We start from the raw sequence: 57,671 nt of genomic DNA on the forward strand, positions 1-57,671 counted from the left end.
TCTGGCCGTCGAGGGCCGAGAGGAAGATGCCGAGCATCAGCCCGAGCACGCCGAGCAGCGGCGGCTTGGGGCGGTCGTCGATCGGCTCCGTGGTCATGGCCGTTCCCCCTTTCCCGGGCTCAGGCGGCGAACGGGCGGGTCTGCCGGGCGTCCCGCAACGCGTGGGCCCACCAGGACAGTTGGTCGAGCATGGTCTTGGCGGCGGCGTCGGCGGCCGGGTCGCGCGGCTTGCCGTCGGCGTCGAAGGCCTGCGCGGCGCCGTGGAAGCTGACCGTGTTGCGGATCGTCACGCTGTTCAACTCGGCCATCACCACGCGCAGTTGCTCGACCGCCCGGAGGCCGCCGGAGAGTCCGCCGTAGGAGACGAAGCCGACCGGCTTGCCGTGCCACTGCTGGTTGTGCCAGTCGATGGCGTTCTTCAGCGGGGCCGGGAAGCTGTGGTTGTACTCGGGCGTGACGAAGACGAAGGCGTCGGCGGCCGCCAGCCGGGGCGATACGGCGGCGAGCAACTCGCTTTCTTCTGGTGGCAGTTCACCGCCGAAGGACGGGAAGACGGTGGGCAGCGGGGTGGCGGCCAGGTCGACCAGGTCGGCGGTCATGTCGCCGCGGGCGTCGAGGTGGTCGAGCAGCCAGTCGGCGACGACCGGACCGAAGCGGCCGGTGCGGGTGCTGCCGAGGACGACCGCGACCTGCAGATTCTGCTCCGTGGACATGGATGTTCCCCCTCCGGGACGATGTGTACGCCGTATCGGCTGGATACAACGTACACACGACTGTGTACGGCGTCCACTTCCGAGATACGCCGTACACACGAGTGGTACGGTGGAGATCCGCAGCCGGAAGGAGCCCGCCCCCATGCCCGCCCAGCAGGCCCCCACCGGGGACAACAACACCGGGGACAACGTCGGGGACAACAACGCCGGAGCCGACGACCGCGACAAGCCGCAGCCCTCACTCTGGGAGCGGCTCGACCGCCCGTCCCCCGCGCCGCGCACCACCCTGACCCCGCACCGGATCGCCGAGGCCGCGGTCGCCCTCGCCGACGCCGAGGGCCTGGACGCCGTCACCATGCGCCGCCTCGCCACCGCCCTCGGCGTGGCCCCGATGGCCGCCTACCGGTACGTCTCCGGCAAGGACGAACTCATCGACCTGATGGTCGACTTCGTGTACGGGCAGCTCCCCCTGGACACCCCCGCCGCCGGCTGGCGCGAGGCCATGCACTCACTCGCCGTCCATCTGCGCGCGATGAGCCTGGCCCACCCCTGGATCACCCGGGCGGCCACCCCGTTCTCCCTCGGCCCCAACCAACTCGCCGTCCCCGAGCGGGCGTTCGCCGCCCTCGCCGAACGCGGCCTGGACGCCGACACCACCATGGCGATCTTCCGCACCGTCGCCATCTACGTCCACGGCTCGTCCGCCACCGAGGTCGCCCTCCAGGACCTGCGCCGCGCCCGTGGCTGGTCCGACGGCGACGAGACCCGCGCCGGCCTGGCCCCCCGGATGACCTACCTGATGGGCACCGGCCGCTACCCCGCCTACCAGCGGTACATGGAGCAGGCCACCCGCAAGGACGACCCCGACTGGCACTTCACGACCGGGCTCGACTGCGTCCTCGACGGCATCGCCGTCCACTTCGGCATCTGAGCGGCCCCTATGCCTCCAGACGGGCGGCAACGGCGGCCAGCCGGCCCATCGCCCGGGCCACCCCGAGGCCGTCCATGTAGTCGCGGACATGCGCCAGTTGCCCGGCGCGGGCCCGCAGCACCAGCAGGCCAGGGAGAGTGAACTCCTTGCCCGTGGAGGCGACCGTGCCGATCACCAGCTGTTCGACCGTGAGCACCTCGGGATCAGCCCCCGGGTGGACCGCGACCTCCCGGATCTCCTGCGGCCGGGCCTCACTCGCCCCCCAGGCGGCCCGGTAACCGGCCCGGACCTCCTCCCGCCCCCGGTAGCGCTCGGGCATCCCCGGAAACAGGAACGGGAACTCGTGCACTCCGTCCTCGGCGTACAGGTCTGCCAGCGCATCGGCATCCAGGTCGAGCATTGCCCGCCGGTAACGGGCGAGCAGCTCCAGCGGGGTGGGAGTGGCGGAATCGGGCATGGCTTCACGGCTCCTTCGTCGACGGACGGGAACGCCAGGGCCCCTGCGCGGCAATCCACTTGGCCCCCGCGGATCACTCGATCAACCGCACCTTACCCACTGAGCGGCGAGTCTCCTACGGAGAGACAGCCGCCCCGGCGCCGCCGCCCCTCCAGCAGTCGCACCGCCGTCGCAGGGGCCGTGTCCTCCGGTGCCCCGACCGCCACCAGCGCGGCCACGACCCGCTCCACCGACCAGAACCCGGCGCCCTCCAACAGGCGACACCTGCGAGATCTCCGGTTCGTCCACGGCACCCCAGTCAACCAGCCGCCGCTGCGCAGGAAGTCGGCCGGTCCGACTTCCTGCGCGAACCCACGGCGGTGAATGGAGTGTCCCGTTTCACCGGAGTTTGACGGGTCTCACCGAAGTTTGACCGGCCAGTCCTGATCACACAGGGGCCGTCGAACGGTCGGCCCATCAGCGGCGACCGCTAGCGTGCGGCGCAGCCAGGAAACGGGTGACCACGGAGGGCTTCTACTCGCTGATCGACGCCTACGCCGTCGACGACGTCGACGACGACGTCGCCATGATGCGCCCACTGACCGGGAGCGAAGTCCGAAGCTGGGCGCCCAACGGCCGGCCCACGCGCGAACAGTGGGAGGCCGCGCTACCGCAACTCCTGAACCCTGTCGGCCGAGGAATCGGCAGGTGCACGGTGCTGTACCAAGACGGCGAACCAGCAGAGATCGCCTACTGGGGCTGTACCGCGGACTAGATTCAGCACCGGTCAAACTTCGGTGAGATTCGTCAAGCTCCGCTGAGACGGGTCATGGAGCTTCGAGCACCCCGCGGGGCGTGCTGTCGGGGGCCTCTCATAGGCTCTCGACGGCCCGATCGCAGGGCTGAACAGCGGGACGAGGGACGGGGAGCGAGCATGCCGGACGTGACGGACCTGCCGGAGGCGCTGACGCACGGGCCCAGCCGGGAGCACCTGTTGACGGTGGGCCTGCCCGAGAGCGGCGCGTTCCTGGAGTTCGGCGCTCCCGTCTCCTCGCCGACCGGCGGCGGGCGGTGGCTCGTCCTCGGCGAGGCGGCGTACGGCGATTCGGTCGTCCTCGATGGTGCGACCGGCGAGCTGTGGCTCGGTGAGGGGGCCGACCCGGAGGCCGGGGGCGACCTGCTCGCCAGCTCGCTGCCCGCGCTCGTCGCCCTGATCCGCGAGGTCGAGGCGGTCGCGACCGGCGCCGCGGACCCGGATGCCCACGGGGGCCGCCGGGGCGCGGTGGTGGCGGACGCCGTCGTGGCGGCCGCCGAGCAGCGGATGCGGGCGGTCGACGGGCCGCTGTTCGCCCGTACCGCCCGGCCCGCGCACTGGTGCACCGCCCTGCTGGTCGCGTCCCTGGCCTGGGGTGCCCGCCCCGGCGAACCGGGCGGCCCCGCCTACGTCTTCGAACCGGACCTCGTCGCCGACCTCGCCCGGCTGGTCGGCGACGACGGGGGCGTCGTCCGCCGCTACCGAGCCGAGGACCTGCCCGCCGAGCTCACCCACGAGCCGACCCGCCGGCTCCTCGTCGAGGCGGGCCTGCCCCTCGACAGCGAGATGCTCGGCGTCGACCCCGACGAACCGCTCACCACCATGGCCCGGCCCCACTCCGACCGCCTCGCCCTCGCCTACTGGCCGCACGACCTGGTGATCGGGCTCGACGGCGCGACCGGCCGCCTGGAGCTCCCCGACCTGTACGACGCCGGCGACCCGGCGCTCTACCTGCACCGGGACCTCTCCGCCCTGCTCTACGCCCTGTGGACGTACGAGCGGCTGCGCGCCGACTGGGAGCGCTGGGAGTACGGGGACGACGAGGGCGAGGGCGAGGACTGGCAGGTGTTCGACCCGCAGGCACTCCTGCGCGCCGTGGTCGACGAGCTGGTCGAGAGGGTGGACCCGGAAGCATGGGCGACCCCTCGCCACTCCTGGCGCCTCCTCGCCGAAGACCCGTACACCGGTGGCCTCCTGGCCTGAGCAGGCCGCCCCGCCGCACAGGAAGTCGGCCGGTCCGACTTCCTGAGCGGCAGCGGCAACCCGCAACCGCCTAACGCCGGCCCGGGAGCGTCAGCACCGCCAGCCCGCCCGCGAGCACCGCGAGCCCGCACCAGGACACTGCCGGCAGGCGCTCGCCCAGGGCCGCGACGCCGAGCACCGCCGCGACGGCGGGTTCGGCGAGGGTCAGGGTGGTGGCGGTCTGCGCCGTGGTGTGCCGCAGGCCGTAGCCGAAGAGCCGGTACGCGAGGAAGGTGGTGATCACGCCGAGGTGCAGCACGACGCCCGCGCCGCGCACCGAGAGCAGCCAGCCCACCGGGCCCAGCGCCAGCACCGGCAGCACCAGCACCGCCGCCCCGCCGAACATCGCGCCCATCACCCCGCCGGACTGGTGCCCGGCCGCGATCAGACGCCCGGCGATCAGCGAGTACACCGCGTACGAGAGCCCGGAGAGCGCCGCCAGCAGCACCCCGAGCAGGTCCACCACCGAGCGCCCGCCGACGAGTTCGGGCCCGAGCGCCAGCACCCCGCAGCCGCAGACGGCCAGCGCCGTGGCCCCGGCCCACCGCCCACTCGGCCGCCCCTGCCGGGCGAGCCACCCCAACACGCCGGTGAACACCGGCGCACTGCCCAGCGCGATCACCGTGGCCACCGCGACCCCGGTGCGGGTCACCGCCGGGTAGAAGGTGACCGGGTACCCCACCACGGCCACGGCCCCGACCACCAGCAGCCACCGCTCACCTACCCCGCACGTCCGGGGCAACGACCACGCGGCGCGGTCGGTGAGGAACAGCAGCGCCCCGCCGAGCACCAGCGCGGCGGCCCCGATCCCCGCTGCCGGAGCGCCCCCGGGCGCCAGCGAACTGGCCGTCCCGGTGGTGCCCCACAGCAGTGCGGAGGCCAGGATCGGCACCGGCCCGTCGATCGGGCGGGTACGGCCAGGGGCAGGGGTCAAACGAGCGCGCGCAGGCGCGGACAAACGATTCGGCACAGTCGTGAACTTCCGTCGTCGAAGACCATCAGAGGAACTGGTTTCGAAACGGGCGCACGCCACAGAACCCCTTGAGCGGGGACGACGGGATCAAGCCACCGACTGCGTGCGCCCGATCAGGCGCTGAGCGGTGGCAGCACGACGTGCCAGTACGAGTTCACGAGCCCGATGGTACTCGGCCTGCGCAGGAAGTCGACGGGTCCGACTTCCTGCGCAGCGACTGGACGCTTTCAGGCGGCCGGCCACCCGGTCGGCCGATCGTCGAGCAGGGTGCGAGCCGAGGCCACATCTTCCGCGAAGGCTTCATCCGGTGCGGGCGGGCGGGCAGGCCGGCGAGGGGAGGTCGAGGGTGAACCAGACGGTTTTGCCGATGTAGCCCTCGCCGCGCGGGTGGGCGCCCCAGGAGGTGGCGAGGGCGGCGACGAGTTCGAGGCCCCGGCCGGACTCGTCCTCCGGGGCGGCGTGGCTGGGGACGGGGAGATCGGGGCTGGCGTCGGAGACCTCGACGCGGAGAACAGATCGGGTGGGGAGGAGGAGGCGGACGCCGATCCGGCGGTCGCGCGGGCCCCGGGCGTGGTGGCAGGCGTTGGTGACGAGCTCGCTGAGGAGAAGCAGGGCGATCTCGGTGGACTCGTCGGGCACCTGCCACTCGAAGGCCTGCCGGAGGAGGCGGGCGCGGGCACGGCCCGGGGTACGGGGGTGGCGGGGGAGCATCCACTCGACAACGTCGACGGGCTGAGTGAGCATCAGAGTCCTTGAGGGGGAGGCAAGGAAGGCTTCACTCACAAGGGCTGAGTTCGGCCATTTCACCCTTCAAGGGTCGGCAGGCGGGCATAGCCTCGGGAGTTACACCGGTGGTACGCGAGAGCTTGAACCGCCCTTTGACCAGGGCAGGGAGGGGCACGGGGCCGTGAGCACGCCGAAGCAGAACCCGATGTCGTGGAAGTACTGCGGCGATCAGCTCAAGCGGTGGCGTGAAAAGGCGGGCGTGACCCGGGAGCAGCTGAGCCAGGCGGCCAACTACGACATCGAGAGCGTGCGATCGATGGAGGCGGGGAGGCGGAAGCCGTCGCTCAAGTTGCTTCAGGTCGCGGATGAGCTCTGCGACGCAAAAGGAATGATCGTGGGGGCCGCCGACTACCTGGCGCCCGAGAAGTTTTCGTCGTACTCGCAGGGATACACCGAGGCTGAGCGCGAGGCGATCGCGTTCCATGCGTACTCGGCCCTATTGATCCCGGGCCTACTGCAGACCGAGGAATACGCCCAGGAGCTGATCAGCAGGACGTACCCACCGTTGGGCGACGAGGCGGTCGCAACCCGCGTCTCCGGTCGCATGCAACGGCAGGAGCGGCTGACGGGCTCTCCGACCGTAATGTTCGGCTTCGTGATCAATGAAGCGGCGTTTCGTGCAGTCGTCGGCACCAAGAGCGTCATGAAGCGCCAAATCGATCACCTGCTGGAAGTCGGCGAGTTGCGCAACATCTCGATCCAGGTGCTCCCACTCGACCGTGCGGCCTACGCAGCTCTCGATGGTCCGTTGATCCTCCTGGAGACTCCGGAACACGAGCAACTCGCCTATGTTGAGGGGCAGAAGACCGGGATCCTCTACTCCGATCCAGCTCAAGTGAACACGCTCTCTCAGCGCCATGGCATGATCCGCATGCAGGCACTCAGCGTCGAAGAGTCGAGAGCATTCATCAGGAAGTTGGCGGAGGAGCTATGAAGTGGTTCAAGTCCAGCTACAGCACCAGTGACGGCGGAGAGTGCGTCGAGGTCGCCTCCTGCCCTGCCGCCATCCACGTCCGGGACTCCAAGGACAAGGTCGGCCCGACCCTCACCTTCTCCCCCGAAGCCTGGTCCGCCTTCGTCTCCTTCGCGTCCGAAGCTCAAGCAGCGCGAGTCGAGTGACCCCTTAGTCGAACGGGTGGGTAAACCACCTTCCAACCACCCCTGCACGCAGCAGATATGACTTATCGTCACGACTTCGCCACAGTCGGTTCCGCCGTGTAGCGTGCGCAGCAACGAAACAACCCCCGCCGGTGCGCCAACACCGAACGGGGGTCTGACCGGCACGATCGAACTGGACTCGACCCTGTGGCTATCCACGACTCTACCGCCATGGCCGCGCCCGGATACGGCAAGCAGTCCGCCCCGGAGCAACTCCCCCGCTCCGCCGCCGACTTCTCCCACCTCCCGGCGCGCGAGGCCTACATCGCCTCGCTCATCGACCACCTCCCCGACGGCGCCGCCATGGACGTCAAAACCCTCGCCATCCTTCAGCCCCACTACGGGCAGATGGCCTGCCGCACGGTGCTCAACAACCTCTCCACCGCTGGTCACCTGCGTCGCGTCCGCGAGCGCATCAGTTCCAAGGACTGCCGCTGGGTGTTCCGCACCTACTTCTCCCGCACGCCCCGCTCCAACGCCTGGTGGACGCGATTCATCACCACGGGCGAGGCGTCAACGCCCGGAGCGCCCGATCCCCCCAAGGAGCGAACGCTCAACCGCACTTCCCCCACCTCGGCCGCCTACGCGGCCCTCGCCGGCCTCGGGCTCGCCGACGCCCGGCTCGCCCTCTCCGCCGCCGACTGCGCGGCCCTCGAACCGCTCGCCGCCGAGTGGCTGGCCCGGGGCACCACCCCGGCCCTCTTCACCGCCGCCCTCACCGCAGGTCTCCCCCCGGACGGCGTCCACAGCCCGGTGGCCTTCACCCGCCGCCGCCTGCTCGACAAGATGCCCCCGGAACGGCCCCACCCGGAGCCTCCCACCACCCGCATCATCGAGTGCACCGACTGCCGCACCCCCTGCCGCCCGCCCGCCCTCCTCGGCGGCCTCTGCGGCACCTGCCGTGGCACCTGGAAGGCCCCGCCACCCCACCGGCACCTCTCCCCGGCCACCGTCCGCGCACACGCCGCCCGCATCCGCGAGACGATGCCCAGCTACAAGGGGTGCCGGTAGGAATCCGGTGCGGCCACTGAGCACGGCTTCGCCGAGCTGAAGAACGGCCGGCCCGCCGTCGACGGGCCGGCCGGGAGGCGTCAGCGCCGGATCGGCGTCAGCCTCACTGGTGCATGTTGTTCTCGGCGTCCTCGCAGGCCTGGGCCTGCGCGTCGAGGGCGTTCGCCTGGTCGTATTCGCCCTCACTGCGCAGCTGGTAGGCCTGTTCCTGCAGCGAGGCGACATCGCAGGTGATGGCCTCGGCGGACGCGCTCTGCGCGGGGGCGATGGCGAGCAGTGCGCCGCTGGCGATGGTGGCGGCCAGGGCTGCGACCGAAAGGCGTCGAAGCATGATTCTCCTTCGAAGAGGGACGGTACGGGCTCAGCCGAGGTTGGCCACCCGCCAGTAACCCTAGCCCAAATGATCTTGGCTCGACGGCGGGACGGGCTACCGCCGCGGGCTTGCCGAGAGGGGCACTATGCGGCCCCTTCACTTCGGGTGATCATGAATATTCACAGGCTGAAGCGTTAACTTATGCAAAATCCAAAGGTGAAGTAGGTTACAAACCTTTCAATCCAAGACGCCCGGTTTGCCCACATGCTGAGATCCGTGCGATAGTCGAGACATCGAACTTCGGCGGGCCCGACCTGGCACTGCCGACGCCCATCGCGCGGCACGCACCCCCTTGGCCGGCGCGATGACTTGCAGGGGCCCCCAACCGCCGACCACGGCGATCCCGGGGGCCCTGCGCGTATCCGGACGGAAACGATCCGCTCAGTGCCGCTCGCGGATCCTCAGCTCGAACCAGACGCCCTTGCCGCGCGGCAGCAGGTCGGCGCCCCAGCGGTCGGCGAGGTCGTCGACGATCTTCAGCCCGCGGCCGCGCTCGTTCACCGGGCATGGCCCGGCGAGGATCATGCAGGGCAGGGCGCGGGAGGAGTCGCGGACCTCGACCCGCAGCCAGCCGGGCTTGCGGCTGACGTGGAGGCCGATGGTGCGCCCGGCGGCGTGCCGCACCGCGTTGGACACCAGCTCGCTGGTGAGCAACTCCCCGGCCTCCAGGAGCTGGTGGAGGTCCCAGGACTCCAGGACGTTCAACACCAGCCGGCGGGCCACCGGGCCCGACTCCGGACGGGACGGCAGCCGCGCCTCGTTCGGCGCGGACTGGTCGCACAGTCTGCCGGAGTACATGTCCTGAAGCTCCTCGGAGCTGAGCCGCTCCAGCGCCGAGAGCGCACCCTGGACGTCGATCCACGACGCCTCCGCGACCACGCCGGCCGCGGGAACCGATGACTGATCTGTTTCGCCCCAACCCGCCATGCGGTCCATCATTGCGGAACGCAAGCAGCCGCGTACGGACAATGAGCAAACGATCTCCCCCGAGTCGGCATATGCCCGGAGCAAGCCTGGGGGCGGAAAAGCGTCGACCCGGGCCGACCGAAGTCAAGCCCGGGTTGACGTCGAACCGCGTCTACCTGGCGATTACCACTTGCTCCACGGCAGGTTCCAGCCACTCAGCCCGTTCGCCGGGTCGAGCGTCTCCTTCTTGGTGGAGTTCTTCACGATGACCACGTCCCCGACCAGCGAGTCCGCGTAGAACTTGCCCATCGAGGTGGAGTCCCCGCCGCCCTTGACGTCGCGCAGGCCCACGCAGCCGTGGCTGACGTTGTCCTCGCCGAAGGCGGAGCCGCTCCAGTAATTGCCGTGCACGTACGTGCCGCTGGTGGTCAGCCGCATCGAGTGCGGGACCTGCAGGTCGTACGGCGAACCGGTCATGCCGGGCAGCGTGCTGGACTGCATCCGCACCGTGCCCTCTTTGGACATGACCACCATCGTGCCGTTCCAGGTGGGGTGTGCGTCCGAGCCGGAGGTGATGTCGATGTCGCTCGACGCCCCGGCCTGGGCCACCGTCATCTTGTGCGCGGCGGCGTCAACCGTCGAAACCTTGGATCGCCCGATCGTGAAGGGCTCGTCCCGGTCGGTGCCGTACACCCCGGGGGCGATCTCCACGCTCTTGAGGCGGTAGTGCACCGTCACCTTGGTGCCCGGCTTCCAGTACTCCTCCGGGCGGAAGTCCAGCCGCCGGTCGTCGAACCAGTGGCCCTTGACCGCGGTGCCGTTGTCGGTCTCGAAGGTGATGCCCTTCGCGACCGCGTCCTTGTTGGCGACGTCCTTGCTGAACTCCACCGAGACGATCATGCCGACGCCGTACGTGGCGTTGTCGTCCACGTTGTCGGAGGCCTTGGCCAGCGCCGCCGGGGTCAGCGTGGTGAAGCTGCTGTCCGCCGTGGCGACCGCGCCGTTGGCGTCCGCGGCCATCGCGCTGACCTGGTAGGCGGTGCCCACCGCGAGCCCGGCGGACGGGGTCCAGCTGGAGCCGTCCGCGGCGATGCTGCCGGGGACCTCCTTGCCGGTCTTGTCACTCACCTTGACGGTGGTGAGCTTGCCTCCCGTCGCCCCGATCTTGAGCGCGCCCGGCGCCACGTCCACCGAGCCGTTCTTCGGCTCGATGCTCACCGCGGCCGTCGACACCTTCGGCGCCGAACTCGCTGGCGCCGCGGACGCGGAGGCGCCCGCACCGGCCCCCAGATCGGCCTTGGCGGCACCGCTCCCGCTGCCACCGCCGCTGCCACCGCCACAAGCGGCCGTCAGCGCCATCGCCCCGCCGACCAGACCGACGGCCACCACCCTGCGTATCGACCTCACGTCGATCCCTCCCTTGCTCCCCGCGGCCACGACGGGCCCGACCCCATAGATGTGCCGGACCACCGGAAAGGTTGCGCCATTAGAGGGGCTTTCCGCCCCGAAAACCGGGCGGCCCGACCCCAAAGGGTGAGGTCCGGGCCGCCCGGCGACGAACTGCCGGGCCTACCAGTTGGCCCAGGACACGTTCCAGCCGCCCAGCCCGTTGGAGGGCGAGACGGTCTTCTCCTTGGTGTTCACGACCTTCACGACGTCGCCGACCATCGAGTCGTTGTAGAACTTGCCCGCGACCGAGGAGTCGCTGCCGCCCTGCGCGTCCGACATCGAGATGCAGCCGTGACTGCCGTTGAGATTCCCGAACGGGTTGTTCTTGGCCCAGTAGTTGCCGTGCACGAAGGTGCCGGAGGTGGTCAGCCGCATCGCGTGCGGCACGTCCTGGATGTCGTACTCGCCGCCGAGACCGACGGTCTGCGAGTTCATCCGGGTGACCTTCTCCTTTTCCATGATCACCATGGTCCCGCCCCAGGACGGCGTCGCGTCCGCGCCCAGGGTGACCGGCAGGGTGGTGCTCTTGCCGTCCCGCTCGACCGTCATCTTGTGCGTCTTGGCGTCCGCGGTGGAGATCATCGACCGGCCGATGGTGAACGGCTCGTCCTTGTCCACGTCGCCGTAGAGACCCGGCGCGACCTCGACGCTCTTCAGCCGGTACTTGATGGTCACCTTGGTGTCCGGCTTCCAGTACTCCTCCGGCCGGAAGTCCACCCGGCGGCTGTCGAACCAGTGGCCCTTGACCGTGGTGCCGTTGTTGGTCTCGAAGGTGATGCCCTTGAGGACGGCGTCCTTGTTCTTGACGTCCTTGCTGAAGGTCACCGAGACGATCATGCCGACGCCGTACGTGGAGCCGTCGGCGATGTTGTCGTTGGTGGAGACCTTCTTCTCCGGCGTCAGCGTGGTGAACGAGGTCGTCGACGCGGCCACCTGGCCGGCGTCGTCCTTGGCCTGCGCGTTCACCTTGTACGCCATGCCGACGGCGAGCGCCGCCGCGGGCTTCCAGCCGCTGCCGTCCGCGGTGATCGCGCCCTCGACCGGCTTGCCGTTCTTGTCGGTCACCTCGACCGTGGTCAGCTTGCCCTTGGAGACGGACACTTGAAGGGCGTTCGGCGCGACGTCCTGGGCACCGTCCTTCGGCTCGACCGCGAGCACGGCCGCCGAGGCCTTCTGCGCCGCCTGACCGCCCCCCGTGGCCGTCCCGTTCGCGTCCGCGGACGCCGTCGCGGCGGCGTCACCCGACGTCCCGCCCTTGTCGTCGTTGCACGCCGCGGTGAGCAGCAGCACCCCACCCATGACCAGCGCCATCGCACCCCTGCGCCGGTAACGGCTGGTGGTCCGTATCGCTGCGCCGACCGTCTTCCCCGTCTTCACGGAATCTCCCCTCCCGGTATTCACTCACTTGACGCGTTGAGCGCCCCCATGAGTTGCACGGGGTGCCGAACTTTCACGCCGGACCCAGACGCGCCGGAGCAGGATAACTGGGCCGTTCGGGTGAACCCCCGGGGGAGGGCCGGTGAAGAGGGCTCGGCTCCGACGTCAGGAGCGTTCGACGCCGGAACGACGAGAACGAACCGGGCAGGGACACGCCGAACACCAACCCGCCATCCGCTGGTAAGCCCCCATTCAGCCGCTTCCTCCCCCCACAATCCGGGAAAGAGAAGGTGAACGGGGTCCGGGACACCCCGTTCAGGGAGGGTACGACCATGGCGTCAGGGCAGGAGCCGGAAGCCGGGGTACGGCCAGGCAGCTGGCAGCCGCTCGGCGCCCGCTTCCGGACCGACCAACTCGGCGGCCCGGGCACCAACTTCGCCCTCTGGGCGGCCGGCGCCGAGGCCGTCGACCTCTGCCTGTTCGACGAGGACGGCCGGGAGAGCCGCCACCGCCTCACCGAGCAGGACTTCCAGATCTGGCACGGCTTCCTACCCGGAGTACGCCCCGGCACCCGCTACGGCTTCCGGGTGCACGGCCGCTGGGACCCGTGGACGGGCGCCCGCTGGAACCCGGCGAAGCTGCTGCTCGACCCGTACGCCCGCGCCGTCGACGGCTGTTACACCTCCCACGACGCGGCCTGCTCGGCCGTCCGCAACTGGCCGGAGGCCGATGTCGCCGACACCGTCCGGGACAACCGCGACTCCGCCCCCTACGTCCCCAGATCGGTGGTCGTCCACGATGACGACGACTGGTACGACGACCACCGCCCGAAGACCCCCTGGGCCGAGACGGTGCTCTACGAGCTCCACGTGCGCGGCTTCACCATGCGCCACCCCGACGTCCCGCCCCACCTGCGCGGGACCTACGCCGGCCTGGCCCACCCCGCCGCGATCGCCCACCTCACCCGCCTCGGCGTGACCGCCGTCGAGCTGCTGCCGGTGCACCAGTACGCCAGCGAGGACCACCTGCAGGCCCGCGGCCTGGTCAACTACTGGGGCTACAACACGGTCGGCTACTTCGCCCCGCACGCCGGCTACTCCGCCTCGGGCTCCCGCGGCGGCCAGGTCGGCGAGTTCAAGCGGATGGTCCGCGCCCTGCACGCCGCCGGGATCGAGGTGATCCTCGACGTGGTGTTCAACCACACCGCCGAGGGCGCCGAGCTCGGCCCGGCACTGTCACTGCGCGGCATCGACAACGCCGCCTACTACCGCCTGGCCCCGCACCGCCCCCGCGGCTACGCCGACTACACCGGCTGCGGCAACACCCTGGACACCCGCCGCCCGCAGGTGGTCCGGCTGATCACCGACTCGCTGCGCTACTGGGTGACCGAGATGGGCGTGGACGGCTTCCGCTTCGACCTGGCGGCCGCGCTGGCCCGCGGCGGTTTCGACGGCACGGACGGCGTCGACATGGACCACCCCTTCCTCGCCGCCGTCTCCCAGGACCCGCTGCTCAGCCGGGTGAAGCTGATCGCCGAGCCGTGGGACGTGGGCCCGGGCGGCTACCAGGTCGGCGGCTTCCCCCCGCTGTGGGCCGAGTGGAACGACAAGTACCGCGACACCGTACGGGACTTCTGGCGCGGCGCCCGCCCGGACGTGCGCGAGCTGGGCTACCGGCTCTCCGGCTCCTCCGACCTCTACCAGCGCGGCGGCCGCCGCCCGTACGCCTCCGTCAACTACGTGACCGCGCACGACGGTTTCACCCTGCGCGACCTGGTCTCCTACGACCGCAAGCACAACGAGGCCAACGGCGAGGCCAACCGGGACGGCACCGACGACAACCGCTCGTGGAACCACGGCGTCGAGGGCGAGACCACCGACGCGGCGGTCAACGCCCTGCGGCTGCGCCAACTGCGCAACCTGATGGCCACCCTGCTGCTCTCCGCGGGCGTCCCGATGATCACCGCCGGGGACGAGCTGGGCCGCACCCAGGGCGGCAACAACAACGCCTACTGCCAGGACGGCGAACTCAGCTGGCTGGACTGGTCGCTGCTGGAGCACCCCGGCTGGCGGGACCTCTGCGAGCTGACCGCCCGGCTGGTGCGGCTGCGCCGGGCCCACCCGGTGCTGCGCCGGCGGGCGTTCTTCTCCGGCCGGGCCGCCGTCCCCGGCGGCCAGCCGGACCTCGCCTGGTTCACCCCGCTCGGCAAGGAGATGACCGAGGCGGACTGGTTCGGCCCCACGGCCTGCCTGGGCATGCTGCTGTCCGGCACCGCGATGTCCGAACGGGACGACGCGGGGCGGCCGTTGGACGACGACAGCTTCCTGCTGCTGCTCAACGCGGGCCACGAGCCGACGGTGTTCACCCTGCCCGGCGAGCCCTGGGCGGAGCCGGAGGCCGCGTACGAGACGGTGCTGGACACGGCGGCCGCGGGCACGGGCGAGCCGTACCCGCGGGGCGCGGTGGTCCTGGGCGGGCGCTCGCTGCAACTGCTGCGCGCGCCCGCCCAGTCGGCCTGATCAGCCTCGGGCGAGCCCGGTCTCGACGTTCTCCAGGACGCCGATCGCGTCCGGCACCAGCACCGCCGCCGAGTAGTAGGCGCTGACCAGGTAGGAGGCGATCGCCTTCTCGTCGATGCCCATGAAGCGGACGTTCAGCCCCGGCTCGATCTCGTCCGGGATGCCGACCTGGGTGAGGCCGACCACGCCCTGGTTGTCCTCGCCGACGCGCATCGCGATGAAGGAGGTGGTCTGGTCGTCCGCCACCGGGATCTTGTTGCAGGAGAAGATCGGCACCCCGCGCCAGACCGGCCGCTGCTTGCCGAGGACGTCGACCGTCCCCGGGTAGACGCCGCGCTTGTTGCACTCCCGCTCGAAGGCCGCGATGGCCCGCGGGTGGGCGAACAGGTAGTCGGTGTCACGGCGCATGGCGAGCAGCTCGTCCAGGTCGTCCGGGGTGGGCGGGCCGGAGTGGGTCTGGATCCGCTGGTCGAAGTCGGCGTTGCCGAGCAGACCGAACTCGGGGTTGTTGATGAGCTCGTGCTCCTGCCGCTCCCGCAGCGCCTCGATGGTCAGCCGCAGCTGCTCCTCGGTCTGGTTCATCGGCTTGTTGTAGAGGTCGGCGACCCGGGTGTGCACCTTCAGGACGGTCTGCGCGACGCTCAGCTCGTACTCGCGCGGCTCCGGCTCGTAGTCCACGAAGGCGCGGGGCAGCTCGTACTCGCCCTCGTGGCCGGCCGAGAGGTCGATCTCCGCCTCGCCGTGGTCGTTCTGCGCCTGGGCGGCGTCGGTGGCGAAGCCCAGCAGCTGCTCGCGCAGCGCCGCGGAGCCGTCGACCAGTTCCTGGAGCCGCGACTTGTCCAGCGACATCGCAACGCCCGCGGTGGCCGCCTTCACGGTGTACGGCCAGGTGCCGCCGGGATCGGTGATCACCTCGTCGCCGACGTGGTCGCCGTCCGCGAGGGTGCCCAGCACGGCCTCCTCGCCGTACTTGCCGGTGCCGATCCGGTCGACCTTGCCGTGCGCGATCAGGAACACCTCCTCGATCGGCGACCCCTCCTGCACCAGGACGTCACCCGGACCGAAGTCCCGCTGCACGAACCGGCGGGCCAGCTCGGCCAGCACCTCCTGGTCCTCGAAACCGCGCAGCGCCGGCACCTCGGCCAGCGAGGGGCCGATCACCGTCACCGTGGAGCCGGTCTTCGAGAAGCTCACCCGGCCGCGCCCGGGGGCGTAGCTCAGCCGGCGGTTGACCCGGTACGTACCGGCGCTGACCTGCACCCAGGGCAGCATCTTGAGCAGCCAGCGGGAGGTGATCTCCTGCATCTGCGGCTTCGACTTGGTGGTCGTCGCGAGGTTGCGCGCGGCGGTGGTGCTGAGGCTGAGCTGGGCCCGTACCTGCACGGTTGCGGAGCCGGGGCCCGGGGTGGGCTCCGTGTCGACCGTCATGTCCACACTCCTGTCACTCGCGTATCAATGAGCATCCGTCAGAAGATGTAATCGGCCGTTCGGCAGGCGCTCGCAAGAGGCGCACGACGCACTCGTCCCTGCACGAACGGCAGCGCGCGCCCCGGATTCCAGGCCTGGCCCGCCCGTGCGAGTGGCCGGTTCTCGCCGGGTGCCACCGACAGGGGCGAAAAACCGGATGAGAAGTGACGGGCTCTCTGCCTACCCTCACCGCGATGGCCGAGAACCGACAAGTCACTGACCAACCCGCCGGGCGCCGCCGCTCCACGGTCCGCTCGCTGCTGCGCCTGTGGCCCTACGCCCGGGCGGTACGCGGCCGGCTGGCCGTCTCGGTGACGGCCGCCACGCTCGGCATGCTGAGCACCCTCGCCGTCCCGGTGGTCCTCGGCCGGATCGTCGACGGTCCGCTCGCCCGGCACGACCTCGCCGCCCTCTGGCCGCCGGTCGGCCTGCTGCTGCTCCTCGGGCTGGTCGAGGCCGCCCTGTTCTACACCCGCCGGGTGGTCCTCTCCCGCCCGCTGGGCCGGCTGGAGGCGGCCATGCGCGCCGACCTCTACGCCAAGCTCCAGCGGCTGCCGGTCTCCTTCCACGACCGCTGGGGCTCCGGCCAGATGCTCTCCCGGGCCACCACCGACATGAACGCCATGCGGCTCTTCCTGGCCTTCCCGCTGGTGTTCCTGATCGTCAACTCGGTGACGTTCCTGGCCGGCATCGCGCTGATGTTCACCCAGGAGTGGCGGCTCGCCCTGATCGTCCTGCTGCCCTGCGCACCGCTGCTGGTGCTCACCCGGCGCTTCGAGACCGACTACTCGGTCACCGCCCGGCTCGCCCAGGACCAGAACGGCGACCTCGCCACCGTGGTCGAGGAGTCCGTCCTCGGCATCCGCATCCTCAAGGCCTTCGGCCGGCACCGCACCATGGCCGAGCACTTCCGCGAACAGTCCCACCGGCTGCGCCGCACCGAACTGCGCAAGGCCCACCAGCTCGCCAACCTGTGGGCGGTCATCGTCGGCCTGCCGGAGATCGCCCTCGGCTGCGCCCTGGCCGCCGGCGCCTACCTGGTCGCCCACGACGAGCTGAGCGCCGGCACCCTGGTCGCCTTCCTCTCCACCGCGCTCGCCCTGCGCTGGCCGGTCGAGGCGCTCGGCTGGCTGCTCGCCTACGCCAACGAGGCCGCCACCGCCACCGACCGCTTCTTCGAGGTCATGGACGAGCCCGAGCCCGAGGACCCGGGCACCGCCGACGCGCTCGGCGCCCCGGACGGCATCCGCTTCAGCGGCGTCCGCTTCCGCTACCCCGACGCCCCCGACGGCACCCCCGACGTGCTGGCCGGCATCGACCTGCACGTGCGCAGCGGCGAGACGATGGCCCTGGTCGGCGCCACCGGCAGCGGCAAGACCACGCTCACCGCGCTGCTCCCCCGGCTGTACGAGGCCACCGGCGGCCGGATCACCCTGGACGGCCGGGACATCGCCGAGCTGCCCCGGGAGAGGCTGCGCGAGCTCGTCGCGGTCGCCTTCGAGGAGCCCACCCTGTTCTCCGCCACCGTCCGGGAGAACGTCCTGATGGGCGCCCCCGGCGCGGACGACCGGCAGCTGGCCGCCGCCCTCGCCACCGCCCAGGCCGGTTTCGTCGAGAAGCTCCCGGCCGGGGTGGAGACCGAGGTCGGCGAGCAGGGCCTGAGCCTGTCCGGCGGCCAGCGCCAGCGCCTCGCCCTGGCCCGGGCCGTGATCGGCGACCCGCCCTTCCTGGTGCTGGACGACCCGCTCTCCGCCCTCGACGTGCACACCGAGGCGCTGGTCGAGCGGGCCCTGCGCCAGGTGCTCGGCTCCACCACCGCCCTGGTGGTCGCCCACCGCCCCAGCACCGTGCTGCTCGCCGACCGGGTCGCAGTGCTCGCGGACGGCCGGATCGAGGCCGTCGGCACCCACCAGGAGCTGCTGCGGGACTGCCCGCACTACCGCGAACTGATGTCGGGCGAGGCCGCCCTCGTACCCGAGGGCGTCTTCGTCTCCGAGGAGGGGCCCGTCCGATGACCACCACCGTCGAGCCCGCCGAGGCCGATTCCGTCGAGGAGGAGCTGCCCCCGCCGCCCGCCGACGAGGAGGACATCCCCGTCCCGCCCGGCGCACCCCGGGCGCTGCTGCGCTCGCTGCTCGGCCCGCACCGGGCCCGGATCGCCGTCGCGATGGTGGTGATCCTGGTCCAGCAGGCCGCCCTGCAGTCCGGCCCGCTGCTGGTCGCGGTGGCGATGGACCGCGGCATCCCGGCGCTGCGCGCGCACGACTCCGGCCCGCTGATCGCGGTGGTCGCCGGGTACCTGTTCTGCGCGCTGCTCAGCCCGGTGCTGCAGTGGGCGTTCATCAAGATCAGCGCCCGGGTGAACCAGGACGCCCTGCTGGAGCTGCGCGGCCGGATCTTCCGGCACGCCCAGCGGCTCAGCCTGGACTTCCACGAGCGCTACACCTCGGGCCGGATCATCTCCCGGGCCACCAGCGACATCGACGCGCTGCGCGAGCTGCTCTCCGAGGGCCTGCAGGAGCTGCTGACCGTCTTCCTGTCGGTCTGCTACATCTCGGTGCTGCTGGTGGTGCTGGACTGGCGGCTGGGCCTGGCCTCGCTGGTGTGCTTCCTGCCGCTGGCGCTGATCGCCCACTCCTTCCGCACCCGCTCCCGCCGGGTCTACCGCCGCTCGCGGACGGCCGCCGCCTCGATGATCGTGCGCTTCACCGAGACCATGAACGGCATCCGCCCGGTGCAGGCCTTCCGCCGCGAGAAGGCCAACGACGCCGCCTTCGCCGTGGTCAACCGGCAGTCCTCCACGGCCAACGCGGAGGGCTTCCTGGAACTCGCCCGGTACGTCGGCCTCTCCCGCGCCACCGCCAACGTCTGGACCACCGGCATCGTGCTGCTGGGCGCCTACCTGGTCACCGACGACTCCCTGGAGCTGGGCGTCCTGACCGCCTTCGTGCTCTACCTGCGCCGGCTGTTCGACCCGCTCGACCAGCTGGCGATGTTCCTGAACAGCTACCAGGCCGCCGCCGCGGCGCTGGAGAAGATCGCCGGCCTGCTCGCCCACGAGCCGACCGTCGCCGAGCCGGCCGAGCCGGCCGAACTGCCCGAGGCCGTCCACAAGGGCCGCGAGGTGTCCTTCGAACGCACCCGCTTCGCCTACCGCACCGGCAAGGAGGTGCTGCCGCCCTTCGACCTGCTGATCCCGGCCGGTCAGACGGTCGCGGTGGTCGGGGCGACGGGCGCGGGCAAGTCGACGCTCGCCAAGCTGCTGGCCCGCTTCTACGACCCGACCGACGGCCGGATCCGGCTGGACGGCGTGGACCTGCGCGACCTCGCCACCCCGGAACTGCGGCGCGGGGTGGTGATGGTGACCCAGGAGTCCTTCCTGTTCTCCGGCACCGTCGCCGAGAACATCGCGATCGGCCGCCCCGGCGCCACCCGTGCCGAGGTCGAGCAGGCCGCCCGCGACATCGGCGCGTACGAGTTCATCGCCGCGCTCCCGGACGGCTTCGACACCGACGTGCGCAAGCGCGGCGGCCGGATCTCCGCCGGGCAGCGCCAGTTGGTCGCCTTCGCCCGTGCCCTGCTGGCCGACCCGGCCGTGCTGATCCTGGACGAGGCGACCAGCTCGCTGGACGTGCCCGGCGAGCAGGCCGTGCAGCGGGCGATGCGCACGGTGCTGGCCGGCCGCACGGCGGTGATCATCGCGCACCGGCTCTCCACCGTGGAGATCGCCGACCGGGTCCTGGTGATGGATCAGGGCCGGATCGTCGAGGACGGCTCACCGCGGCGGCTGATCGACGGTTCCGGGCGTTTCGCCACCCTGCATCGCGCCTGGCGGGACAGCCTGGTGTAGAACAACCCCTCAGTGGTGCCCGTCCAGGAAGCCCCACAGTTGTGCCCGTCCGGGTGCGCCGTCACGCACCCGGGCGGGCATCCCCTTGTCCGCTCGCATCATGAGGATCACGTTCCCCCCGCCCACCGTGCGGGGCAAGCGGATGACTGCCGTCCGTGGCAATCCGTACGGCAGTCACCCGCTCCACGGGCTCAGCGCAGCAGCCCCGCGTCCATCCCCGCCGACTCGGCCGGGAGCGCGACCAGCCCCAGTTCGGCCGGCGAGGCCAGCCGGGGGTGGGCGGGCAGGACCCGGACGGTGTAGCCGAACGGCCCGGTGCGGCAGAGCTCCAGCGAGCCCTCGTAGCGGATGCGGCCGTCCAGGTCCGGACCGCCGACCGGCTTGAGGGCGAGCGCCGCGGCGTCCGAGATGCCGTCCGTCTCGTCCACCCGGCCGGAGACCACCTGCACCTCGACGTCGCCCGGCTCCAGCGCGCCCAGTGCGACCTGCACCCGCAGCGCCAGCGAGCTGCCCAGCTCCTGGGCCTCGGCCGGGCAGTCCGCCTCGACGTGCTCGACCCGCACACCCGGCCAGCCCTCCCGGACCTTGGCCTTCCACTCCGCCAGCTCACGGGCGGCTGCGTGTCGGCGGACCGCCAGCTCCCGCTGGGCCAGCGCCGCCGGGGTGTACAGCCGCTCGACGTACTCGCGGACCATCCGCCCGGCCAGCACCTTGGGCCCGAGGGTGACCAGGGTGTGCCGGACCATGGCGATCCAGCGGTGCGGCAGCCCGTCGTTGCCCCGGTCGTAGAACCGGCCGGCGACCTGCTCCTCGATCAGGTCGTACAGCGCGGCGGCCTCGATGTCGTCGCGCCGCTCGGCCTCGCTGCTCTCCGGGTCGAGCACGCCGTCGCCCTCGTCGGCGGTGGGGATCGCCCAGCCGTTCTGGCCGTCGTACCACTCGTCCCACCAGCCGTCGAGGACGGACAGGTTGAGGCAGCCGTTGAGCGCGGCCTTCATCCCGGAGGTGCCGCAGGCCTCCAGCGGGCGCAGCGGGTTGTTCAGCCAGACGTCGCAGCCCGGGTAGAGGTGCTGGGCCATCGCCATGTCGTAGTCCGGCAGGAAGACGATCCGGTGGCGCACCGCCGGGTCGTCGGCGAAGGCGACCATCTGCTGGATCAGCCGCTTGCCGCCGTCGTCGGCCGGGTGGGCCTTTCCGGCGACCACGATCTGCACCGGCCGGGTGGGGTGCAGCAGCAGGGCGCGCAGCCGGTCCGGGTCGCGCAGCATCAGGGTGAGCCGCTTGTACGAGGGCACCCGGCGGGCGAAGCCGATGGTGAGCACGTCCGGGTCGAGCACCGAGGAGACCCAGCCGAGCTCGGCCTCGCCGGCCCCGCGCTGGTGCCAGGAGGCGCGCAGCCGGCGGCGGGCCTCGTCCACCAGCTGGGCGCGCAGGCTGCGGCGCAGGTCCCAGATCTCGGCGTTGCCGATCCGCTCCAGGCCGGTCCAGCGCTTGGTCTCGCCGGTGGTCATCGCCTCCTCGGTGCGTTCGGCGCCGATCTCGGCGGCGCCCAGGCGCACCACGGCCGGGTCGATCCAGGTGGCGGCGTGCACCCCGTTGGTGACGGAGGTGATCGGCACCTCGGCGGGGTCGAAGCCGGGCCAGAGCCCGTTGAACATCGAGCGGCTGACCTCGCCGTGCAGGGTGGAGACCCCGTTGGCGCGCTGGGCCAGCCGCAGGCCCATCGCGGCCATGTTGAAGAGCTTCGGGTCCCCGCCGCGCCAGGTCTCGGCGCCGAGCGCGAGCACCGACTCGACCGGGACGCCGGGCAGTGCGGCGTCGCCGCCGAAGTGGCGGGCGACCAGGTCGCGGTCGAAGCGGTCGATGCCGGCCGGGACGGGGGTGTGGGTGGTGAACAGGGTGCCGGCCCGGACGGACTCCAGGGCGGCGGCGAAGTCCAGCCCGGCCGCCTGGTCGGCGACCAGTTCGCGGATCCGCTCGACGCCGAGGAAGCCGGCGTGGCCCTCGTTGGTGTGGAAGACCTCGGGGGCGGGGTGCCCGGTGAGCCGGCCGTAGGCGCGCACGGCCCGGACGCCGCCGATGCCGAGCAGCATCTCCTGGAGCAGCCGGTGCTCGCTGCCACCTCCGTAGAGCCGGTCGGTGACATCGCGTTCCGCGGGCGAGTTGGCCTCGATGTCGGAGTCGAGCAGCAGCAGGGGGACCCGCCCGACCTGGGCCTTCCAGATGTGCGCGGCCAGGGTGCGGCCGCCGGGCAGGGCGAGGTCGACCCGGCTCGGGGTGCCGTCGGCCTCCCGCAGCAGGCTGACGGCCAGTTCGTCCGGGTCCAGCAGGGGGTAGCGCTCCTGCTGCCAGCCGACCCGGTCGAGGGACTGCCGGAAGTAGCCGTGCCGGTAGAACAGCCCCACGCCGATGATCGGGACGCCGAGGTCGCTGGCGGCCTTGAGGTGGTCGCCGGCCAGGATGCCGAGGCCGCCGGAGTACTGGGGCAGAGCGGCGGCGATGCCGTACTCGGGCGAGAAGTAGGCGATGGCGGCGGGCGGCGGGGTGGCGCCGTCCTCCTGCTGGGCCTGGTACCAGCGCGGGCCGGTGAGGTACTCGCGCAGGTCGTCGGCGAGGTCGCCGAGTCTGCGCAGGAACCGCCGGTCGGAGGCGAGCGCGGCGAGCCGGGCGGCCGGGACCTCCCCGAGCAGCCGCACCGGGTCCTCCCCGGTCGCGGCCCAGACCTCCGGGTCCACGGACCGGAAGAGGTCCCTGGTCTCGGGGTGCCAGGACCAGCGCAGGTTGAGGGCCAGCTCGTGCAACGGCTGGAGTTGTTCGGGCAGGACGGTGCGGACGGTGAATCTGCGGATTGCCTTCACAGGCGTGAAGCGTAGCCTCGCCGATCGACCTGACAACGGGTCAAGCGGGCTATTGGGCATCCGTTCGGCCTATTGGTGAGATCGCATTCGGCGCATTGGTCTGCACGGGGGGCGCGCGAGGCGCACATTCCGGGGCGCCGCGCTACCAATGCGTGAACTCCACGGAACAGATCCATTTCCGGCTGCTCGCCCACCCCGGACAAAACCCGAAACTACTGTCGTACCGCTGCGAAAACCGTGTCTCCGGTGCGAGGATGACCGAAGGTCGTTGATGCTGCGGGGACAACGACGACGGGTGGCGTCCCCCCTGAAGCAGCACGTCCGAATCCTTTTCGCGTTGACCGTTCCCCATCTCCCTTAACTCGTTCGGCGCTCACCGCGCACCGACGCGTGTCCTCGTGCACGGTCGGCTCGTTCACGGGTCGACCGGGCCGCCCAGGGGCGTGCCCCCGGAGGCGTGCGCCGGAACGCGCACGGGTTCCGGGGCGTCCCGCCACCGGTTCGGCGGGCGCCGGGCAGGTTGCCGGGGACGGCGGCGCGGGCAGGCTTCCGGTCGCACGTCCACCCCACCCAGCAGTCCTCCCGGTACTCCCCTGGCCCGACCCCCCGGCCCGCGGGAGCTGCCGCTGATCTCGGGCAGGAGTTTGGCATGCACGGCGACACGCGGGACCAGTCCACACCGGTGGCCGACACCGTCGACGCAGCGGTCGCGGAATCCGCCGGACGGATGGATTCTGACACTCGGACAGACCCGGCGATGCCGTCGCCCCGGCTGTCCGGAGCGGTCCGTACCGAATCCTCCGAAGCCCAGGCCTCCACCGCACAGGCCCCCGCAGCACCGCCCGCCACAGCTCAGCCCGCCGCAGCGGCCCGACAACCCGGGGCCGAGGAGGGCCGGACGGCGGCACCGCGCCGGCGCACCACCACCACGCGCCGCACCACCGCGACGGCCGCCACCGGCCGGGCCGCCGACCCTGGGGCGGCCGCGGCCGACGCCGAGCCGCCCGCCCGCAAGCGCGCCGCGGGCAAGAGCACCACCGGCGCCGCCAAGGCCACCACCGCCAAGCCCACCGCCAAACCCACCGCCAAGACCGCCACCAAGCCCTCCGCCCGCAAGACGACAGAGAGCGACACCGTGATCGGCCGCATCCCCGTCCTGGACGTCAGCCCCCAGATCGACGCCGGCCGCCGCCCGGCCAAGGCCGTCGTCGGCGAGACCTTCCTGGTCACCGCGACCGTCTTCCGCGAGGGCCACGACGCCGTCAACGCCAACGTGGTGCTGCGCGACCCTCGCGGCCGCAGCGGCCCGTGGACGCCGATGCGCGAGCTCGCCGAGGGCACCGACCGCTGGGGCGCGCACATCACCCCGACCGCGCCCGGCCGCTGGTCGTACCTGGTGGAGGCGTGGAGCGACCCGGTCGCCACCTGGCGCAGGACGGCCGCGGTGAAGCTGCCGGCCGGGATCGACACCGCGCTGGTCCTGGAGGAGGGCGCCCGGCTGCTGGAGCAGGCCGCCGCCGGGGTGCCGAAGAAGGAGGGCCGCGCGCACGTGCTGGCCGCCGTGGACGCGCTGCGCGACCCGGGGCTGCCGCCGCTGTCCCGGCTGGCCGCCGCGCTCGCCCCCGAGGTGCTGGAGCTGCTGGCCCGCCACCCGCTGCGCGAGCTGCTCAGCGCCTCCCGCCCGCTGCCGCTCCAGGTGGACCGCGAGCGCGCGCTGTTCGGCTCCTGGTACGAGTTCTTCCCGCGCTCGGAAGGTGCGGTGGTGGACCCGAACGGGGTCGAGCCGCCGCGTTCGGGCACCCTGCGCACCGCCGCCGAGCGGCTGCCGGCGATCGCCGCGATGGACTTCGACGTGGTCTACCTGCCACCGGTCCACCCGATCGGACGAGCGTTCCGCAAGGGCCCGGACAACACCCTGACGGCCGGTCCGCACGACGTCGGCTCGCCCTGGGCGATCGGCTCGCCCGAGGGCGGCCACGACGCGGTCCACCCGGACCTCGGCACCATCGAGGACTTCGACCACTTCGTCGCCGAGGCCAGTGCGCTGCACCTGGAGGTGGCGCTGGACTTCGCCCTCCAGTGCTCCCCGGACCACCCGTGGGTGAACAAGCACCCGGAGTGGTTCAGCCACCGCGCCGACGGGACCATCGCGTACGCCGAGAACCCGCCGAAGAAGTACCAGGACATCTATCCGGTCAACTTCGATCAGGACATGGACGGAATCGTCAAGGAAACCGTCCGGATCCTCCGGTTCTGGATGTCCCACGGCGTCAGGATCTTCCGGGTCGACAACCCCCACACCAAGCCGGTGGTGTTCTGGGAGAAGGTGCTCTCCGACATCGCCCGCACCGACCCCGATGTCGTGTTCCTGGCGGAGGCCTTCACCCGCCCGGCGATGATGCACACCCTGGCGAAGATCGGTTTCCACCAGTCGTACACGTACTTCACCTGGCGCAACACCAAGAACGAACTCACCGAGTACCTCACCGAACTCACCGGCGACGCGGCCGCCTACATGCGCCCCAACTTCTTCGCCAACACCCCGGACATCCTGCACGCCTACCTCCAGCACGGCGGCCGGGCCGCCTTCGCGATCCGCGCGGTGCTCGCCGCCACCCTCTCCCCCAGCTACGGCGTCTACGCCGGCTACGAGCTGTGCGAGAACGAGCCGGCCCACCCGGGCTCCGAGGAGTACCTGCACTCGGAGAAGTACGAGCTGCGCCCGCGCGACTGGAACCGCACCGACACCCTCGCCCCGCTGCTCACCGTGCTGAACCGGCTGCGCCGGCGCCACCCCGCCCTGCAGCAGCTGCGCGACCTGCGCTTCCACCCCACCGACAACGAGCAGGTGCTCGCCTACTCCAAGACCGCGACCACCCCCGGGGGCCTCACCGACCAGGTCATCACCGTGGTCAACCTCGACCCGCACCACGTCCAGGAGGCCACCGTGACGCTCGACTGCGACGGGCCCCACGTGGTGCACGACGAGCTCACCGGCGCCGTCTACACCTGGGGCCGGCACAACTACGTCCGGCTCGATCCCTCAGCCGAGCCGGCTCACCTCCTCACGGTTCGGAGGAACCCAGCGTGACAGTGAACGAGCCCGTCCCCGACACCTTCCCGGAGACCTCGAAGAAGAACCTGGACCCCCAGTGGTTCAAACGTGCGGTCTTCTACGAGGTGCTGGTGCGGTCCTTCCAGGACAGCAACGGCGACGGGGTCGGGGACCTCAAGGGGCTCACGGCCAAACTCGACTACCTCCAGTGGCTCGGGGTCGACTGCCTCTGGCTCCCGCCGTTCTTCGCCTCGCCGCTGCGCGACGGCGGGTACGACGTCGCCGACTACAAGTCGGTGCTGCCGGAGTTCGGTGACATCGCCGACTTCATGGAGTTCACGGACGCCGCGCACGCCCGCGGCATGCGCGTGATCATCGACTTCGTCATGAACCACACCAGCGACCAGCACCCGTGGTTCCAGGCCTCCCGGGCGGACCCGGACGGGCCGTACGGCGACTTCTACATGTGGGCCGACGACGACAAGCAGTACCCGGACGCCCGGATCATCTTCGTCGACACCGAGACCTCCAACTGGACGTACGACCCGGTCCGCAAGCAGTACTACTGGCACCGGTTCTTCTCGCACCAGCCGGACCTCAACTACGACAACCCCCGGGTCCAGGACGAGATGATCGCCGGGCTCCGGTTCTGGCTCGACCTCGGCATCGACGGCTTCCGGCTGGACGCGGTGCCCTACCTGTTCGCCCGGGAGGGCACCAACTGCGAGAACCTGCCGGAGACCCACGAGTTCCTCAAGCGGGTCCGCAAGGAGATCGACGCCGACTACCCGGACACCGTGCTGCTCGCCGAGGCCAACCAGTGGCCGGAGGACGTGGTCGACTACTTCGGCGACTTCACCGCGGGCGGCGACGAGTGCCACATGGCGTTCCACTTCCCGGTGATGCCGCGGATCTTCATGGCCGTGCGCCGGGAGTCCCGGTACCCGGTGTCGGAGATCCTCGCCAAGACCCCGCAGATCCCGGGCGGCTGCCAGTGGGGCATCTTCCTGCGCAACCACGACGAGCTGACCCTGGAGATGGTCACCGACGAGGAGCGCGACTACATGTACGCGGAGTACGCCAAGGACCCGCGGATGCGCGCCAACGTGGGCATCCGCCGCCGGCTCGCCCCGCTGCTGGAGAACGACCGCAACCAGATCGAGCTGTTCACCGCCCTGCTGCTCTCCCTGCCCGGCTCGCCGGTGCTCTACTACGGGGACGAGATCGGCATGGGCGACAACATCTGGCTGGGCGACCGGGACGGCGTGCGCACGCCGATGCAGTGGACCCCGGACCGCAACGCGGGTTTCTCCTCCGCCGACCCGGGCAGGCTCAGTCTGCCGCCCATCATGGACCCGGTGTACGGCTTCCAGGTGACCAACGTCGAGGCGCAGCAGAGCAGTTCGAGTTCGCTGCTGCACTGGACGCGTCGCATGATCGAGATCCGCAAGCTCAACCCGGCGTTCGGCCTGGGCACCTACACCGAACTGCCGTCCAGCAACCCCGCCGTGCTGGCCTTCGTGCGCGAGCACGAGGGGGACCTGGTCATGTGCGTGAACAACTTCTCGCGGTTCGCGCAGCCGACCGAGCTGGACCTGCGGCAGTACGGCGGGCGGTACCCGGTCGAGCTGATCGGCGGGGTGCGCTTCCCGTCGATCGGCGAGTGGCCCTACCTGCTCACGCTGGCCGGGCACGGCTTCTACTGGTTCCAGCTCCGGCAGCCCCCGCGCCTGAGCGGGACCAGGCGATCGAAGTAACGATCCGCCGCACCTGCCATCGCGGCCCGCACAGCACCACCAGACCCTCCGGGGGCGCGAGTTGAACCCCGCGCCCCCGGAGTTCTCTGCACCACCGCGTACGGAGAACAGCCCAACGGCTGTCCACACGAAGGCGTGACACCCGAGCCGTGCTCGCGTGCCGCGACCGCCGCGCCGCCGAAATCCGGAAGACTGACGGACCCCGGCCACGACCCGTCGGGCAGTCCGCGTGCTTCCGGGGAAAGGGAGTCATGTCCGAAACCTCCCGTTCTCAAGCCCATGTGCAGCACGACGCCCCGGCCGGCTCCGCCGCGCATCCGGGCGCGCGGGGCACCGGGCCCCGGAGAACCGCCCTGGGGGTCAGCGAGCTCGTCCAGGCGGCCCTGCCGCTGATCGCCGAGTGGCTCCCCACCCAGCGCTGGTACGCCGGGAAGGGACGGCCCATCACCGGACTCGTCCCGGTGGTCGGAACCCCGCTGCAGGTCGGCGACCCGGCCCTGCTGCACCTGCTGCTGCGGGTCGAGCACGCCACCACGGCCGGGCTGCCACACGGCGACACCTACCAACTCCTGCTCGGCATCCGCTCCCAGGGCCCCGCGGGCATCGAACCCGGCGCCGTACTCGGCCGGCTCAGCCAGGGGCCGTACGACGGCGCCGCCCTCTACGACGCCGTCCACGACCCCGAGCTCACCGGGCGGCTGCTGGAACACCTCGCCACCGGCGACCGGTTCGGCTCGCTGTCCTTCCGCCGCACCCCCGGCTCCGGGCTGCCCGCCAACCTGCCCGGCCGCGCCTCAACCGCCGAACAGTCCAACAGCTCGGTCATCTACGGCACCTCGTACATCCTCAAGCTCTTCCGGCGCATCCACCCCGGCACCAATCCCGACCTCGAACTCTCCCTCGCCCTCTCCCGGGCCGGCTCCACCCGCATCCCCCGGGTCGCCGCCTGGTTCGAGAGCCGGATGGAACGCGCCGAACCCGCCACCCTCGGACTGCTCCAGCGCTACCTGCCGGACGCCGAGGACGGCTGGGAGCTCGCCCTCGACCAGGTCGGCCGGCTCAAGGGGGACCGCTCCCCCGGCAACTTCGCCATCGAGGCGCACCGGCTCGGCCGGGCCACCGCCGAAGTGCACCGGGTGCTCGCCCGCTCGATGCCGGTCGCCCGGCTCGACCGCACCCAGACCGGCCGGCTCGCCACCGCGATGGCCGACCGGCTGGACAGCGCGGTCGCCGCCGTCCCCGGACTGCTGCGCTTCCGGGCCGCCCTGCGCACCGCCTTCCAGCAGCTCGCCGACGCCCACCCGGACGGCCTGCCGGTCCAGCGCATCCACGGCGACCTCCACCTCGGGCAGGCCATGCGCACCCCGCACGGCTGGGTGCTGCTGGACTTCGAGGGCGAGCCCGCCAAGTCCGTCAACGAGCGCCGCGAGCCGCAGCCGGCCCTGCGCGACGTCGCCGCGATGCTGCGCTCCTTCGACTACGCGGCCGCCCACCTGCTGGCCGGCGGCCCGGTCGACCCGGAGCTCGCCCACCTCGCCGCCGCCTGGGCCCAACGCAACCGCACCGCCTTCTGCGCCGGCTACACCGCCGGGGGCGGCGCCGACCCGGCGGCCTCGCCGGAGCTGATGCGGGCGCTGGAGATCGACAAGGCGGTGTACGAGGTGGTGTACGAGGCCCGGCACCGGCCCAGCTGGCTGCCCATCCCGCTGGCCGCGATCAACCGGCTCGCCCTGTCCGTCTGACCGCCCGCCCCGCTGTCCCGCCCTGTCCCGCCACGAGTTCGCCCATCCCCGCCGCTGGAGGACCACGCCGTGACGCCGCTCGACCCGACCGGCCGCCCCACCCGCCCCGTTCCGGCCACCTTCCTGGCCGGGACCCCCCATCGGGCCGAGGCCCGGGAGGCCGACGAGCCCTGGAAGGCCGACGGGCCCGGGGGGACCGACGAGCCCGGGGGGACCGACGAACCCCGGAAGGCCGACGAGCCCCGGCCCGACGCCCCTTCGGGCGTTCCGGCGGACACCCCCCTCGGCGCCCTGCGCCTGCCCGAGGCGCCGCTGCCGCCGGCCGAGGTGGACCGGCTGGTGAGCGGGCAGCACCACGACCCGCACGCGCTGCTCGGCGCGCACCCGGTGCACGGCGGGACGGCGATCCGGGTGCTGCGCCCGTTCGCCGAGCGGGTGGTGGTGGAGACCGACCAGGGCCCGGCCGAACTCACCCACCAGCAGGGCGGATTGTTCACCGGCCTGCTGGTGGGCGACGAACTCCCCGACTACACCCTGCTGGTGGGCTACCCCGGCGGCGAGCCGATCCGCCAGCACGACGGCTACCGCACCCCGCCCACTCTCGGCGAGCTCGACCTGCACCTGATCTCCGAGGGCCGGCACGAGCAGCTGTGGCAGGCGCTCGGCTCGCACGTGCGCACCGTCGACGGCGTCGCCGGCACCGCCTTCGCGGTCTGGGCGCCGAACGCCGTCGGGGTCCGGCTGATCGGCGACTTCAACCACTGGGACGGCACCGGCCACCCGATGCGCTCGCTCGGCTCCTCCGGCATCTGGGAACTGTTCGTCCCCGGCCTCGCCGAGGGCGCCACCTACAAGTACGAGATCCACACCCGGCAGGGCTGGGTGCTCGACAAGGCCGACCCGCTGGCCCGGGCCGCCCAGTGCCCGCCCGGCACCGCCTCGGTGGTCACCTCCTCCGCCTACCGGTGGCAGGACGGCGAGTGGATGGCCCGCCGGGCCCGCACCGCGCACCACCGCGCGCCGATGTCGGTGTACGAGCTGCACCTGGCCTCCTGGCGGCCCGACCTCACCGGCTACCGCGCCATCGCCGAGGAACTGCCGCGCTACCTCAAGGAGTTGAACTTCACCCACGTGGAGTTCATGCCGGTCATGGAGCACCCCTTCGGCGGCTCCTGGGGCTACCAGGTCTCCGGCTACTACGCCCCGACCGCCCGGCTCGGCTCCCCGGACGACTTCCGGTACCTGGTGGACACCCTGCACCGGCACGGCATCGGCGTGATCGTCGACTGGGTGCCCGCGCACTTCCCCAAGGACGACTTCGCGCTCGCCCGCTTCGACGGCGAGCCGCTGTACGAGCCGGCCGACCCGCTGCGCGCCGAGCACCCCGACTGGGGGACGCTGGAGTTCGACTACGGCCGCACCGAGGTGCGCAACTTCCTGGTCGCCAACGCCGTCTACTGGTGCGAGGAGTTCCACATCGACGGCCTGCGGGTGGACGCCGTCGCCTCGATGCTCTACCTCGACTACTCCCGCGAGGACGGCGGCTGGACGCCCAACCAGTACGGCGGCCGGGAGAACCTGGACGCGGCCTCCTTCCTGCAGGAGATGAACGCCACCGTCTACCGGCGCTGCCCGGGCGTGATCACCATCGCCGAGGAGTCCACCGCCTGGGACGGCGTCACCCGCCCCACCGACGCCGGCGGCCTCGGCTTCGGGCTGAAGTGGAACATGGGCTGGATGCACGACTCGCTGGTCTACATGTCCAAGGAGCCGGTGCACCGCAAGTACCACCACAACGAGATCACCTTCTCGATGGTGTACGCCTACTCCGAGAACTACATCCTGCCGATCTCGCACGACGAGGTGGTCCACGGCAAGCAGGCCCTGGTCTCCAAGATGCCCGGCGACTGGTGGCAGCAGCGCGCCAACCACCGCGCCTACCTGGGCTTCATGTGGTCCCACCCGGGCAAGCAACTGCTGTTCATGGGGCAGGAGTTCGCCCAGGGCGCGGAGTGGCACCACGAGCAGGGCCCGCAGTGGTGGGTGCTCGACGAGCAGTGGCCGGCCCAGGCGGACCACCTGGGCGTGCGCCGCCTGGTCCGCGACCTCAACCGGATCTACCGCGACACCCCCGCCCTGTGGGAGCTCGACACCACCCCGGACGGCTTCCGCTGGCTCGACGGCGGCGCCGCCGAGGACAACCTGCTCTCCTTCGTCCGCCACGCGGCCGACGGCACCCCGCTGGTCGCCGTCTGCAACTTCTCCCCCGTCGTCCGGCACGGCCACCGGGTTGGCCTGCCCCCTCTGGGCGGCCGCGAGCAGCTCTGGGAGGAACTGCTGAACACCGACGCCGAGACCTACGGCGGCAGCGGCATCGGCAACTCCCGCCCGATCAAGGCCGAACCGGTCGAGTGGAACGGCCAGCCCCGCTCCGCCGAACTGGTCCTCCCCCCACTCGCCACCCTCTGGCTCCGCCCGGCCTGAGCCCGTAGGCTCCCCGCCTGAGACTGATCGTCAGCAGGCGGGGGGCTCGCTGTCCGACTCCGAGGCCGTCAACGCCGAGCGCTGACGGCCCCGTTGAGGTGCGCCCAGGCTGCTCACCGGGGAGCCGTGACCGGGAACCCGAGTTCCTCGGCGGCCCGGCCGAGCTCGCGGTCGTAGGTGACGAAGTCGGTGAGCTCGGCGCGGAACGGCTCCGCGCTGGCCAGATGGAGCGCGTCCAGGGATCCCAACCGCGGAGTGCGGTAGGCGAGCGCCCTGGCGAGCACGGCACTGCTGAGATCGACCCGATAGGCGCCCCGAAGCGCCTGATCGACGTGGTACGGGACCAGCTGGTGCGAGAGGCCCGCGCGGAGCAGCGCGCGGGTGATCTCCAGCCGGGCCAGTTCGCTGGTGATCAGTTCGGTGCCTTCGGGAAGCGCCTCCCGCCAGGTGCGCAGCGCGGCCGTCTCCGGCTCGGGCTTGATGAACTTCAGCAGCGCACACGAGTCGAGATAGATCAACGGTCGCGCTCCCGGTTCCGGTCTTCGATCAAAAGGTCCGACAGGCTGCCGACGTCCGGCAGCAGGTCGAGGGCTAGCTCGGGCATGCCCTGCTCGGCGGGCGGAGTGACCTCGCCGGACGCAATCATGCGTTCGAGGATCGACTCCGGGGCCGTCTCCGGCACCAGTCTCATCACGGGCCGCCCACGGTCGGTCACGACGATCGTCGCGCCGGCCCGGACCCGCGCGACCGCCTTGGACGGGTTCTGGTTCAGTTCACGCAGTCCCATGGTCTCCATACCAGCCAATGTAACTACATTACGTAGGTACATCAAGGGTGCGCGTCGACGCAAGTCCCGGACCGGGGCCGTCGGCCCCTTGCCGCTCCGATGCCCCTCTGCTCGCGGACGGCCGTTCGCAGTGCGAAGGTATGGTCGATATGACCACCTTCCGAGGCGACGGGACGGAGACATCCACGTGGCGCGCAGCGTGTACGTGACCGGGATCGACCGGGGGGACGGCCGGCAGGCCGTCGAGCTCGGGGTCATGGAACTGCTCACCCGCCAGGTGGACCGGGTCGGGGTGTTCCGTCCACTGGTGCACGCCGCCGCGCCCGGCGAACCGGGGTCGGACCACGTGGTCGAGCTGCTGCGCGGGCGGTACCGGATCGACCTGCCGAGTTCGGAGCTGTACGGGCTCACCTACGAGGAGGCCGCCGCGCTGCAGGCCGCCCAGGGGCAGGATGAACTGGTCTCCACCCTGGTCGACCGCTTCCGCGCGGTGGAGCGGCGCTGCCAGGCGGTGCTGGTGCTCGGCACCGACTTCGCGGACACCAACATCCCGGACGAGCTGGCCTTCAACGCCCGCCTCGCCAACGAGTTCGGCGCCGCCGTGCTGCCGGTGCTCGGCGGGCAGGGCAAGGAGCCGGAGGCCGTGATCGCCGAGGTGCGCAACGCCCACCGGGCGTTCACCGACCTCGGCTGCGAGACCCTGGCGATGATCGCCAACCGGGTCACCCCGGGCGCCAAGCAGCGGATCCAGCGCACCCTCACCGAGAAGCTGCCGATCCCCGCCTACGTCATCCCGGAGGAGCCGGCCCTGGCCGCGCCGACCGTCGCCCAGCTGGTCGAGGCGACCGGCGCCGAGGTGCTGCTCGGCGACGCGGCCGGCCTGGCCCGGGACGTACGCGGCTTCGTCTTCGGCGGCGCCATGCTGCCCACCTTCCTGGACGCCCTGACCGAGGGCGCCCTGGTCGTCACCCCCGGGGACCGCGCCGACCTGGTGATCGGCTCGCTGGCCGCGCACGCGGCCGGCGCCCCGCCGATCGCCGGCGTGCTGCTGACCCTCGGCCAGCACCCCGGCCCGAACGTCATGGCGCTCGCCGCCCGGCTCGCCCCCGGCACCCCGGTCGCGTTCGTCCCCGAGGGCAGCTGGCCCACCGCCGCCACCCTGACCCACCTGGAGGGCAAGCTCACCGCGGCCAGCCCCCGGAAGGCCGAGATCGCCCTCGGCCTGTTCGAACTGCACGTCGACACCGTCGAGTTGACCAACCGGATCGAGGTCGGCCGGTCCGAGCGGGTCACCCCGATGATGTTCGAGCACGAGCTGCTGGAGCGCGCCCGGGCCGGCCGACGGCACGTGGTGCTGCCCGAGGGCACCGAGGAGCGGGTGCTGCGCGCGGCCGAGATCCTGCTGCGCCGCAACATCTGCGACCTCACCCTGCTCGGCGAGGTCGACGTGGTGCGCCGCAAGGCCGCGGGCCTGGGCATCGACCTCCCGGCGGAGCGGCCGGGCGCCGACCGCGCCCAGGTCCGGATCGTCGACCCGGCCACCAGCCCGCTGCGCCGCCAGTTCGCCGAGCTGTACGCCCGGCTGCGCGCCCACAAGGGGATGACCGTCGAGCTGGCCCTGGACGTGGTCACCGACGTCTCCTACTTCGGCACCCTGATGGTCCAGGAGGGCATCGCGGACGGCATGGTCTCCGGCGCGGTGCACTCCACCGCGGCGACCATCCGGCCCGCCTTCGAGGTGATCAAGACCTCGCCGGGCGCCTCGATCGTCTCCTCCGTCTTCTTCATGTGCCTGGCCGACAAGGTGCTGGTGTACGGCGACTGCGCGGTCAACCCGGACCCGGACGCCCAGCAGCTGGCCGACATCGCGATCCAGTCCGCCGCCACCGCCGCCCAGTTCGGGGTGGAGCCGCGGGTCGCGATGCTCTCCTACTCGACCGGCACCTCCGGCTCGGGCGCGGACGTCGACAAGGTCCGCAAGGCCACCGAGCTGGTCCGCGAGCTGCGGCCGGACATCCTGGTCGAGGGCCCGATCCAGTACGACGCGGCGGTGGACGCCCACGTCGCGGCCACCAAGCTGCCGGGCTCGGCGGTGGCCGGGCGGGCGACCGTGCTGATCTTCCCGGACCTCAACACCGGCAACAACACCTACAAGGCCGTCCAGCGCTCGGCCGGCGCGGTCGCGGTCGGCCCGGTGCTCCAGGGGCTGCGCAAGCCCGTCAACGACCTCTCGCGCGGGGCGCTGGTGGAGGACATCGTCAACACCGTCGCGATCACCGCCATCCAGTCCCAGGACCACAAGGAGCCGAAGGCATGAGTGAAGGAACCCGCGTTCTGGTACTGAACGCCGGCTCCTCGTCGGTCAAGTACCAGCTGATCGACATGCTGGACGGCGCCCGGCTGGCCTCCGGACTGGTCGAGCGGATCGGCGAGTCCAGCGGCAGGCTGGTGCACGCCCCGCACAGCGGAGACAAGCGCGAGCAGCTGCAGGCCTTCCCGGACCACTCGGCCGCGCTGAAGGCCGTCGCCGAGGAGCTGGCCGCCGACGGCCTCGGGCTGGACTCCCCCGAGCTGGCCGTGATCGGCCACCGGGTGGTGCACGGCGGCAAGCGGTTCACCGAGCCGACCGTGATCACCGACGAGGTGCTGAAGGAGATCCGCCGGCTGATCCCGGTCGCGCCGCTGCACAACCCGGCCAACATCACCGGCATCGAGGTGGCCCGCGCACTGCGGCCCGACCTGCCGCAGGTGGCCGTGTTCGACACCGCCTTCCACGCCTCGATGCCCGAGTACTCGGCCCGGTACGCGATCGACAAGGCCGTCGCGGACGAGCACCGGGTGCGCCGCTACGGCTTCCACGGCACCTCGCACCAGTACGTCTCCCGGGCCACCGCCCGGCTGCTGGGCAAGGACCCGGCCGAGGTCAACGTGATCGTGCTGCACCTGGGCAACGGCGCCTCCGCCTCGGCGGTCAGCGGCGGCCGCTGCGTGGACACCTCGATGGGCCTCACTCCGCTGGAGGGCCTGGTCATGGGCACTCGTTCGGGTGACATCGACGCCGGCGTGGTGTTCCACCTGCACCGGGTCGGCGGCCTGTCGATCGACGAGATCGACGACCTGCTGAACCGCCGCAGCGGCCTGCGCGGCCTGTGCGGCGAGAACGACATGCGCGAGATCATGCGCCGTGCCGACGAGGGGGACGCGGACGCCGGGCTCGCCTTCGACGCGTACGTCCACCGGCTGCGCAAGTACATCGGCGGCTACTACGCGGTGCTCGGCCGGGTGGACGCGATCGCGTTCACCGCGGGCGTCGGGGAGAACGCCGCGCCGGTGCGCGCGGCGGCCACCGCGGGACTGGAGGAGCTGGGCATCGCCGTGGACCCGGAGCTGAACTCGGTGCGCTCCGGCGAGGCCCGGATCATCTCGCCCGCGTACTCCCGGGTGGCGGTCGCGGTGGTGCCCACCGACGAGGAGCTGGAGATCGCCCGACAGGCCTTCGCCCTGGTGCACCGGGAGGGCGGACTGTCCGAGGACTGACACGAAATCGTCTCACTCCTCGAAACCCTTCGTCGGCGATTCCTCCCGATCCGTGCCGAATGCACCTATAACACGAACGGATAGACTGATCCATATGCGCCGAGCGAAAATTGTCTGCACCCTGGGTCCGGCGACGGACTCCTACGAACAGCTGAAGGCCATCGTCGAGGCGGGCATGAACGTCGCCCGACTGAACATGAGCCACGGCAACCACGCGGACCACGAGGAGCGGTACCGAAAGGTCCGCCAGGTCTCGGAGGACACCGGCAAGGCCATCGGCGTCCTGGCCGACCTCCAGGGTCCCAAGATCCGTCTGGCGACCTTCGCCAACGGCCCGGTGACCGTCGACAACGGCGACGAGTTCACCATCACCACCGAGGACGTCCCCGGTGACCAGCACATCTGTGGCACCACCTACAAGGGCCTGCCCGGCGACGTGAAGCCCGGCGACCCGATCCTGATCAACGACGGCGTCATCGCCCTGGAGGTCGTCAGCGTCGACGGCCCGCGGGTGAAGACCGTGGTGGTCGAGGGCGGCGTGCTCTCGAACAACAAGGGCATCAACCTGCCCGGCGCGGCCGTGAACGTGCCCGCCCTGTCCGAGAAGGACAAGGACGACCTGCGCTTCGCGCTGCGCCTGGGCGTCGACATGGTCGCCCTGTCCTTCGTCCGCAACGCCGACGACATCAAGGACGTCCACGAGGTCATGGACGAGGTCGGCATCCGGGTGCCGGTCATCGCCAAGATCGAGAAGCCGCAGGCCGTCGAGGCCATGGAGGAGATCGTCCTCGCCTTCGACGCCATCATGGTCGCCCGCGGCGACCTGGCCGTCGAGTACCCGCTGGAGCGGGTGCCGCTGGTCCAGAAGCAGCTGATCACCCTGGCCCGCCGCAACGCCAAGCCGGTCATCGTCGCCACCCAGATGATGGAGTCGATGATCCACGCCTCGCGGCCGACCCGCGCCGAGGTCTCCGACGTCGCCAACGCCATCCTGGACGGCACCGACGCGGTGATGCTCTCCGCCGAGTCCAGCGTCGGCAAGTACCCGGTCGAGACCGTCCGCACCATGAGCCGGATCTGTGAGAAGGCCGAGGAGGAGCTCGTCTCCCAGGGCCTGCAGCCGCTCAACCCGGGCCGCAAGCCGCGCACCCAGGGCGGCTCCGTCGCCCGCGCCGCCTGCGAGCTGGGCGACTTCCTGAACGGCAAGGCGCTGATCGCCTTCACCAAGTCCGGTGACACCGCGCGCCGGCTGTCCCGCTACCGCTCGCCGATCCCGGTGATCGCGTTCACCCCGGACGCGGCCACCCGCAATCAGCTCTCGCTGAGCTGGGGCGTCGAGTCGTACGTCACCGAGCAGGTGGCCACCACCGACGCGATGGTCGCGCAGGTCGACCGCGAGCTGCTGCGCCTGGGCGAGCTGAGCGAGGGCGACACCGTGATCGTCACCGCCGGTGTCCCGGTCGGCGTCCCCGGCACCACCAACCTGGTGCAGGTGCACCGTCTGGGCAGCCACGGCGAGTGACGCCCCGGTAGGACCATACGAACGCCGGTGGGTCGGCCCTCCTTCACGGGAGAGCCGACCCACCGGCGTTACCGCTTCGGCGCGTGCCTATTTGTCGCTGTAGGGCGCGTTGTCGTTGAACATGTGCATCCCCGGGATGTGCAGGGTGCCGCCGAACTGGCCGGCCTGCTTGGCGGTGACGCCGGTCAGCTCCAGGTCCAGCGGGATCGGGACGGAGCCGATCAGGTCGTACAGCCAGCGCGGCAGGGTGTCCGGGGTGAGGGTGATCTCGCCCAGGTCGATCGGGATCGGCAGGCCGAGCAGCTTGGACAGGTGGCCGGACAGCCGCTCCACGTACATGGTGACCTGGCCGTTGCGCATGGTCGAGGTCGAGCCCGGGGCGCCCTGGACGTGGAAGGTGACGCCGTTGCCCTCCAGGGTCGACATGTCGAGGTTCTCGATGTCCACGGTGTTGACCACGAACTTCAGCACCCGCTTGGTGCCGGTCGGGGTCTTCACGTCGTAGACGCCGTGGAAGGCCGCGCCGTGCAGGCCCAGCCGGCTGCTCTGCAGCGTCCAGTTCTGCAGCGGCACGACCTGCTCGGAGGAGGCCGCGCCGGCGGTCAGGTTGCGGGCGTCCACGTCGCAGTTGGGGTTGGCGGTGGGCGAGGCGGACGGGGTCGCGGTGGCCGCCGGGGTCGCCGGGGCGTCCGCCGACGGGGTCGCGGACGGGGCCGCCTTGGTGCTCGACTTCCCGCCGGACGCGGTGGCGCCCGGCGAGGGCTGCCCGGCCGAGGGCTGGGCGCCCGAGGACTGCCCGCCCGAGGACTGCTTGCCCGAGGACTGGGCGGCGGGCGGCGCGGCCTGCTGGGCGCCGACGGCCGGGGCCTGCGACTGGGCGGGCTGCGCCGGGGTGCCGACCCGCGGGGCCGGGGCGGCCGGGACCTGGGGGGTGGCACTGGGTGTCGCGCTCGGCGTCGGGGTGGCCGAACTCCCCGGGTCCAGCAGGTGGTTGATGCCGCCGACGATGTCGTCGATCAGTCCGGCCCGGCTCGCGGTGGCCGTCCCGTTGCCGCTGCCCTGGTAGACCGCGCTCACCGCGCCCGAACCGCCGGTGGCGGCGGAGCGGGCAACGGGCGGAGTGCTGGCCGTACCGGCGGCCGGCGGCTTGACCGGCGCGGTGCTCGGGGCCGAGGTCGGTGCCTGGGTCGGCGTGGTGGTCGGCACCGAGCTGGGGCCGGTCGAGGGCGCCCCCGTCGTGGCCGTACCGGACGTACCGGGCGTGCCGGACGGTGCGGGCGGCGGCTCGGGCAGCTCGCTCTTGGGGACGGGCGTCTCGATCGGCGCCACGTCCGGGACGGTGACCGGCGCGTTGCCGCAGGGCTTGCCCGCCGCGGACTCGGCCACCGCCGGGTTGGGCGTGTAGGCCGCGGCCATCAGCAGCGCGGTCGGCACCGCGGCCATCGCCAGGGCGCGGCCTCTCAGTCTGACCCGCACCGGCGTGCGCGGCGCCGCGTGCCGGCCGGAGCGCTGCGCGGGGACGGCCGTGCCCTCTGCTTGCTCGGCCGGCCCGGTCACCGCGCCTCCTCCTGCTCCCCGGTGGCGCCCTGCTGCGGGACGGCGGCCTCGGCGGCCGGCTCGGGGGCGGGCTCCTTCTGCGCGCCGCCCTGGGCGGGCAGCTTGGCGGTGGGCGCTTCGGCGGTGGGCGCTCCGGCAGTGGGCGCTCCGGCGGTGGCGGCGGTCTCGGCGGTGGCCGGTTCGGCAACGGCCGGTTCGGCGGTGGCGACGGCTTCGGCTGCCTCGGCGGTGGCCGGCTCGGTGGCGACGCTCCGCGCCACCGCGTTGTCCGCCTGCTTGCCGCGGCGAGCCCGCCGCCCCCCGGCCGGCGCGGTGGACGGCTCCGGCAGCGGTGCCCAGGAGACCATCAGCCCGCCGCCGATCAGGCCCGGCAGCAGCGCCAGCCCGAAGCCCGCGAGGTTGGAGACCGGGATCGAGACCAGCGTCAGCAGGATGGTCGCGATGCCCGCGAAGACCCGGACGGCCGGCTGGAACCAGGCGGTCAGACCGAGGATGATCATCAGCACCCCGATGATCAGCGACCCGGCGCCGGCCGTGGTGGACATCGCGATGGTCAGCCCGCCGAACGTGAGGTGGGCGTACGGGAAGTAGAGGATCGGGACGCCGGCGATCATGGCCAGCAGTCCGCCCCAGAAGGGCCTGGTGCGGCGGAATTCACGGAAGTGCCGCCACAGCCACCCGATGGGGTTCTGCTGGCGGGGCCGCGTCTCGACCGTTGCGCTGGACATGGTGCAACTCCTCGACGTCGCTACGAGGTTGGAACGAAAAAAGGGGGGTGGCCGGGGGGCGGCTGATGATCCGCCGCCCCCCGGCCCCAGGTGGACCCGTCACCCCGGCACGCCGCTCGGCGTGCCGTCAGACGAGACTCAGAAGCACTCGTTGCCCGCGCCGTCGCCGCTCTTCAGCGCGAGGTTCAGGCCGTTCAGCTTGAACGTGCCGGCCGAGGTGGCCCGCGCGGTCTGCTGGACGCCGCTCAGGTCGGCGACCTTGGCGGACTGGGCGAAACCGGTCGGACCGGTCGGCAGACCGGCGCCGCCGCCCGCCTTGGTGACCCCGGCGTGCGGGGCCCAGCCCTGGGTGGCCGTGCCGGAGAGGGTGGAGGCGTCCTGACCGATGTTGATGTCGGTGAAGGTCGCGTCCGCCTTCAGCTGCTCCAGGTCGATCAGCAGGTTCGAGGCCTCGACCGGCTTGGCGGCGTCGGTGCCGGCGTGCAGCTGCAGGGTGATCTTGCCCAGGCCGAACGCGGACAGGTCGGTCACCACCGACTGGCACAGGTTGTTGATGGTGGCGTGGTCGAAGGCCGAGACCGCGACCGGGTGCGGCTTGCCGTTCGCCTCGATGTCCACCGAGCCGAACTGGGCGAAGTTGGTGCCGTGCAGCTGGTCGGTGCTGACCTTGAACTGCTGGCCGGAAATGCTGAACGAGGCGGCGAGCGCGCTGTTGGCGATCGAGACGCCGACCATCGCGGTGGCCGCGACGCTCGGCACCATCACCAGGGCGAAGCGCTTCCAGCGGGTCTTGCCGTAGGTCTTGGACATGCGAGTCCTCCTTCTAGGACGTACATCTCCGGCTCCCCGGCGGCGCGTCCCGCGCCGGTGGGGGCCTGGGATGGGAGAGAGCTACGTCCTCGGTAGCGGAGAGCGCCTCGGCCGTCGTCGGACGCGGGAGCGGCCGGCATGCTGCGGCACTCCCGTCCCGAAACCGGCCGTCCCTGTGGGACGACGGGTCGGACCGACGACATCGGCGATCACCCCCGAGCGACAACCAGCGACCGCGCAGGGCCGCGCGGCCGGTCGAGGACAGGAACCGCCGTGGGACCGCGGATACCCCCCTGCCCTCCCTACCGCCGACCGGAGTCGGCGGATCACCCGGTGGGGATCCCGCGCTCCGCGTGGCCGACCGGCTGTCGGAGGGTGTGGAGTCTGGGACCGGGCGTGGCCGATCGTGCTTGAATCCCGGGCGAAGCACAAGGGGTGCCTTACTGACGGGTAATGCAACACCAGGTGGCATTGATCATGGAATTGGCGCGATTTGCACCCTGCGTGACGCCTTGAATAAACCGTGGCGACGAAATCTGCCGGAAACAGCAGCGAAACACCCGTGGGTGGTCACTGAACGTGACCACCCACGGGTGAAATCAAGATTTGGTAAACCTCTGTCCGGTTGACCGGATTGTCGCCAAATCCCCAGGCGACACCGCAGGTCATCCGACGTGCCAGGCACTCGGTGCCAGGACCGGGCCCGGCCTGTCGGGAACGAGGCTCAGAACAGCACGCGGGCCAGCGCCGCACGGGCCGCGACGACCCGCGGGTCCTCCGGGCCGATCACCTCGAACAGCTCCAGCAGGCGCAGCCGGGCGGTGTCCCGGTCCTCGCCGAAGGTCCGGCCGACGGTGGCCACCAGGCGCCCGAAGGCGTCCTCGACATGACCGCCCACCAGGTCCAGGTCGGCCGCCTGCAGCTGGACCTCGACGTCCTTCGGGTCGGCGGCGGCCGCCGCCCGGACGGCCTGCAGGTCCAGGCCCTCGACCCGCTTGAGCAGCTCGGCCTGGGCCAGGCCGAGCTTGGCCTCGGTGTTGCCCGGCTGGTCGATCAGCACGTTCTGGTAGGCCCGGATGGCGCCGCCCAGGTCGCCGGCGTCCAGCGCGTCGTGCGCGGCGGCCAGCGCCGGGTCCTCCGGCCGCTGCGGGCCGACGGCGTCCGCGGCCTCGCCCGGGGCGACCGCGCCGCCGGAGATGCCGAAGCGCTGCTCGGCGACCAGGATCAGCTGGTCCAGCACCTTGCGGACGTTCGCGGCGCTCTCCGCACCCTGGAACAGCGGCACCAGCTGGCCGGCCACCACGGCCATCACGGCCGGGATGCCCTGGATGCCGAACTGCTGGGCGATCAGCTGGTTGGCGTCAACGTCGATCTTGGCGAGCACGAAGCGGCCGGCGTACTCCTCGGCCAGGCCCTCCAGGATCGGGCTGAGCTGCTTGCAGGGCCCGCACCACTCGGCCCAGAAGTCGATGACGACCGGCACCTCGGTGGAGCGCTGGACGACCTCGGTCTCGAAGGTGTCCTCGGTGACGTCGATGACGAGCTCGTAGGCGGGCTGGGGGGCGACTCCGTCCGCTTCGGCGGCGGCCGCCTGACGGGCCCGCTCGGCCCGGGCCTGCTCGGCCTTCTGGGCGGCCTCACCGGCCGCCTTCACTGCGGCGAGGTCGACCGCACCGCGCAGGGCGGCACTGTTGAGACGCGAATTCCGTGGCTGCATGGCACCATCCTCCCCCGTCCGCGCTGCTCGCGGGCACCAACCTCCGGAAAGTCGCCCCGCGCGGGCTGCGCGGTGCGGGATCCCGGGCGGTGCGCCCCTCCCCCGGTAGCCTGAACCGTTCGGCGCGGATCCCCACCCGCGCCCGCGCCGTCCCCGTCCCACGGGGTCCGGCGCCTGGTTGTCACTGCTTTCGCTACAGGTCGTAGCGTAACTGGAGCCGGTGGCCCGGCCGCAAGCCCCACCGGCGGTTCGGGGACGTGAGCTGCCCCACTTTCCCGGGCCGCCCGGCTGCCCGAATCGGCGAACAGTCGCTACCGTTACCAGCCCCACCCAGGTTACTTACCAGTAAATCGCAAGGAGAACCGGTGCCGGCCGCCCAGCCCTCCGCGAGCCCGGACAGCGCGGTCCCGGGCAGCACAGTCCGGGACAGCACAGTCCAGGAGGGGCCGACCGCGTCCCGGGCCAAGGGACGCCCGCGCAGCGCCGCCGCCGACCTCGCGATCCTCGACGCCACCCGCGAGGCCCTCGCCGAACTCGGCTGGGGCGGACTGACCATGGGCCACGTCGCGAGCCGGGCCGGAGTCGCCAAGACCACGCTCTACCGCCGCTGGCCGTCCAAGAACGAACTCGTGGTGGACGCCGTCGCCAGCCTCTTCGACGACCTCGTGATGCCCGACCTCGGCAGCCTGCGGGCCGACATCGAGGCCGTGGTGGGCCAGTTCGCCGACCTGCTGGCCCGCCCGGAGACCCAGGCCGCACTGCTCGCCCTGTTCGCCGAGGGCACCCGCGACCCGCAGCTGCGCCGCCGGATCCGGGAGGCGATCGTGGACCCGCAGAAGCGGCTGGTCCGGCAGGGCCGGGCGGCCGCCCAGGCGCGCGGCGAACTCGAAGCGGACACCGACGCCGGATCGGCCCGCGAGGAGGTCGACATCATCTTCGACACCATCGCGGGCACGGTCGAACACCGGGTCCTGGTCAGCGGCGAGCCGATCACCCCCGAGTGGATCCGCCGCTTCACCGACCTGCTGCTCGGGCCGCTCACCACGGGCTGAGGGCTTGCGGGCAGGGCTTGCGGGCAGGGCTTGCGGGCAGGGCTTCCGGGCACGGCGGAGCCGCCCCGCACCAACTTCCGTACGGGGCGGCTCCGTCAGCCGGATCAGCCTCTATCGGGCCGTCAGAACGACGCGTTCTCCCGGTACGTCCCCCACTCCTCCCGCAGCGCGTTGCAGATCTCGCCCAGGGTCGCCTCGGCGCGCACCGCGTCCAGCATCGGCGGGATCATCGACTCGCCCGAGCGCGCCGCCGCCAGCATGGCGTCCAGCCCGGCCCGCACCGCCGCCTCGTCCCGCGCCGCCTTGCGCTCGCCCAGCACCCGCACCTGCTCGCGCTCGACCTCGTGGCTGACCCGCAGGATCTCCAGGTCGGGGGTGACGCTGCGCGGGTGGCAGTTGACGCCGACCACGCGCTTCTCGCCCTTCTCCACCGCCTGCTGGTACTGGAAGGCGGCCTCGGCGATCTCGCCGGTGAACCAGCCTTCCTCGATCCCGCGCAGGATGCCGGAGGTGATCGGGCCGATCTCGTGGTCCTCGCGGCCCTTGTCCAGGATCCGCTGGAAGATCGCCTCGGCCTGCTGCTCGATCCGGTCGGTCAGCGCCTCGACGTACCAGGAGCCGCCCAGCGGGTCGGCCACGTTGGTGACGCCGGTCTCCTCCATCAGCACCTGCTGGGTGCGCAGCGCGATCTCGGCGGCCTGCTCGGAGGGCAGCGCCAGGGTCTCGTCCAGCGCGTTGGTGTGCAGCGAGTTGGTGCCGCCGAGCACCGCGGAGAGCGCCTCGACGGCGGTGCGCACCACGTTGTTGTACGGCTGCTGGGCGGTGAGCGAGACGCCGGCGGTCTGGGTGTGGAAGCGCAGCCACTGCGCCTTGTCGGTCCTGGCGCCGAAGCGGTCGCGCATCCACCGGGCCCAGATCCGGCGCGCGGCGCGGAACTTGGCGATCTCCTCGAAGAAGTCCAGGTGGGCGTCGAAGAAGAAGGACAGGCCGGGCGCGAAGACGTCCACGTCCAGGCCGCGGGACAGGCCCAGCTCGACGTAGGCGAAGCCGTCCGCGAGGGTGTACGCCAGCTCCTGCGCGGCCGTCGCCCCGGCCTCGCGGATGTGGTAGCCGGAGACCGACAGCGGCTTGTACGCCGGGATGCCCTGGGCGCAGTGCTCCATCAGGTCGCCGATCAGGCGCAGGTGCGGCTCGGGGGCGAAGAGCCACTCCTTCTGGGCGATGTACTCCTTGAAGATGTCCGTCTGCAGGGTGCCGTTGAGCACCGCCGGGTCCACGCCCTGGCGCTCGGCGGCCACGATGTACATGCAGAAGATCGGGACGGCCGGGCCGCTGATCGTCATCGAGGTGGTGACGTCGCCGAGCGGGATGCTGTCGAACAGCACCTCCATGTCGGCGGCCGAGTCGATGGCGACGCCGCAGTGGCCGACCTCACCGAGCGACTTGGGGTCGTCCGAGTCGTAGCCCATCAGGGTGGGCATGTCGAAGGCGACCGAGAGGCCGCCGCCGCCCGCGTCCAGGATCATCCGGTAGCGCTCGTTGGTCTGCTGCGCGTTGCCGAAGCCGGCGAACTGGCGGATGGTCCAGGTGCGGCCGCGGTAGCCGGTGGGGTGCAGGCCGCGGGTGAACGGGTACTCGCCCGGCCATCCGATCCGCTCGAAGCCCTCGACGGGCTGCCCGGGGGCGGGGCCGTAGACCGGCTCGACCTCGTCGCCGGAGAGGGTGGTGAAGTCCGCGTCCCGCTTGCGGGCCTTGTCGTACCGCTGCTGCCAGCGCTGCCGTCCGCGCTCGATCTCCTCGGCGTCCATGGGCCGAACTCCGCTCCGTACGGCCGCCACGGCACCGGGCGGCACAGCTATTAGGACGTCCTACTAATTTACTCGGACGTCCTAGTAGTTGTCGACGGCGGCCCGCCACGAAAGGCGGTGATCCGGAGAACCGAAGAGCGCCCCCGCCCCGGATCGGGGAAGGGGCGCTCTTCGCGGAGCCGTGCGGCCCGGAGGCTCAGACGCCGGCCGGCTGGCGGGCGCCGCCCGCCGGGAGCTGCTCGGCGGCCTCGCGGGCCACCTTGCGCTCGAAGACGAAGGACAGGAACGGGATGCAGCCCGCCGCCAGGGTCAGCACCAGCCGACCGAGCGGCCACTTCAGCTTCTGCCCGAGCAGGAAGGTCACCACGAAGTACCCGATGTACAGGTAGCCGTGCAGCATCGCGACGTAGGTGGTCAGGTCCTCGGCGGCGCCGAAGCCGTACTTCGCCACCATGAAGCCGCAGAACACCAGCAGTGCGCAGCCGGTCGCAATGGCCAGGCCGCGGTACCAGCCCAGCAGGGGGGTCGTCTTCATACTCTTCCTCGCCTCGCTCGGCAGTTTCAGCCGGTACGCCCGGATCCGCGCACCGCTCCCACGAGGGTAGCCGTCCTCACGGCCGCTCCCGAGCAGCCCCCTCCGCAGCTCCTTCGGCGGCCCCCTCGTCCGGCTCCGTGAAGTCCCCGGCGGCGACCCGCAGCGGCTTGAGCAGTTCGAACACCTGACGGCACTGGTCGGGGCCGTACTCCTCCAGCCCGAACTCCATCGCCATCAGCTCCCGGGTGGCCTCCTCGACCACCTCGCGGCCGCGCCCGGTGATCGCGGCGAGCACCCCGCGGCCGTCCAGCGGGTTGGGCCGGCGGGCGACCAGTCCGGCCCGCTCCAGGCGGTCGACGGTGTTGGTGACGCTGGTCGGGTGGACCATCAGCCGCTCGCCGATCTTGGACAGCGAGAGTTCGCCGGTCCGGCTGAAGGTCAGCAGCACCAGCGCCTCGTACCGGGCGAAGGTCAGACCGTACGGCTTGAGCACCGCGTCGACCCGGGACAGCAGGATCTGGTGCGCGCGCATGATCGAGGTGATCGCCGCCATCGAGGGCACGGTGCCCCAGCGGCGGGCCCACAGCTCGTCGGCGCGGGCGATCGGGTCGAAGTCGAGTGCGAGGGGCTTGGCCACCTCCTTACCGTACCGGCGGACGGGACGTGTGCTACCAGCTGTCCTGATGGTGGACAAGCGGGACACGGTGGCGGGATCCCGCCAATCGGACGGCCAGGTCCATACCTGAACATTGCGTCGGTGTGAATGGACGGCAACAGGCTTCCGGCGTACCGGGGTTGACCGCCGGACGACCGAACATCGAGCTGTCAGGCCTCGATTCGGACCCGACCCCGCTGAAAGCCGGGGTAAAAGATCCCCTTTGTCCTTCCGTTCACAATGCTTCGTCTTGGCGGGACTTGGCCAATTCATGAGGAAGACCTGTCATTTGATTTGCTCGATTGTCATGCTTTCCGCCAACCCCGTTCGGCAGCCACCACCCCCACCCAACCGGTGGCAGCCGCCCGACCGTTCGGGGTCCTCGCACGTCAGCGCCCGTCCCGCCCCTCAGGTGCCGACCCCGGCCCCCGGGACGCGGCGCGACCGCGCCCACACGCGGTTTCCCGGAAGGACTCGTCCGTGAAGCGAAAGCTCGCCGCAGTCGCCGTACTCTCCGCCACCGCCCTGCTGACCGGTGTCGTCCAGGGCGCCGCCGCCCAGGCCGACCCCGCTCCGCACGCCCGGGGCGCCCAGCAGCACGCCGACCTGATCGCCCAGGCGAACGGCCAGGCCGCCAAGGTGGCGCACGCTCTCGCCCTGGGCGGCCAGGAGCAACTGGTGGCCAAGGACGTCGTGGTGGACGCCGACGGCACCCGGCACCTCCGCTACGAGCGCACCTTCGCCGGACTCCCGGTCCTGGGCGGCGACCTGGTGGTGCACCAGAAGGCGGACGGCTCGACCACCGCGGTGGACAAGGCCGTCGGCGCCCAGCTCGCGCTGCCCAGCCTCACCCCGAAGATCCCCGCCGACCAGGCCGCCGACCAGGCCGCCGGCGCCGTGCAGTCCACCGTCGGCATCGCCGCCGACGAGGACGAGGCGCCGCTGACCGAGGTCCGGCAGACCGGCACCGCCGCCCTGGTGGTCTGGGCGGCCGACGGCAACCCGCGGCTGGCGTACCGGACCACCGTCGAGGGCCTGCGCGCCGACGGCACCCCGAGCAGCCAGCTGCTGGTCACCGACGCGGCCACTGGCCAGGTGCTCTCCACCCACGAGCAGGTGCAGACCGCCTCCGGCAGCGGCAAGGGCGTCTTCGTCGGCACCGTCCCGCTGACCACCACCCAGAGCGGCAGCTCGTACCAGCTGAAGGACGCCACCCGCGGCGGCCAGGCGACCTACAACCTGAAGAACAAGACCTCCGGCAGCGGCACCCTGTTCGCCAACACCACCGACAGCTTCGGCAACGGCCTGGTCTCCAACCCGGAGTCCGCCGCCGTGGACGCCCAGTACGGCGCCGCCGCCACCTGGGACTTCTACAAGAACACCTTCGGCCGCAACGGCATCAAGAACGACGGCGTCGGCGCGGTCAGCCGGGTCCACTACGGCACCAACTACGTCAACGCGTTCTGGAGCGACAGCTGCTTCTGCATGACGTACGGCGACGGCGCCGGCAACACCCACCCGCTCACCGCGCTGGACGTGGCCGGCCACGAGATGAGCCACGGCGTCACCTCCGCCACCGCGGGCCTCAACTACTCCGGCGAGTCCGGCGGCCTCAACGAGGCCACCTCGGACATCTTCGGCACCATGGTCGAGTGGTACGCCAACCTGGCCTCCGACAAGCCGGACTACCTCATCGGCGAGCAGATCAACATCAACGGTGACGGCAAGCCGCTGCGCTACATGGACCAGCCGTCCAAGGACGGCCGCTCGGCCGACTACTGGTCCTCCTCGGTCGGCGGCCTGGACGTCCACTACTCCTCCGGCGTGGCCAACCACTTCTTCTACCTGCTCGCCGAGGGCAGCGGCGCCAAGACCATCAACGGCGTCAGCTACAACAGCCCGACGTCCAACGGCTCCACCCTCGCCGGGATAGGCCGGGACAAGGCGGCCGCGATCTGGTACCGAGCGCTGACCACCTACTTCACCTCCACCACCAACTACGCGGCGGCCCGCACCGGCACCCTGAAGGCCGCGGCCGACCTGTACGGCGCCACCAGCGCCGAGTACGCCGCCGTCGCCGCGACCTGGAGCGCCGTCAACGTCAAGTGACGTACGGCGCACGGTGAGCAGGACGCCCGGGGCCCCGCTGGAGGGCAAGCCCCGGGCGTCCACCCATGTCCGGGCCGACGACTCCCCCGCCCGGGCCGACGACTCCCGGCCAATCCCCGCGGGCGCCCTGTTCTTCCCGGCCGACTGTTGTCATGCTTCTGACCACCCCTCGAACCGCTCCCGGCACGACCGGACCACTCCCGGTAAGAAACGGCGACAGGCTGCCGCGGCCCTTTGGGAGAGGAGGCCGTGGCAGCCTGTCGACCGTCCACGCGAGCGGGTCAGGCGGTGGCGGGCCGCAGCTCCCCACGCTCCTCCTGGGCAAGGGTCCGCTCCGCGTAGATGCCGCCGAACGGCAGCACCGAGAGCACGAACAGCAGGACGCCGCGCTTGGCGTCCCACTTCTGCGTCTGCCAGGCCTGGATCCAGAACACCACGTACAGGATGAAGAGAGTCCCGTGGACAGGGCCGAGCACCGGGACGGCGTTGAAGCTGGTGGTGTACTTCAACGCCGTGCAGATCAGCAGCAGGATGAAGGAGATCCCCTCGGGGGCGGAGACCAGGCGCAGGCGGTGGACGGCGCTGCTGTTCACGTTGGATACCTCAATACGGGGGTCGGAGGCGGCGCGGGCACGCTTGTGAAGCGACTCACAAGCCTTCCGGCCATTATCACCGAGCACATGTCCGAGCCCCGGGCCGGGGGTGGCCACCGTGCCGGATGTCACAGCCGCGCGCCAGAACCCGGCCGGGGGCAGCAGGGCGTCGCCCGTACCCCCTATCCTGCTGCCCGCGCGCCCACCGAACCGGGCGCCACCGGCACCGTACACGGGGGTATTCACCACATGTTCAAGCGCGACTGGGACCGCAGGACCTGCGCCAAGCGCGGCCACATCACCTACGCGCCGACCGAGCCCGAGCTGGCCTCCCGGCTGCACGCCGCCACCGCCGTCGGCGACGCCTGGCGCTGCCTGCGCTGCGGCGACTTCGCGCTCGGCGCCCCGCACGGCTCCGGCCCGGCGGCGAACGCCCCGCTGGTGCCGCGCGGCAAGGCGCTGCGGGACCTCTTCATCCTGCGCTTCCTGGCCGTCGAGCGGGTGCTGCGCGGCATGATCATCATCCTGATGGCCTGGGGTGTCTGGAAGTTCTCCAACAGCCAGGAGGCCGTGCAGCGGGTCTTCGACGAGGACCTGACGGTCTTCAAGCCGGTCGCCGACCACTTCCACTGGGACCTCGACCACGCCCCGATCGTCGAGACGATCCGCAAGACCTTCGGCTACCAGAAGAAGACCCTGCTGATCGTCGCGGGCGCGATGATCGCCTACGCGCTGATCGAGATCGTCGAGGCGGTCGGCCTCTGGCTGGGCCGGCGCTGGGCCGAGTACCTGACCGTGGTCGCCACCGCCGCCTTCCTGCCGCTGGAGGGCTACGAGCTGCACGAGCACGTCAGCGCGGTGAAGATCTGCACCCTGCTGCTGAACATCGCGGCGGTGCTCTGGATCATGCTCTCCAAGCGGCTGTTCGGCCTGCGCGGCGGCGTGGTGGCCTTCGAGGCGGAGCGCCACTCGGCCTCGCTGCTGGAGGTCGAGGAGGCGGCCGGCACCGTTCCCCACCCCGGCCACGGCCACGGGGCGCACGCACGCTCCTGACCCGAACGATTGTCCCGGGTCCGTACCGGTTGGGCCGCGCCCTCTCGCCCGGCTGCCCCGGCGGAAGCTAGATTGCGGCCGTGGCACAGTTCAGACTCCAGGGATCGCGGGTGCTCGCCGTCGAGTTGGGCGGCGACGCCGTCAAGGCCCGGCACGGCTCGATGGTCGCCTACACGGGCCAGATGACCTTCAAGAAGCTGACCGGCGGCGGGGACGGCCTGCGGGGCATGGTCGCCCGCAGGCTCACCGGCGAACGGATGGCCGTCATGGAGGTGACGGGGCAGGGCACCTGCTACTTCGCCGACAAGGCCACCGAGATCAACCTGGTCCGCCTCGACGGGGAGACGCTCTACGTCGAGGCGGACAACCTGCTCTGCACCGAGGCCGGCCTGCACACCGGCACCAGCTTCACCGGGCTGAACGGCGTCTCCTCGGGCAACGGCCTCTTCACCACCAAGGTGGAGGGCCACGGCTGGGCCGCCGTCACCTCCAACGGCCCGGCCGTCATCCTGCGGGTCGGCAAGGACATGCCGCTGCGGGTCGACCCGGGCGCGTACATCGCGCACACCGGCAGCCTGCACCGCAGCCTGAAGTCGGGCGCGGGCTGGACCACGGTGATCGGCGAGGGCGGCGGCGAGGCCGTCCAGGTCGAGTTCACCGGCGAGGGCCTGGTGTACGTCCAGCCCTCGGAGAAGGTCACCATCGGGGGTGACGTCTGATGGGCTTCACCCGGATCAACGGGAAGATGGTCGAGGCCCAGGTGGTGCCCGGGCAGCGGTTGTTCAGCCAGCGCGGGGCGATGCTCGGGTACACCGGCGACGTCCGGTTCACCCCGAACATCACCGGCGGTCAGGGCGGGGTGATGTCGATGATCGGCCGCCGGGTCGCCAACGAGGACACCCCGCTGATGACCGTCGAGGGCCAGGGGCGGGTGATGTTCGGCCACGGCGGCCACCACGTCCACGTGATCGACCTGACCGGCGACACCCTGTTCGTCGAGGCGGACCGGCTGCTCGCCTTCGAGGGCACGCTGCGGCAGTCCACCGTGTTCCTCGGCTCGCAGGGCGGGGTGATGGGCATGGTCCGCGGCCAGGTCAGCGGGCAGGGCCTGTTCACCACCCGGCTGGAGGGCCACGGCTCGGTCGCGGTGATGGCCCACGGCGGTGTCTTCGAGCTGCCGATCACCCCCGGCCAGTCGGTGCACGTCGACCCGCAGGCGTACGTGGCGCACCGCGGCGAGGTGCGCAACAAGCTCTCCACGGCGATCGGTTGGCGCGAGATGATCGGCCGCGGCTCGGGCGAGGCGTTCCAGCTGGAGCTGTCCGGACAGGGCACGGTGTACGTCCAGGCGAGCGAGGAGAAGCTCTGATGTCCCACCCGCCGCAGCCACCGCAGCCACCGTACGGGCAGTCGCCGCACGACCAGCCGACCCAGCCGGGCTTCACGGTGCCGCCGGTGCCGCCGAGCTACGGCCGCTCGTCCGACTACCCGCCGCCCCCGCCCCCGCCTCCGCCGCTCGGCTACCAGCCGCAGCCCCAACCGCCGTACACCCAGGAGCAGTTCGGCGGTCCGCAGGCCCCGCTGCCGACCACCCACGGCGGCGATGGGCCGGTGGTGTACGACGCCCGCACCCTGCCGGCCAACGACAACGTCAACCCGTACGCCTTCGCCGTCGACCTGAACGGCTCCTACTTCCTGCAGAAGGGCAAGATGGTCGCCTACTACGGCGACATCACCTTCCGCGGCGTCGGCGCCGGGATGGTCGACCGGGTGCTCGGCCAGCACTTCAACTCGCCGCTGCACGCGGCGGACTGGGTGGTCGCCCAGGGCAGCGGCAAGCTACTGCTGGCCGACCGCGCCTACGACCTCAACTCCTACGACCTGGACGACGGCAACCTGACCGTCCGCTCCGGCAACCTGCTCGCCTTCGACCCGACGCTGCGGCTCAAGCAGTCGATCATCCCGGGCTTCCTGACCCTGATCGGCACCGGCCGCTTCGTCGCCGCCTCCAACGGGCCGGTGCACTTCGTGGAGCCGCCGGTCCGGGTGGACCCGCAGGCCCTGGTCGGCTGGGCGGACTGCCCGGCGCCGTGCCACCACTACGACCACGACTACCTGCACGGGGTGGTCGGCGGCCTGCGGCGGCTGACCGGCATCGGCGGCGCATCCGGCGAGGAGCACCAGTTCGAGTTCGTCGGCGCCGGGCAGGTGCTGGTGCAGTCGAGCGAGCAGCTGATGGCCGAGCGGCCGGTGGGCCGGGTGGACGCCGAGGCGGGCGTCCCGGCCGGCGGGGTCCCGGCCCAGCCGGGCCACGGCGGCGACCACCCCAACCCGCCGGGCCTCGGTAACCTGGGCGAACTCGGACGGCGTTTCGGCCTGTAAACTTGTACAAGATTGAACTAAATCGGGTATGCTGGATCCCATGGATACGCACACGATCGACACTGCGGACAACCCTGACCCGCGGCCCGAGGAGGAGACTCCCTGGCTGACCGCCAGGGAGCAGCGGATGTGGCGCGCCCATCTGGAGGTCGCCAAGCTGCTGGAGTACCAGCTCAGCCGCGAACTCCAGCCCCACAACCTGGCGATCAACGACTACGAGATCCTGGTCGTGCTCTCCGAGGCCCCCGACCACCGGATGCGGATGACCGACCTCGCGACGGCCACCCTGCAGTCGAAGAGCCGGCTCTCCCACCAGATCACCCGCATGGAGAACGCCGGCCTGGTGCTGCGCCAGGAGTGCCCCGGCGACCGCCGCGGCCTCTACGCCCACCTCACCGAACAGGGCTGGGAAACCATGCAGCGGGTCGCCCCCGACCACGTCCGCAGCGTCCGGGCCCACTTCATCGACCGCTTCACCCCGGAACAGCTCGACGCCATCTACGAGGCCCTGGCCCCCGTCGCCGACCACCTCCGGGGCCTCCGCGGCCGCTCGTAGCCCCTGGAGCACCCTCGCTCCCGCGCAGGAAGTCGGGCGGGCCGACTTCCTGCGCAAGGGGAAACCCGGCGCGTGCGCAGGGGAAACCCGGCGCGGCCGCAGGGGAAGCCCCGCGCGCCGCCGTACTCAGCCGGCGGTCAGCCCGGCGACGAGTTCGTCGGCTGCGCCGTAGGGGTCGAGGGCGCCGGTCGCCACGCGTTCGGCGAGGCCGGCCAGCAGGCGGTCGCCGGAGAGGTCGCCGATCCGGGCGCGCAGTTCGGCCAGGGCGATGGCCTCGATCTCCTGGGCGGCCCGGCGGCGGCGGCGCGCGGCCAGTTCGCCGTGCTCCTCCAGCCAGGCCCGGTGCTTCTCCAGCGCCTCGACCACCTCGTCCACGCCCTCGCCGCGCGCCGCGACGGTCTTGACGATCGGCGGGCGCCAGTCCCCCGCCTCGCGGGCCTCGCCGAGGCCCAGCATGTGGTTGAGCTCCCGGGCGGTCGCGTCGGCGCCGTCCCGGTCGGCCTTGTTGACCACGAAGACGTCGCCGATCTCCAGGATGCCCGCCTTGGCGGCCTGGATGCCGTCGCCCATCCCGGGGGCCAGCAGCACCACGGCGGTATCGGCCTGGGCGGCGATCTCGACCTCGGACTGGCCCACGCCCACGGTCTCGACCAGGATCACCTCGCACCCGGCCGCGTCCAGCACCCGCAGCGCCTGCGGCGCCGCCCAGGACAGCCCGCCGAGGTGCCCGCGGGTGGCCATCGAGCGGATGAACACCTCGGGGTCGGTCGCGTGGTCCTGCATCCGGACCCGGTCGCCCAGCAGGGCCCCGCCGGAGAACGGCGAGGACGGGTCGACGGCGAGCACCCCGACCCGCTTGCCGAGCCGCCGGTAGGCGGAGACCAGCGCCGAGGTGGAGGTGGACTTGCCGACCCCGGGCGAGCCGGTCAGCCCCACCGTGTAGGCCTGGCCGGTGTACGGCGCGAGCGCGGCCATCGCCTCCCGCAGCTGCGGGGCCGCGTTCTCGACCAGCGTGATCAGCCGGGCGACCGCCCGCGGCCGGCCCTCCCGGGCCTGCTCGACCAGCGTGGCGACATCGATCATCAGGATCTCCTTGCGGATGCCGAAGGGGCTGCGGACCACTTGTGGCGGTCCGCAGCCCCGAGGTCAGAGCGTCGATCAGGCCTTCGGCACGCGCACGATCAGCGCGTCGCCCTGGCCGCCGCCACCGCACAGCGCGGCCGCGCCGACCCCGCCGCCGCGGCGCTGCAGCTCCAGCGCGAGGGTGAGCACCACGCGGGCGCCGGACATGCCGATCGGGTGGCCGAGCGCGATCGCGCCGCCGTTGACGTTGACGATGTCGGAGGAGACGCCCAGGTCCTTCATCGACTGGTGGGCGACGGCCGCGAAGGCCTCGTTGATCTCGATCAGGTCGAGGTCGGAGACCTCCAGGCCCTCCTTGCCCAGCGCGTGCTTGATCGCGTTGGACGGCTGCGACTGGAGCGAGTTGTCCGGGCCGGCCACGTTGCCGTGCGCGCCGATCTCGGCGATCCAGGTGAGGCCCAGCTCCTCGGCCTTGGCCTTGCTCATCACGACCACGGCGGCGGCGCCGTCGGAGATCTGCGAGGAGGTGCCGGCGGTGATCGTGCCGTCCTTGGTGAAGGCCGGGCGCAGCTTGGCGAGGCCCTCGACGGTGGTGTCGGCGCGGATGCCCTCGTCCTGGCTGAACAGCACCGGCTCGCCCTTGCGCTGCGGGATGGCGACCGGGACGATCTCGGCGTCGAAGACGCCGTCGGCCTGCGCCTTGGCGGCCCGCTGGTGGGAGGCGGCGGCGATCTCGTCCTGGACCTCGCGCGGGATGCCCAGGCGGGTGTTGTGCTTCTCGGTGGACTCGCCCATCGGGATGTTCTCGTAGGCGTCGGTCAGGCCGTCGTGCGCCATGGCGTCGAGCACCTCGACCGCGCCGTACTTGTAGCCCTCGCGGGACTTCGGCAGCAGGTGCGGGGCGTTGGTCATCGACTCCTGGCCGCCGGCCACCACGATGTCGAACTCGCCGGCCCGGATCAGCTGGTCCGCCAGGGCGATGGCGTCGAGGCCGGAGAGGCAGACCTTGTTGATGGTCAGCGCCGGGACGTTCATCGGGATGCCGGCCTTGACGGCCGCCTGGCGCGCCGGGATCTGGCCGGCGCCGGCCTGCAGCACCTGGCCCATGATCACGTACTGGACCTGCTCCCCCGTGATCCCGGCCCGCTCCAGCGCGCCCTTGATCGCGAAGCCGCCGAGGTCGGCGCCGGAGAAGCCCTTGAGGGAGCCGAGCAGGCGACCCATCGGGGTGCGCGCACCGGCAACGATCACAGAGGTGGTGTTGGTCATGGGACGGGCCCCTTCGCACGTCGTGGCCAGGTGAGGATGCGCTCAGGGTACTGACCCGTTTTCCGCCCGTCACCGGAGCGACGGTGTGATCGAGCGCACTGGCACCATCCAGTCAACACCGTGTCAACACGGTCCGGGTGAACGTCCGGGTGAAAGTCCGCGTGTGAGCAGGCTCGCACGTCCGGCACTGGCGCGGGCTCGGGCCCGTACGCTGCACTGGGTGCCACTTTCCGTCCACGCCCAGGAGGTCGCCGTGCTGACCCGTATCGACCACATCGGCATCGCCTGCCGAGACCTCGACAAGACGGTCGAGTTCTACCGCGCCACCTACGGCTTCGAGGTGTTCCACAGCGAGGTCAACGAGGAGCAGGGCGTCCGCGAGGCGATGCTCCGGATCAACGGGACGGACGACGGCGGCGCCTCGTACCTCCAGCTGCTGGAGCCCACCCGGCCGGACTCCACCGTCGCCAAGTGGCTGGAGAAGAACGGCGAGGGTGTGCACCACATCGCCTTCGGCACCGCCGACGTGGACGGCGACGCCGAGGCCATCCGCGGCAAGGGCGTCCGGGTCCTCTACGACGAGCCGCGGATCGGCTCGATGGGTTCGCGGATCACATTCCTGCACCCCAAGGACTGCGGCGGGGTACTGACCGAGCTGGTCACGTCCGCCCAGCCCACCGGGCACGAAGGGCACTGAAACCACCGAACACCGGAATCCGGCCCTAGCGACCCGTCAGTAACCTGGTCCGTCAGCCGGAAAACCACCACGTGGCCATTCCCCCGCACTGCGCTCCCACTACAATGCCCAGGTGCGCGACGAATCCGGGGGACGGAGGCGACGGGCACGGCCGATGACAGGCCTGTCCGCCCTCCGGTGGTCGGCCCGTCGCAGGGGAGTCCAGTACGCGGGCACGGCTGAACAGTCGCAAGACGGATCTGTCACCATTCTCCACAGGCAAGAGTTCGCCCAGGAGTCCACCCGGACGGGGGAACGCGGCACCCCCGCGCTCCCGCGGCCAGGACTCCGACGACCGCGGCGGACGCCCCCGGCATGGCAGGGGGTCGTCCGGTGGCCGCGGATGCAAGGACCAGTCGGACCGGCACCCCGGACACGGGTGCCCCGGACCGGCCCGGTCGAGGACGCGACCAGGAGATGGATGGGACCGCGGAGTGCGGGGCAACGACCGCTACGAGGTTGACGATCACCTCTCCCAGTTCGAGGCCGAGATGGGTCGGACTCGGAAGGAGCGGGACAAGGCAGTCGAGCATGCCGAGGACCTCGCCTACCAGGTGGAGGTGCTCCGGGCCAAGCTGCACGAGTCCCGGCGCATGCTCGCCCAGCCGCGCGCCTTCGACGCCGTCTCCGGCCAGGCCGAGCAGCTGCTCCGCACCGCCGAGATGCAGGCCCAGCAGATGCGCGCGGACGCCGAGCGCCAGCTGCGCGACTCCCAGGCCGCCACCCAGCGGATCATGGCCGAGGCCGCCGAGCGCACCGCCCGGCTGGAGGCCGAGCTCACCGCCCGCCGCCGCCAGCTGGAGGAGGAGCTCACCGAGCTGCGCCGCTCCGCCGAGCAGCACGTCAACGGCTGGGCCGAGCAGACCCGGACCGGCTCCGAGCAGGAGGCCCAGCGCCTGCTGCAGGACGCCCGGGCCGAGGCCGAGCGGATGGTCGCCGCGGCCCGCGCCGAGGCTGCCGCTCTCTCCGACCATGCCCGCGCCCAGACCGCCGCCGACGTGGACGCCGCCCGCGGCGAGGCCCAGGCCGCCGCCGAGGCCGCCCTGCAGAAGGCCCAGAACGACGCCGAGCGTCTGCTGCGCGCCGCCTCCGAGCACGCCCAGCAGGCCGGCGCCCAGGCCGCCGCCGACGTGGACGCCGCCCGCGGCCAGGCCCAGCAGGAGCTGGCCGCCGCCCATGCCGCCGCCGAGCAGCAGCTGGCCGCCGCACAGGCCGAGATCGGCCGGCTCAAGGAGCAGGCCGCCGCCGAGCAGGCCCGCGCCGAGCAGCAGCTCGGCGCCG

At 71.7% G+C, this 57,671-nt stretch carries 47 protein-coding genes and 1 pseudogene (2 of these 48 cut by a window edge); 25 read left to right on the plus strand and 23 right to left on the minus strand.

The genetic code is table 11. From position 1 onward, the window contains the following. Together ACIG5E_RS09170 and ACIG5E_RS09175 are read right to left on the minus strand one after the other, a co-directional pair. Positions 1–97 carry the start of a DHA2 family efflux MFS transporter permease subunit gene (locus ACIG5E_RS09170; RefSeq protein ID WP_396532568.1) on the minus strand. It extends 1,472 nt beyond the left edge of the window, so the window shows 97 of its 1,569 coding nt (coding positions 1–97); the start codon lies at positions 95–97; the stop codon falls past the left edge of the window. Positions 98–119: 22 nt separating this feature from the next. Continuing rightward, positions 120–713 carry an NADPH-dependent FMN reductase gene (locus ACIG5E_RS09175; RefSeq protein WP_396532569.1) on the minus strand — a complete coding sequence of 198 codons (594 nt, stop codon included), beginning with the start codon at positions 711–713 and terminating at the stop codon, positions 120–122. Positions 714–855: 142 nt separating this feature from the next. Here ACIG5E_RS09175 and ACIG5E_RS09180 point away from each other — a divergent pair, with 142 nt between their 5' ends. Next, positions 856–1,644 (plus strand): TetR/AcrR family transcriptional regulator, encoded by a 789-nt coding sequence (locus ACIG5E_RS09180; RefSeq protein ID WP_396532570.1) that lies wholly within the window; start codon positions 856–858, stop codon positions 1,642–1,644. 7 nt (positions 1,645–1,651) lie between these two features. Here ACIG5E_RS09180 and ACIG5E_RS09185 read toward each other — a convergent pair whose 3' ends face one another. Beyond that, positions 1,652–2,101 carry a nuclear transport factor 2 family protein gene (locus tag ACIG5E_RS09185; RefSeq protein WP_396532571.1) on the minus strand — a complete coding sequence of 150 codons (450 nt, stop codon included), beginning with the start codon at positions 2,099–2,101 and terminating at the stop codon, positions 1,652–1,654. A 496-nt stretch (positions 2,102–2,597) separates the two neighbouring features. Between ACIG5E_RS09185 and ACIG5E_RS09190 the strand changes: the two genes are divergently transcribed. Next, positions 2,598–2,855 (plus strand): hypothetical protein, encoded by a 258-nt coding sequence (locus ACIG5E_RS09190; protein WP_396532572.1) that lies wholly within the window; start codon positions 2,598–2,600, stop codon positions 2,853–2,855. Positions 2,856–3,014: 159 nt separating this feature from the next. Continuing rightward, positions 3,015–4,097, plus strand: coding sequence for an SUKH-4 family immunity protein (locus ACIG5E_RS09195; protein WP_396532573.1), 1,083 nt, complete (start codon positions 3,015–3,017; stop codon positions 4,095–4,097). Between the two features lie 70 nt (positions 4,098–4,167). Here the strand turns inward: ACIG5E_RS09195 and ACIG5E_RS09200 are convergent, their stop codons facing one another. Continuing rightward, positions 4,168–5,028 carry a DMT family transporter gene (locus tag ACIG5E_RS09200; RefSeq protein WP_396532574.1) on the minus strand — a complete coding sequence of 287 codons (861 nt, stop codon included), beginning with the start codon at positions 5,026–5,028 and terminating at the stop codon, positions 4,168–4,170. Between the two features lie 381 nt (positions 5,029–5,409). Then, the gene (locus ACIG5E_RS09205; RefSeq protein ID WP_396532575.1) at positions 5,410–5,853 is read right to left on the minus strand and encodes an ATP-binding protein; all 444 of its coding nucleotides are present in this window, start codon (positions 5,851–5,853) and stop codon (positions 5,410–5,412) included. A 163-nt stretch (positions 5,854–6,016) separates the two neighbouring features. On the opposite strand from ACIG5E_RS09205, the gene ACIG5E_RS09210 reads away from it, so the two are divergent. The 3 genes from ACIG5E_RS09210 to ACIG5E_RS09220 all read left to right on the plus strand — a co-directional run bounded on the left by ACIG5E_RS09210 (position 6,017) and on the right by ACIG5E_RS09220 (position 8,064). Continuing rightward, positions 6,017–6,829 carry a Scr1 family TA system antitoxin-like transcriptional regulator gene (locus ACIG5E_RS09210; protein ID WP_396532576.1) on the plus strand — a complete coding sequence of 271 codons (813 nt, stop codon included), beginning with the start codon at positions 6,017–6,019 and terminating at the stop codon, positions 6,827–6,829. Further along, a complete protein-coding gene (locus ACIG5E_RS09215) occupies positions 6,826–7,014 on the plus strand; it encodes a DUF397 domain-containing protein (RefSeq protein WP_396532577.1) in 189 nt (62 codons plus the stop codon). The genes ACIG5E_RS09210 and ACIG5E_RS09215 overlap by 4 nt, the downstream gene beginning before the upstream one ends. Before the next feature lie 210 nt (positions 7,015–7,224). Further along, a complete protein-coding gene (locus ACIG5E_RS09220; RefSeq protein WP_396532578.1) occupies positions 7,225–8,064 on the plus strand; it encodes a hypothetical protein in 840 nt (279 codons plus the stop codon). Positions 8,065–8,167: 103 nt separating this feature from the next. Here ACIG5E_RS09220 and ACIG5E_RS09225 read toward each other — a convergent pair whose 3' ends face one another. The 4 genes from ACIG5E_RS09225 to ACIG5E_RS09240 form a co-directional block, all read right to left on the minus strand. Beyond that, on the minus strand, positions 8,168–8,395 hold the full coding sequence (locus tag ACIG5E_RS09225) for a hypothetical protein (RefSeq protein ID WP_396532579.1): 228 nt from the start codon (positions 8,393–8,395) through the stop codon (positions 8,168–8,170). A 423-nt stretch (positions 8,396–8,818) separates the two neighbouring features. After that, complete coding sequence (locus ACIG5E_RS09230) at positions 8,819–9,376, minus strand: ATP-binding protein (RefSeq protein WP_396532580.1); 558 nt, start codon at positions 9,374–9,376, stop codon at positions 8,819–8,821. A gap of 150 nt (positions 9,377–9,526) precedes the next feature. Then, a complete protein-coding gene (locus ACIG5E_RS09235; RefSeq protein ID WP_396532582.1) occupies positions 9,527–10,750 on the minus strand; it encodes an Ig-like domain-containing protein in 1,224 nt (407 codons plus the stop codon). Positions 10,751–10,912: 162 nt separating this feature from the next. Further along, a complete protein-coding gene (locus tag ACIG5E_RS09240; RefSeq protein WP_396532583.1) occupies positions 10,913–12,169 on the minus strand; it encodes an Ig-like domain-containing protein in 1,257 nt (418 codons plus the stop codon). 332 nt (positions 12,170–12,501) lie between these two features. Between ACIG5E_RS09240 and glgX the strand changes: the two genes are divergently transcribed. Then, a complete protein-coding gene (glgX, locus tag ACIG5E_RS09245; RefSeq protein ID WP_396532584.1) occupies positions 12,502–14,688 on the plus strand; it encodes a glycogen debranching protein GlgX in 2,187 nt (728 codons plus the stop codon). Here the strand turns inward: glgX and ACIG5E_RS09250 are convergent, their stop codons facing one another. After that, positions 14,689–16,116: a family 2B encapsulin nanocompartment shell protein gene (locus ACIG5E_RS09250; RefSeq protein ID WP_396532585.1), complete on the minus strand. Its 1,428-nt coding sequence runs from the start codon at positions 16,114–16,116 to the stop codon at positions 14,689–14,691. A gap of 233 nt (positions 16,117–16,349) precedes the next feature. Between ACIG5E_RS09250 and ACIG5E_RS09255 the strand changes: the two genes are divergently transcribed. Then, positions 16,350–18,170, plus strand: coding sequence for an ABC transporter ATP-binding protein (locus ACIG5E_RS09255; protein WP_396532586.1), 1,821 nt, complete (start codon positions 16,350–16,352; stop codon positions 18,168–18,170). Beyond that, positions 18,167–20,005 carry an ABC transporter ATP-binding protein gene (locus tag ACIG5E_RS09260; RefSeq protein WP_396532587.1) on the plus strand — a complete coding sequence of 613 codons (1,839 nt, stop codon included), beginning with the start codon at positions 18,167–18,169 and terminating at the stop codon, positions 20,003–20,005. The genes ACIG5E_RS09255 and ACIG5E_RS09260 overlap by 4 nt, the downstream gene beginning before the upstream one ends. Positions 20,006–20,196: 191 nt before the next feature. Here ACIG5E_RS09260 and glgP read toward each other — a convergent pair whose 3' ends face one another. Continuing rightward, on the minus strand, positions 20,197–22,863 hold the full coding sequence (glgP, locus tag ACIG5E_RS09265) for an alpha-glucan family phosphorylase (RefSeq protein WP_396532588.1): 2,667 nt from the start codon (positions 22,861–22,863) through the stop codon (positions 20,197–20,199). A 1,135-nt stretch (positions 22,864–23,998) separates the two neighbouring features. Between glgP and ACIG5E_RS09270 the strand changes: the two genes are divergently transcribed. From ACIG5E_RS09270 to glgB, 4 genes are all read left to right on the plus strand, one after another. After that, complete coding sequence (locus ACIG5E_RS09270; RefSeq protein ID WP_396532737.1) at positions 23,999–25,954, plus strand: alpha-1,4-glucan--maltose-1-phosphate maltosyltransferase; 1,956 nt, start codon at positions 23,999–24,001, stop codon at positions 25,952–25,954. After that, on the plus strand, positions 25,951–27,675 hold the full coding sequence (gene treS / locus ACIG5E_RS09275; RefSeq protein WP_396532590.1) for a maltose alpha-D-glucosyltransferase: 1,725 nt from the start codon (positions 25,951–25,953) through the stop codon (positions 27,673–27,675). Before ACIG5E_RS09270 ends, treS begins: the two co-directional genes overlap by 4 nt. Positions 27,676–27,926: 251 nt before the next feature. Next, positions 27,927–29,417: a maltokinase gene (locus tag ACIG5E_RS09280; RefSeq protein WP_396532591.1), complete on the plus strand. Its 1,491-nt coding sequence runs from the start codon at positions 27,927–27,929 to the stop codon at positions 29,415–29,417. Between the two features lie 69 nt (positions 29,418–29,486). Beyond that, positions 29,487–31,901, plus strand: a complete 2,415-nt coding sequence (glgB, locus tag ACIG5E_RS09285) for a 1,4-alpha-glucan branching protein GlgB (protein WP_396532593.1) — start codon at positions 29,487–29,489, stop codon at positions 31,899–31,901. A 113-nt stretch (positions 31,902–32,014) separates the two neighbouring features. On the opposite strand, the gene ACIG5E_RS09290 is transcribed toward glgB, so the two are convergent. Beyond that, positions 32,015–32,419 (minus strand): type II toxin-antitoxin system VapC family toxin, encoded by a 405-nt coding sequence (locus ACIG5E_RS09290; RefSeq protein ID WP_396532595.1) that lies wholly within the window; start codon positions 32,417–32,419, stop codon positions 32,015–32,017. Further along, positions 32,416–32,697 carry a type II toxin-antitoxin system Phd/YefM family antitoxin gene (locus ACIG5E_RS09295; RefSeq protein ID WP_396532596.1) on the minus strand — a complete coding sequence of 94 codons (282 nt, stop codon included), beginning with the start codon at positions 32,695–32,697 and terminating at the stop codon, positions 32,416–32,418. Before ACIG5E_RS09295 ends, ACIG5E_RS09290 begins: the two co-directional genes overlap by 4 nt. A 178-nt stretch (positions 32,698–32,875) precedes the next feature. Here ACIG5E_RS09295 and pta point away from each other — a divergent pair, with 178 nt between their 5' ends. From pta to pyk, 3 genes are all read left to right on the plus strand, one after another. Further along, on the plus strand, positions 32,876–35,005 hold the full coding sequence (pta, locus tag ACIG5E_RS09300; protein WP_396532598.1) for a phosphate acetyltransferase: 2,130 nt from the start codon (positions 32,876–32,878) through the stop codon (positions 35,003–35,005). Next, entirely contained in the window at positions 35,002–36,225 is a 1,224-nt protein-coding gene (locus ACIG5E_RS09305; RefSeq protein WP_396532599.1) for an acetate kinase, read from the plus strand. The genes pta and ACIG5E_RS09305 overlap by 4 nt, the downstream gene beginning before the upstream one ends. A 94-nt stretch (positions 36,226–36,319) precedes the next feature. Continuing rightward, positions 36,320–37,747 carry a pyruvate kinase gene (pyk, locus tag ACIG5E_RS09310; protein ID WP_396532600.1) on the plus strand — a complete coding sequence of 476 codons (1,428 nt, stop codon included), beginning with the start codon at positions 36,320–36,322 and terminating at the stop codon, positions 37,745–37,747. 87 nt (positions 37,748–37,834) lie between these two features. Here the strand turns inward: pyk and ACIG5E_RS09315 are convergent, their stop codons facing one another. The 4 genes from ACIG5E_RS09315 to ACIG5E_RS09330 all read right to left on the minus strand — a co-directional run bounded on the left by ACIG5E_RS09315 (position 37,835) and on the right by ACIG5E_RS09330 (position 42,559). Beyond that, complete coding sequence (locus tag ACIG5E_RS09315) at positions 37,835–39,304, minus strand: hypothetical protein (RefSeq protein ID WP_396532601.1); 1,470 nt, start codon at positions 39,302–39,304, stop codon at positions 37,835–37,837. Further along, positions 39,301–40,032 (minus strand): DUF6114 domain-containing protein, encoded by a 732-nt coding sequence (locus ACIG5E_RS09320; RefSeq protein ID WP_396532602.1) that lies wholly within the window; start codon positions 40,030–40,032, stop codon positions 39,301–39,303. Before ACIG5E_RS09320 ends, ACIG5E_RS09315 begins: the two co-directional genes overlap by 4 nt. A gap of 138 nt (positions 40,033–40,170) precedes the next feature. Then, positions 40,171–40,842, minus strand: a complete 672-nt coding sequence (locus ACIG5E_RS09325) for a DUF6230 family protein (RefSeq protein WP_396532604.1) — start codon at positions 40,840–40,842, stop codon at positions 40,171–40,173. 724 nt (positions 40,843–41,566) lie between these two features. After that, positions 41,567–42,559, minus strand: a complete 993-nt coding sequence (locus ACIG5E_RS09330) for a tetratricopeptide repeat protein (RefSeq protein ID WP_396532606.1) — start codon at positions 42,557–42,559, stop codon at positions 41,567–41,569. Between the two features lie 500 nt (positions 42,560–43,059). Between ACIG5E_RS09330 and ACIG5E_RS09335 the strand changes: the two genes are divergently transcribed. Beyond that, positions 43,060–43,611 (plus strand): TetR/AcrR family transcriptional regulator, encoded by a 552-nt coding sequence (locus ACIG5E_RS09335; protein ID WP_396532738.1) that lies wholly within the window; start codon positions 43,060–43,062, stop codon positions 43,609–43,611. A gap of 122 nt (positions 43,612–43,733) precedes the next feature. Here the strand turns inward: ACIG5E_RS09335 and ACIG5E_RS09340 are convergent, their stop codons facing one another. From ACIG5E_RS09340 to ACIG5E_RS09350, 3 genes are all read right to left on the minus strand, one after another. Next, positions 43,734–45,419 carry a methylmalonyl-CoA mutase gene (locus tag ACIG5E_RS09340; protein WP_396532608.1) on the minus strand — a complete coding sequence of 562 codons (1,686 nt, stop codon included), beginning with the start codon at positions 45,417–45,419 and terminating at the stop codon, positions 43,734–43,736. 196 nt (positions 45,420–45,615) lie between these two features. After that, the gene (locus ACIG5E_RS09345) at positions 45,616–45,954 is read right to left on the minus strand and encodes a DUF3817 domain-containing protein (protein ID WP_396532609.1); all 339 of its coding nucleotides are present in this window, start codon (positions 45,952–45,954) and stop codon (positions 45,616–45,618) included. Between the two features lie 76 nt (positions 45,955–46,030). Further along, complete coding sequence (locus tag ACIG5E_RS09350; RefSeq protein WP_396532611.1) at positions 46,031–46,591, minus strand: MarR family winged helix-turn-helix transcriptional regulator; 561 nt, start codon at positions 46,589–46,591, stop codon at positions 46,031–46,033. A 498-nt stretch (positions 46,592–47,089) separates the two neighbouring features. Here ACIG5E_RS09350 and ACIG5E_RS09355 point away from each other — a divergent pair, with 498 nt between their 5' ends. After that, positions 47,090–48,718, plus strand: a complete 1,629-nt coding sequence (locus ACIG5E_RS09355; protein ID WP_396532612.1) for a M4 family metallopeptidase — start codon at positions 47,090–47,092, stop codon at positions 48,716–48,718. A gap of 281 nt (positions 48,719–48,999) precedes the next feature. Here the strand turns inward: ACIG5E_RS09355 and ACIG5E_RS09360 are convergent, their stop codons facing one another. Continuing rightward, complete coding sequence (locus ACIG5E_RS09360) at positions 49,000–49,311, minus strand: DUF3817 domain-containing protein (RefSeq protein WP_396532614.1); 312 nt, start codon at positions 49,309–49,311, stop codon at positions 49,000–49,002. A 249-nt stretch (positions 49,312–49,560) separates the two neighbouring features. Here ACIG5E_RS09360 and ACIG5E_RS09365 point away from each other — a divergent pair, with 249 nt between their 5' ends. The 5 genes from ACIG5E_RS09365 to ACIG5E_RS09385 all read left to right on the plus strand — a co-directional run bounded on the left by ACIG5E_RS09365 (position 49,561) and on the right by ACIG5E_RS09385 (position 53,302). Then, on the plus strand, positions 49,561–50,364 hold the full coding sequence (locus ACIG5E_RS09365) for a DUF2127 domain-containing protein (RefSeq protein WP_396532615.1): 804 nt from the start codon (positions 49,561–49,563) through the stop codon (positions 50,362–50,364). Between the two features lie 80 nt (positions 50,365–50,444). After that, positions 50,445–51,083 (plus strand): AIM24 family protein, encoded by a 639-nt coding sequence (locus ACIG5E_RS09370; protein ID WP_396532617.1) that lies wholly within the window; start codon positions 50,445–50,447, stop codon positions 51,081–51,083. After that, positions 51,083–51,733, plus strand: coding sequence for an AIM24 family protein (locus ACIG5E_RS09375; protein ID WP_396242352.1), 651 nt, complete (start codon positions 51,083–51,085; stop codon positions 51,731–51,733). The genes ACIG5E_RS09370 and ACIG5E_RS09375 overlap by 1 nt, the downstream gene beginning before the upstream one ends. A gap of 212 nt (positions 51,734–51,945) precedes the next feature. Continuing rightward, positions 51,946–52,746 (plus strand): AIM24 family protein, encoded by an 801-nt coding sequence (locus ACIG5E_RS09380; RefSeq protein ID WP_396532740.1) that lies wholly within the window; start codon positions 51,946–51,948, stop codon positions 52,744–52,746. Between the two features lie 40 nt (positions 52,747–52,786). Further along, complete coding sequence (locus ACIG5E_RS09385; protein WP_396532619.1) at positions 52,787–53,302, plus strand: MarR family winged helix-turn-helix transcriptional regulator; 516 nt, start codon at positions 52,787–52,789, stop codon at positions 53,300–53,302. A 126-nt stretch (positions 53,303–53,428) separates the two neighbouring features. Here ACIG5E_RS09385 and meaB read toward each other — a convergent pair whose 3' ends face one another. Beyond that, positions 53,429–54,385, minus strand: a complete 957-nt coding sequence (gene meaB / locus ACIG5E_RS09390; RefSeq protein WP_396532620.1) for a methylmalonyl Co-A mutase-associated GTPase MeaB — start codon at positions 54,383–54,385, stop codon at positions 53,429–53,431. A gap of 75 nt (positions 54,386–54,460) precedes the next feature. Continuing rightward, entirely contained in the window at positions 54,461–55,654 is a 1,194-nt protein-coding gene (locus tag ACIG5E_RS09395; protein ID WP_396532622.1) for an acetyl-CoA C-acetyltransferase, read from the minus strand. Between the two features lie 253 nt (positions 55,655–55,907). Here ACIG5E_RS09395 and mce point away from each other — a divergent pair, with 253 nt between their 5' ends. Next, positions 55,908–56,351 carry a methylmalonyl-CoA epimerase gene (mce, locus tag ACIG5E_RS09400; RefSeq protein ID WP_396532741.1) on the plus strand — a complete coding sequence of 148 codons (444 nt, stop codon included), beginning with the start codon at positions 55,908–55,910 and terminating at the stop codon, positions 56,349–56,351. Between the two features lie 473 nt (positions 56,352–56,824). Next, a pseudogene (locus tag ACIG5E_RS09405) lies at positions 56,825–57,671 on the plus strand (hypothetical protein) (its annotated part continues 1,470 nt past the right edge of the window); the annotation flags it as partial.

It is taken from the genome of Kitasatospora sp. NPDC053057 (assembly GCF_044546945.1).
Lineage (GTDB): Bacteria > Actinomycetota > Actinomycetes > Streptomycetales > Streptomycetaceae > Kitasatospora.

Bases quoted from the DNA above. Each gene is read 5' to 3' on its own strand.
- ACIG5E_RS09215 (WP_396532577.1), top strand. From the start codon at position 6,826: ATGAAGTGGTTCAAGTCCAGCTACAGCACCAGTGACGGCGGAGAGTGC.
- ACIG5E_RS09225 (WP_396532579.1), bottom strand. From the start codon at position 8,395: ATGCTTCGACGCCTTTCGGTCGCAGCCCTGGCCGCCACCATCGCCAGC.
- ACIG5E_RS09320 (WP_396532602.1), bottom strand. From the start codon at position 40,032: ATGTCCAGCGCAACGGTCGAGACGCGGCCCCGCCAGCAGAACCCCATC.
- ACIG5E_RS09260 (WP_396532587.1), top strand. From the start codon at position 18,167: ATGACCACCACCGTCGAGCCCGCCGAGGCCGATTCCGTCGAGGAGGAG.
- ACIG5E_RS09205 (WP_396532575.1), bottom strand. From the start codon at position 5,853: ATGCTCACTCAGCCCGTCGACGTTGTCGAGTGGATGCTCCCCCGCCAC.
- ACIG5E_RS09345 (WP_396532609.1), bottom strand. From the start codon at position 45,954: ATGAAGACGACCCCCCTGCTGGGCTGGTACCGCGGCCTGGCCATTGCG.
- ACIG5E_RS09395 (WP_396532622.1), bottom strand. From the start codon at position 55,654: ATGACCAACACCACCTCTGTGATCGTTGCCGGTGCGCGCACCCCGATG.
- ACIG5E_RS09185 (WP_396532571.1), bottom strand. From the start codon at position 2,101: ATGCCCGATTCCGCCACTCCCACCCCGCTGGAGCTGCTCGCCCGTTAC.
- glgX (WP_396532584.1), top strand. From the start codon at position 12,502: ATGGCGTCAGGGCAGGAGCCGGAAGCCGGGGTACGGCCAGGCAGCTGG.
- ACIG5E_RS09220 (WP_396532578.1), top strand. From the start codon at position 7,225: ATGGCCGCGCCCGGATACGGCAAGCAGTCCGCCCCGGAGCAACTCCCC.
- ACIG5E_RS09330 (WP_396532606.1), bottom strand. From the start codon at position 42,559: ATGCAGCCACGGAATTCGCGTCTCAACAGTGCCGCCCTGCGCGGTGCG.
- ACIG5E_RS09305 (WP_396532599.1), top strand. From the start codon at position 35,002: ATGAGTGAAGGAACCCGCGTTCTGGTACTGAACGCCGGCTCCTCGTCG.
- pyk (WP_396532600.1), top strand. From the start codon at position 36,320: ATGCGCCGAGCGAAAATTGTCTGCACCCTGGGTCCGGCGACGGACTCC.
- ACIG5E_RS09365 (WP_396532615.1), top strand. From the start codon at position 49,561: ATGTTCAAGCGCGACTGGGACCGCAGGACCTGCGCCAAGCGCGGCCAC.
- ACIG5E_RS09180 (WP_396532570.1), top strand. From the start codon at position 856: ATGCCCGCCCAGCAGGCCCCCACCGGGGACAACAACACCGGGGACAAC.
- ACIG5E_RS09385 (WP_396532619.1), top strand. From the start codon at position 52,787: ATGGATACGCACACGATCGACACTGCGGACAACCCTGACCCGCGGCCC.
- ACIG5E_RS09175 (WP_396532569.1), bottom strand. From the start codon at position 713: ATGTCCACGGAGCAGAATCTGCAGGTCGCGGTCGTCCTCGGCAGCACC.
- ACIG5E_RS09295 (WP_396532596.1), bottom strand. From the start codon at position 32,697: ATGGAGACCATGGGACTGCGTGAACTGAACCAGAACCCGTCCAAGGCG.
- ACIG5E_RS09325 (WP_396532604.1), bottom strand. From the start codon at position 40,842: ATGTCCAAGACCTACGGCAAGACCCGCTGGAAGCGCTTCGCCCTGGTG.
- ACIG5E_RS09280 (WP_396532591.1), top strand. From the start codon at position 27,927: ATGTCCGAAACCTCCCGTTCTCAAGCCCATGTGCAGCACGACGCCCCG.
- ACIG5E_RS09340 (WP_396532608.1), bottom strand. From the start codon at position 45,419: ATGGACGCCGAGGAGATCGAGCGCGGACGGCAGCGCTGGCAGCAGCGG.
- ACIG5E_RS09375 (WP_396242352.1), top strand. From the start codon at position 51,083: ATGGGCTTCACCCGGATCAACGGGAAGATGGTCGAGGCCCAGGTGGTG.
- meaB (WP_396532620.1), bottom strand. From the start codon at position 54,385: ATGATCGATGTCGCCACGCTGGTCGAGCAGGCCCGGGAGGGCCGGCCG.
- ACIG5E_RS09250 (WP_396532585.1), bottom strand. From the start codon at position 16,116: ATGACGGTCGACACGGAGCCCACCCCGGGCCCCGGCTCCGCAACCGTG.
- ACIG5E_RS09255 (WP_396532586.1), top strand. From the start codon at position 16,350: ATGGCCGAGAACCGACAAGTCACTGACCAACCCGCCGGGCGCCGCCGC.
- ACIG5E_RS09230 (WP_396532580.1), bottom strand. From the start codon at position 9,376: ATGATGGACCGCATGGCGGGTTGGGGCGAAACAGATCAGTCATCGGTT.
- ACIG5E_RS09195 (WP_396532573.1), top strand. From the start codon at position 3,015: ATGCCGGACGTGACGGACCTGCCGGAGGCGCTGACGCACGGGCCCAGC.